The sequence below is a fragment of the Mesorhizobium sp. M4B.F.Ca.ET.143.01.1.1 genome, assembly GCF_004792275.1.
Lineage (GTDB): Bacteria > Pseudomonadota > Alphaproteobacteria > Rhizobiales > Rhizobiaceae > Mesorhizobium > Mesorhizobium abyssinicae.
Genome location: NZ_SRSR01000017.1, coordinates 55,833 through 112,505, shown reverse-complemented (window position 1 = coordinate 112,505; position 56,673 = coordinate 55,833). Strand labels below are relative to the sequence as shown.

At 65.1% G+C, this 56,673-nt stretch carries 52 protein-coding genes and 2 tRNA genes (2 of these 54 running past the window's edge); 23 read left to right on the top strand and 31 right to left on the bottom strand.

Annotated elements, in window-relative coordinates; all coding sequences use genetic code 11:
• Both EN786_RS29825 and EN786_RS29820 read left to right on the top strand, forming a co-directional pair.
• Positions 1–96, top strand: the end of a protein-coding gene (locus EN786_RS29825; protein ID WP_127310003.1) for an aspartate aminotransferase family protein. 1,284 nt of this gene lie to the left of the window's left edge; the window shows 96 of its 1,380 coding nt (coding positions 1,285–1,380); the start codon falls outside the window, past its left edge; it ends in the stop codon at positions 94–96.
• A gap of 190 nt (positions 97–286) precedes the next feature.
• On the top strand, positions 287–2,725 hold the full coding sequence (locus EN786_RS29820; protein ID WP_127310004.1) for an FAD-dependent oxidoreductase: 2,439 nt from the start codon (positions 287–289) through the stop codon (positions 2,723–2,725).
• Positions 2,726–3,053: 328 nt separating this feature from the next.
• Here the strand turns inward: EN786_RS29820 and mmsB are convergent, their stop codons facing one another.
• The 3 genes from mmsB to EN786_RS29805 are packed head-to-tail and all read right to left on the bottom strand — an operon-like array spanning position 3,054 to position 5,583.
• Positions 3,054–3,938, bottom strand: a complete 885-nt coding sequence (mmsB, locus tag EN786_RS29815; protein WP_127310005.1) for a 3-hydroxyisobutyrate dehydrogenase — start codon at positions 3,936–3,938, stop codon at positions 3,054–3,056.
• Between the two features lie 60 nt (positions 3,939–3,998).
• Positions 3,999–4,367: a four helix bundle protein gene (locus EN786_RS29810; protein ID WP_127310006.1), complete on the bottom strand. Its 369-nt coding sequence runs from the start codon at positions 4,365–4,367 to the stop codon at positions 3,999–4,001.
• 49 nt (positions 4,368–4,416) lie between these two features.
• On the bottom strand, positions 4,417–5,583 hold the full coding sequence (locus tag EN786_RS29805) for an isobutyryl-CoA dehydrogenase (RefSeq protein ID WP_127310007.1): 1,167 nt from the start codon (positions 5,581–5,583) through the stop codon (positions 4,417–4,419).
• Positions 5,584–5,721: 138 nt separating this feature from the next.
• Between EN786_RS29805 and EN786_RS29800 the strand changes: the two genes are divergently transcribed.
• Both EN786_RS29800 and EN786_RS29795 read left to right on the top strand, forming a co-directional pair.
• Positions 5,722–6,336 (top strand): dimethylsulfonioproprionate lyase family protein, encoded by a 615-nt coding sequence (locus tag EN786_RS29800; protein WP_127310015.1) that lies wholly within the window; start codon positions 5,722–5,724, stop codon positions 6,334–6,336.
• Positions 6,336–7,814, top strand: a complete 1,479-nt coding sequence (locus EN786_RS29795) for a cobyric acid synthase (RefSeq protein ID WP_127310008.1) — start codon at positions 6,336–6,338, stop codon at positions 7,812–7,814. The genes EN786_RS29800 and EN786_RS29795 overlap by 1 nt, the downstream gene beginning before the upstream one ends.
• Here the strand turns inward: EN786_RS29795 and EN786_RS29790 are convergent.
• The 4 genes from EN786_RS29790 to EN786_RS29775 all read right to left on the bottom strand — a co-directional run bounded on the left by EN786_RS29790 (position 7,811) and on the right by EN786_RS29775 (position 10,260).
• Entirely contained in the window at positions 7,811–8,233 is a 423-nt protein-coding gene (locus tag EN786_RS29790; protein WP_127310009.1) for a VOC family protein, read from the bottom strand. The two genes, EN786_RS29795 and EN786_RS29790, sit on opposite strands and share 4 nt — an antisense overlap.
• Before the next feature lie 91 nt (positions 8,234–8,324).
• On the bottom strand, positions 8,325–9,149 hold the full coding sequence (locus EN786_RS29785; RefSeq protein ID WP_127310010.1) for an AraC family transcriptional regulator: 825 nt from the start codon (positions 9,147–9,149) through the stop codon (positions 8,325–8,327).
• Between the two features lie 103 nt (positions 9,150–9,252).
• Positions 9,253–9,423, bottom strand: coding sequence for a hypothetical protein (locus EN786_RS29780; RefSeq protein ID WP_126054125.1), 171 nt, complete (start codon positions 9,421–9,423; stop codon positions 9,253–9,255).
• Positions 9,424–9,474: 51 nt separating this feature from the next.
• Positions 9,475–10,260 carry a TSUP family transporter gene (locus EN786_RS29775; RefSeq protein ID WP_127310011.1) on the bottom strand — a complete coding sequence of 262 codons (786 nt, stop codon included), beginning with the start codon at positions 10,258–10,260 and terminating at the stop codon, positions 9,475–9,477.
• Positions 10,261–10,374: 114 nt separating this feature from the next.
• Between EN786_RS29775 and EN786_RS29770 the strand changes: the two genes are divergently transcribed.
• Positions 10,375–10,806, top strand: coding sequence for a TerB family tellurite resistance protein (locus tag EN786_RS29770; RefSeq protein WP_127287368.1), 432 nt, complete (start codon positions 10,375–10,377; stop codon positions 10,804–10,806).
• A 32-nt stretch (positions 10,807–10,838) separates the two neighbouring features.
• On the opposite strand, the gene EN786_RS29765 is transcribed toward EN786_RS29770, so the two are convergent.
• The 5 genes from EN786_RS29765 to EN786_RS29745 form a co-directional block, all read right to left on the bottom strand.
• The gene (locus EN786_RS29765) at positions 10,839–12,461 is read right to left on the bottom strand and encodes a dipeptide ABC transporter ATP-binding protein (RefSeq protein ID WP_127310012.1); all 1,623 of its coding nucleotides are present in this window, start codon (positions 12,459–12,461) and stop codon (positions 10,839–10,841) included.
• On the bottom strand, positions 12,458–13,327 hold the full coding sequence (locus EN786_RS29760) for an ABC transporter permease (protein ID WP_127310013.1): 870 nt from the start codon (positions 13,325–13,327) through the stop codon (positions 12,458–12,460). Before EN786_RS29760 ends, EN786_RS29765 begins: the two co-directional genes overlap by 4 nt.
• Positions 13,324–14,271, bottom strand: coding sequence for an ABC transporter permease (locus EN786_RS29755; RefSeq protein ID WP_127310014.1), 948 nt, complete (start codon positions 14,269–14,271; stop codon positions 13,324–13,326). The genes EN786_RS29760 and EN786_RS29755 overlap by 4 nt, the downstream gene beginning before the upstream one ends.
• Positions 14,272–14,344: 73 nt before the next feature.
• Positions 14,345–15,823, bottom strand: coding sequence for an ABC transporter substrate-binding protein (locus tag EN786_RS29750; protein ID WP_135909185.1), 1,479 nt, complete (start codon positions 15,821–15,823; stop codon positions 14,345–14,347).
• 150 nt (positions 15,824–15,973) lie between these two features.
• Entirely contained in the window at positions 15,974–17,254 is a 1,281-nt protein-coding gene (locus tag EN786_RS29745) for an acetylornithine deacetylase/succinyl-diaminopimelate desuccinylase family protein (RefSeq protein WP_135909183.1), read from the bottom strand.
• A gap of 222 nt (positions 17,255–17,476) precedes the next feature.
• Here EN786_RS29745 and EN786_RS29740 point away from each other — a divergent pair, with 222 nt between their 5' ends.
• The 3 genes from EN786_RS29740 (at position 17,477) to EN786_RS29730 (ending at position 20,115) form a co-directional block, all read left to right on the top strand.
• Complete coding sequence (locus EN786_RS29740; RefSeq protein ID WP_127285696.1) at positions 17,477–17,908, top strand: L,D-transpeptidase; 432 nt, start codon at positions 17,477–17,479, stop codon at positions 17,906–17,908.
• A 173-nt stretch (positions 17,909–18,081) separates the two neighbouring features.
• A complete protein-coding gene (locus tag EN786_RS29735; protein ID WP_127311766.1) occupies positions 18,082–18,912 on the top strand; it encodes a hypothetical protein in 831 nt (276 codons plus the stop codon).
• 342 nt (positions 18,913–19,254) lie between these two features.
• Entirely contained in the window at positions 19,255–20,115 is an 861-nt protein-coding gene (locus EN786_RS29730) for a hypothetical protein (protein WP_127285698.1), read from the top strand.
• A 227-nt stretch (positions 20,116–20,342) separates the two neighbouring features.
• Here the strand turns inward: EN786_RS29730 and EN786_RS29725 are convergent, their stop codons facing one another.
• The 10 genes from EN786_RS29725 to EN786_RS29680 form a co-directional block, all read right to left on the bottom strand.
• Entirely contained in the window at positions 20,343–21,356 is a 1,014-nt protein-coding gene (locus EN786_RS29725; RefSeq protein WP_127311765.1) for a lipid A biosynthesis lauroyl acyltransferase, read from the bottom strand.
• A gap of 4 nt (positions 21,357–21,360) precedes the next feature.
• Positions 21,361–22,386 carry a zinc-binding dehydrogenase gene (locus EN786_RS29720; RefSeq protein WP_127285699.1) on the bottom strand — a complete coding sequence of 342 codons (1,026 nt, stop codon included), beginning with the start codon at positions 22,384–22,386 and terminating at the stop codon, positions 21,361–21,363.
• 38 nt (positions 22,387–22,424) lie between these two features.
• Positions 22,425–23,696 carry a beta-ketoacyl-ACP synthase gene (locus EN786_RS29715; RefSeq protein ID WP_127285700.1) on the bottom strand — a complete coding sequence of 424 codons (1,272 nt, stop codon included), beginning with the start codon at positions 23,694–23,696 and terminating at the stop codon, positions 22,425–22,427.
• 20 nt (positions 23,697–23,716) lie between these two features.
• The gene (locus EN786_RS29710; RefSeq protein ID WP_127311156.1) at positions 23,717–24,907 is read right to left on the bottom strand and encodes a beta-ketoacyl-ACP synthase; all 1,191 of its coding nucleotides are present in this window, start codon (positions 24,905–24,907) and stop codon (positions 23,717–23,719) included.
• Positions 24,908–24,961: 54 nt separating this feature from the next.
• A complete protein-coding gene (locus EN786_RS29705; RefSeq protein WP_126054139.1) occupies positions 24,962–25,243 on the bottom strand; it encodes an acyl carrier protein in 282 nt (93 codons plus the stop codon).
• 177 nt (positions 25,244–25,420) lie between these two features.
• Positions 25,421–26,563, bottom strand: coding sequence for a slipin family protein (locus EN786_RS29700; RefSeq protein WP_189340610.1), 1,143 nt, complete (start codon positions 26,561–26,563; stop codon positions 25,421–25,423).
• 353 nt (positions 26,564–26,916) lie between these two features.
• Positions 26,917–26,992, bottom strand: a tRNA-Arg gene (locus EN786_RS29695).
• Positions 26,993–26,994: 2 nt separating this feature from the next.
• Positions 26,995–27,068, bottom strand: a tRNA-OTHER gene (locus EN786_RS29690).
• A gap of 229 nt (positions 27,069–27,297) precedes the next feature.
• Positions 27,298–27,846 carry a histidine phosphatase family protein gene (locus EN786_RS29685; protein WP_127311155.1) on the bottom strand — a complete coding sequence of 183 codons (549 nt, stop codon included), beginning with the start codon at positions 27,844–27,846 and terminating at the stop codon, positions 27,298–27,300.
• Positions 27,847–27,930: 84 nt separating this feature from the next.
• On the bottom strand, positions 27,931–30,942 hold the full coding sequence (locus EN786_RS29680; protein WP_127287114.1) for a caspase family protein: 3,012 nt from the start codon (positions 30,940–30,942) through the stop codon (positions 27,931–27,933).
• Between the two features lie 144 nt (positions 30,943–31,086).
• Between EN786_RS29680 and EN786_RS29675 the strand changes: the two genes are divergently transcribed.
• From EN786_RS29675 to EN786_RS29665, 3 genes are all read left to right on the top strand, one after another.
• Positions 31,087–32,037: an AEC family transporter gene (locus EN786_RS29675; RefSeq protein ID WP_127309897.1), complete on the top strand. Its 951-nt coding sequence runs from the start codon at positions 31,087–31,089 to the stop codon at positions 32,035–32,037.
• A gap of 173 nt (positions 32,038–32,210) precedes the next feature.
• Positions 32,211–33,668: an NAD-dependent succinate-semialdehyde dehydrogenase gene (locus EN786_RS29670; protein WP_127287045.1), complete on the top strand. Its 1,458-nt coding sequence runs from the start codon at positions 32,211–32,213 to the stop codon at positions 33,666–33,668.
• A gap of 98 nt (positions 33,669–33,766) precedes the next feature.
• A complete protein-coding gene (locus EN786_RS29665) occupies positions 33,767–34,795 on the top strand; it encodes an aldose epimerase family protein (RefSeq protein ID WP_127287046.1) in 1,029 nt (342 codons plus the stop codon).
• Positions 34,796–34,963: 168 nt separating this feature from the next.
• Here EN786_RS29665 and EN786_RS29660 read toward each other — a convergent pair whose 3' ends face one another.
• A complete protein-coding gene (locus EN786_RS29660; protein ID WP_127309898.1) occupies positions 34,964–35,884 on the bottom strand; it encodes a sugar kinase in 921 nt (306 codons plus the stop codon).
• 208 nt (positions 35,885–36,092) lie between these two features.
• Here EN786_RS29660 and EN786_RS29655 point away from each other — a divergent pair, with 208 nt between their 5' ends.
• The gene (locus tag EN786_RS29655) at positions 36,093–36,536 is read left to right on the top strand and encodes a FixH family protein (RefSeq protein ID WP_127285677.1); all 444 of its coding nucleotides are present in this window, start codon (positions 36,093–36,095) and stop codon (positions 36,534–36,536) included.
• Positions 36,537–36,543: 7 nt separating this feature from the next.
• A complete protein-coding gene (locus EN786_RS29650; RefSeq protein ID WP_127285678.1) occupies positions 36,544–37,752 on the top strand; it encodes a cytochrome c peroxidase in 1,209 nt (402 codons plus the stop codon).
• A gap of 1 nt (position 37,753) precedes the next feature.
• On the opposite strand, the gene EN786_RS29645 is transcribed toward EN786_RS29650, so the two are convergent.
• Positions 37,754–38,206, bottom strand: a complete 453-nt coding sequence (locus tag EN786_RS29645; protein WP_127285682.1) for an Lrp/AsnC ligand binding domain-containing protein — start codon at positions 38,204–38,206, stop codon at positions 37,754–37,756.
• Between the two features lie 163 nt (positions 38,207–38,369).
• Between EN786_RS29645 and putA the strand changes: the two genes are divergently transcribed.
• On the top strand, positions 38,370–41,981 hold the full coding sequence (gene putA / locus EN786_RS29640) for a bifunctional proline dehydrogenase/L-glutamate gamma-semialdehyde dehydrogenase PutA (RefSeq protein ID WP_135909181.1): 3,612 nt from the start codon (positions 38,370–38,372) through the stop codon (positions 41,979–41,981).
• Between the two features lie 175 nt (positions 41,982–42,156).
• Here the strand turns inward: putA and EN786_RS29635 are convergent, their stop codons facing one another.
• The 4 genes from EN786_RS29635 to EN786_RS29620 all read right to left on the bottom strand — a co-directional run bounded on the left by EN786_RS29635 (position 42,157) and on the right by EN786_RS29620 (position 46,204).
• Entirely contained in the window at positions 42,157–42,471 is a 315-nt protein-coding gene (locus EN786_RS29635; protein ID WP_127285680.1) for an antibiotic biosynthesis monooxygenase, read from the bottom strand.
• A 44-nt stretch (positions 42,472–42,515) separates the two neighbouring features.
• Positions 42,516–43,517 (bottom strand): energy transducer TonB, encoded by a 1,002-nt coding sequence (locus tag EN786_RS29630; RefSeq protein WP_245478231.1) that lies wholly within the window; start codon positions 43,515–43,517, stop codon positions 42,516–42,518.
• Between the two features lie 102 nt (positions 43,518–43,619).
• Complete coding sequence (locus EN786_RS29625; RefSeq protein ID WP_127285681.1) at positions 43,620–44,060, bottom strand: hypothetical protein; 441 nt, start codon at positions 44,058–44,060, stop codon at positions 43,620–43,622.
• A 5-nt stretch (positions 44,061–44,065) separates the two neighbouring features.
• On the bottom strand, positions 44,066–46,204 hold the full coding sequence (locus EN786_RS29620) for a TonB-dependent hemoglobin/transferrin/lactoferrin family receptor (protein ID WP_245478232.1): 2,139 nt from the start codon (positions 46,202–46,204) through the stop codon (positions 44,066–44,068).
• Positions 46,205–46,484: 280 nt separating this feature from the next.
• Between EN786_RS29620 and hemP the strand changes: the two genes are divergently transcribed.
• Genes hemP through EN786_RS29595 form a run of 5 tightly spaced genes read left to right on the top strand, consistent with a single transcriptional unit; the run spans position 46,485 to position 50,597 of the window.
• Positions 46,485–46,691: a hemin uptake protein HemP gene (gene hemP / locus EN786_RS29615; RefSeq protein WP_127285965.1), complete on the top strand. Its 207-nt coding sequence runs from the start codon at positions 46,485–46,487 to the stop codon at positions 46,689–46,691.
• 36 nt (positions 46,692–46,727) lie between these two features.
• Positions 46,728–47,789, top strand: coding sequence for a hemin-degrading factor (locus tag EN786_RS29610; RefSeq protein WP_127285964.1), 1,062 nt, complete (start codon positions 46,728–46,730; stop codon positions 47,787–47,789).
• A 12-nt stretch (positions 47,790–47,801) separates the two neighbouring features.
• Positions 47,802–48,698, top strand: coding sequence for a hemin ABC transporter substrate-binding protein (locus tag EN786_RS29605; RefSeq protein WP_127285963.1), 897 nt, complete (start codon positions 47,802–47,804; stop codon positions 48,696–48,698).
• A 2-nt stretch (positions 48,699–48,700) separates the two neighbouring features.
• Complete coding sequence (locus EN786_RS29600; protein ID WP_127285962.1) at positions 48,701–49,801, top strand: iron ABC transporter permease; 1,101 nt, start codon at positions 48,701–48,703, stop codon at positions 49,799–49,801.
• A gap of 7 nt (positions 49,802–49,808) precedes the next feature.
• Entirely contained in the window at positions 49,809–50,597 is a 789-nt protein-coding gene (locus tag EN786_RS29595) for a heme ABC transporter ATP-binding protein (protein ID WP_127311405.1), read from the top strand.
• Positions 50,598–50,610: 13 nt separating this feature from the next.
• On the opposite strand, the gene rirA is transcribed toward EN786_RS29595, so the two are convergent.
• Positions 50,611–51,072, bottom strand: coding sequence for an iron-responsive transcriptional regulator RirA (rirA, locus tag EN786_RS29590; RefSeq protein ID WP_127285960.1), 462 nt, complete (start codon positions 51,070–51,072; stop codon positions 50,611–50,613).
• Between the two features lie 201 nt (positions 51,073–51,273).
• On the opposite strand from rirA, the gene EN786_RS29585 reads away from it, so the two are divergent.
• From EN786_RS29585 to EN786_RS29575, 3 genes are all read left to right on the top strand, one after another.
• A complete protein-coding gene (locus EN786_RS29585) occupies positions 51,274–52,569 on the top strand; it encodes a DUF445 domain-containing protein (RefSeq protein ID WP_127285959.1) in 1,296 nt (431 codons plus the stop codon).
• 55 nt (positions 52,570–52,624) lie between these two features.
• Positions 52,625–53,053, top strand: a complete 429-nt coding sequence (locus EN786_RS29580; protein WP_127311406.1) for a phasin family protein — start codon at positions 52,625–52,627, stop codon at positions 53,051–53,053.
• 227 nt (positions 53,054–53,280) lie between these two features.
• Complete coding sequence (locus tag EN786_RS29575; RefSeq protein ID WP_127285957.1) at positions 53,281–53,778, top strand: MaoC family dehydratase; 498 nt, start codon at positions 53,281–53,283, stop codon at positions 53,776–53,778.
• A gap of 138 nt (positions 53,779–53,916) precedes the next feature.
• Here EN786_RS29575 and EN786_RS29570 read toward each other — a convergent pair whose 3' ends face one another.
• The gene (locus EN786_RS29570; RefSeq protein WP_127311407.1) at positions 53,917–55,371 is read right to left on the bottom strand and encodes an MFS transporter; all 1,455 of its coding nucleotides are present in this window, start codon (positions 55,369–55,371) and stop codon (positions 53,917–53,919) included.
• Between the two features lie 114 nt (positions 55,372–55,485).
• Here EN786_RS29570 and EN786_RS29565 point away from each other — a divergent pair, with 114 nt between their 5' ends.
• Positions 55,486–56,379, top strand: coding sequence for a LysR family transcriptional regulator (locus EN786_RS29565; protein WP_127311989.1), 894 nt, complete (start codon positions 55,486–55,488; stop codon positions 56,377–56,379).
• Positions 56,380–56,385: 6 nt separating this feature from the next.
• On the opposite strand, the gene EN786_RS29560 is transcribed toward EN786_RS29565, so the two are convergent.
• Positions 56,386–56,673, bottom strand: the 3' portion of a protein-coding gene (locus tag EN786_RS29560; protein ID WP_127311990.1) for a PLP-dependent aminotransferase family protein. It continues 1,131 nt past the right edge of the window; only the last 288 of its 1,419 coding nucleotides appear in the window; its start codon lies beyond the right edge, outside the window; the stop codon is at positions 56,386–56,388.

Here is a 56,673-nt window from a genome sequence, read left to right as displayed (position 1 = left end):
CCGCCGCTGATCTGGACGCGCGAGACGGTCGACATGGCTTGCGATCGCATCGCCAGGGCGCTCGATCTCGCCCAAGAGGATTTGCGCAAGCGCTGAACGACGGCCGGGCGGCGTCCGCGACGGCGCCCGGCCGTTTCCATTGGCGTCAATCATGATCGTGGACCAACGGCCGGGCGGTTGCTGCCGTGTCCCAGACCAGGAAATGTGCTGAAAAGCCGGATGCCGTCTGACAGTATGCGCCAGCGGACTTGTGAACCAATGGCAATTCATACAAGGGCAGGCGCATATGGTGAGTTCCTTTCGTGCGGTCGTGGTCGGTGGCGGCTGCGTCGGTGCCGGCATTCTCTATGGCCTGGCAAAGCGCGGCTGGACCGATGTGGCATTGCTGGAGAGGACGCAGCTTACCGCCGGCTCGACATGGCATGCCGCAGGGCTCATTCCGTCCTATGCGCGCAGCCGCAACGTCGGCCGCATGATCGCCAGGTCGATTGAGATCTATGAGGGCCTGGAGGCCGAGACCGGCCAGAAGGTCGGCTGGCACAAATGCGGCCAACTGCGCATCGCCAACACGCGCGACCGGCTCGACGAGTACAAGAGCTATATGGATGTCGCGGAGGTCCAGGGCGTGCGGGCCCGGATCGTGTCGCCGGCGGAGGCGCGCGAGATCTGGCCGCTGCTCGACAACAAGGACATGCTGGGCGCCCTCTACCATCCCGACGATGGTCACATTGCCCCGGCGGACGTTACCCAGGCGATGGCCAAGGGCGCACGCGACCTCGGCGCGAAGGTCCATCTCGACACCGAAGTTGTCGGGTTCGAGCGGATGCCGGGCGGCGAGTGGAAAGTCAAGACCTCGCGCGGCGACATCCTGTGCGAGCATGTCATCCTCGCAACCGGCAACTATGCGCGCCAGACCGGCGCCATGCTGGGGCTGGACATTCCCGCGATCCCGATCGTGCATCAGTACTGGATCACCGAGGCGGTTCCGGAAGTTGTCGAACGCAAACGGCTGGGCCTGCCGGAGATGCCGATCCTCAGGGACGAGGGTTACGAGGGCTATCTGCGCGAAGAGGGGGACGGGCTGCTGTTCGGTCCCTATGAGCGGACCGAACAGCTCAAGCTGTTCGCCGAAAACGGCGTCCCGGGATGGTTCGGCGCCGATCTGCTCGACGAGGATTTCGATGCCGTCTCCTGGAATTGGGAGCGCGCGAGCGAACTGGTCCCGGCGCTCGGGCGCGCCGGCATAAAGCGCAATGTGCGCGGGCCTTTCCAGATGACCGCCGATGAACTGCCGCTGATGGGGCAGGCCTGGGGTCTTGAGAACGTCTGGCTCGCGGAGGGCGTGCCGGGCGGCATCCTTTGGGGCGGAGCGATCGGCTACTATCTTTCCGAGCGGATCGTGGAGGGCGGCAACAGCATCGACACGGCCGAACTCGATCCCCGCCGGTTCGGCGAGTATGCCAACAAGAACTGGACCCGGGAAAAAGTCAGGGAAGCCTGGGGCACCCACGCCGTGCAGCACTATCCAGGCCAGGACATGCCGGCGGCGCGACCGCAGAAAACGGCGCCGTCCTACGACCGCCTAAGCCAGCTCGGCGCGGTTTGGGACGTGCTGAACGGCTGGGAGATGCCGAGCTGGTTTGCGCCCGCGGGTGTCGAAGCGCGCAACATCTATAGCTGGCGCTGGACCTCCAAAGGCAACCACGTCGCCGAGGAGGTCCATGCCGTCCGCCAGGCCGTGGGGCTCATCGAGATGACGCCGATGACCAAGTTCGAGGTCAGCGGGCCGGGCGCCGAGGACTGGCTCGACGGAATCCTTGCCAACAAGCTGCCTCGTCCCGGTCGTGTCGCCCTTGCCCATCACCTGACGCCGGCCGGTGGCGTGCAGGCCGAGTATGTCGTGGCGCGGCTAAAGAACGATCTGTTCTATCTCATATCGACGCCGCGCGCCGAGCGCTGGAATTTTGACGACTTGAGTCGGCTGCTGCCAAAGGGCGGCAACGTGCAGCTTCGCAATGTCACCGATAATCGCGGCAGCTTCACAATCGTTGGACCGAAGGCGCGGGAGGTATTGCAGCCACTGACGGAAGTGGATCTCTCAAACGAGGCCTTCCCATGGTTCAGCGTGCGGTCCGGAACCGTCGGCCTGGCCAGCGATGTGCGTCTGCTGCGCGTCAACTACTCGGGCGAACTGGGATGGGAGCTCTATCATCCGCTCTGTTATCAGCGGCATTTGCTGGACGCGCTTTTGGCGTCGGGCGAGGCGCAGGGGATGAGATTGGTTGGACTTCAGGCACTGGAGTCCCTGCGTTTCGATAAGTCCTACCGGGCCATGTATCGCGACATGAATGTCGAATTGTCAGCCTGGGAAAGCGGCCTCGACCGCTTCGTCAGCCTCGACAAGGGCGACTTCGTCGGCCGGGCGGCACTGGTCGCTAAACAGGAGCAGGGGACGGCGCGCCGGATCGCAACGCTGTCGATCGATACGGACGGCGCGAGCGCGTTCGCCTTCGAGGGCGTTTACCGCGACGGTGAGCTTGTCGGCCACGTCACGTCGGCAGGCTACTCCTATACTTTTGGTCACGACATCGCACTCGCGCTGCTGCCCCTGGAACTGCTGTCGCCCGGTACCGAACTGGAAGTTTCAGTCCTCGGCGAGCGGCGTCGGGCAAAGGTGATCGCCGACTCGCCCTACGATCCGGAAGGCACGCGTGGGCGCATGTGAAACGCCCGGGCACAATTCTCGGAACAAGCAATGAAGACCGCACGCCAATCGCCGAATGCGGCAACGAAACGGCAAAACGCAAAAACCGCGTCCCGTCGGGAACGCGGCTTTGCCAGATACGCATGGCGTTTCGCTACAAGCGACTTGCGAAACTTACGGGCTCCGGTACGCGAGACCTGATCCGGAGCGCCGGGCGGATGCGATATGTCCGCCTCGCAGTCCGTTTTATAGGCACATCGTTACCGGCCGGTTATCGAGACCTTAAGCAAATCTAAATTTGCCGGTTTCCGGCCAAATAATCTTCTAATAAGCCTTTGAAAGCAGAGATTTACGCGAGTTGGCCGCGGAGGAAATTAATAATGCCGGAGAAATCGACCCCGGCATTGCCCTGTGCGTTGAACAGCGCGTAGAGCTGCGTCGCCTCGGCGCCGAGCGGCGTCACCGCGCCGGCACTTTGCGCCGCCTCCTGCGACAGCTTCAGGTCCTTCAGCATGAGGGCGGCGGCAAAGCCGGGCTTGTAGTCGCGGTTGGCCGGCGAGGCCGGCACCGGGCCGGGCACCGGACAGTAGGTGGTCAGCGACCAGCACTGGCCCGAGGAGGTCGAGGCGACGTCGAACAACGCCTGATGCGACAGGCCGAGCTTTTCCGCCAGCACGAAGGCTTCGGCGACGCCGATCATCGAGATGCCGAGAATCATGTTGTTGCATATCTTGGCCGCCTGTCCGGCGCCGTCGTCGCCGCAATGGACGATGCGGCCGGCCATCGGCTTTAGGATAGGCTCGGCCTTGGCGAAGGCGTCCTTCGAGCCGCCGGCCATGAAGGTCAGCGTGCCGGCGGTGGCGCCGCCAGTGCCGCCCGAGACCGGAGCGTCGATCGACAGCAGGCCGTTTTTGCTGGCGACGGCATGGGCCTTGCGGGCCGATTCGACGTCAATGGTCGAGGAATCGATGAACAGCGCGCCTTCCTTGGCCTTCGGCGCAATGTCCTCGTAGACCGACAGCACATGCTTGCCGGCCGGCAGCATGGTTATGACGACATCGGCGTCCTTCGCCGCCGCTACGGCGTTGGCCATGACGACCACGCCATGCTCCTTGGCGACTGTGAGGTTCTCCGGCACCAGGTCGAAGCCGTGCACAGAATGCCCGGCCTTGACCAGGTTGGCGGCCATGGGATTGCCCATATTGCCCAATCCGATGAAGGCGATGGTTTTCATAGCGGTGCTCCCAGGGTTAGGCAGTAGGCAGTAGGCAGTAGGCAGTAGGCAGTAGGGGATCTATTCAGGTGCCAGCTTGATAATAAGCTGGCGAAGCATCTTTCCGATGGCTTCTGTGGCTGAGAGCATATGACGAACCTCATTACGAGTGGCCAAGCCGATGCGTTCAGCGATCTGGAGGTGTGTCTCGAGCTCCTTTAGAGAGCCTTGGGCTATCCTGAGAAACTGCTGATAAGAGCCCGTGTTATCGCGGCCGTAACCTTCCGCGATGTTTGCAGGGATAGATGTGGCTGAGCGGCGGATTTGGCTGGTCAGCCCGTACAATTCCTCCTTTGGCCATGCCTTGGTCAAGGAGTAGGTAGCGACGGCCAGATCCATGGCCTGCTGCCACACGATAAGATCCTTGTACGAATTGATCTTGCCGGTCATCCTTCGCCTACTGCCTACTGCCTACTGCCTACTGCCTACTGCCTACTGCCTACCGGCCGATCAGCGCGCGTGCGATGATGACGCGCATGATCTCGTTGGTGCCTTCGAGGATCTGGTGGACGCGCAGGTCGCGCACCAGCTTCTCGACACCGTAATCGTGCAGATAGCCATAGCCGCCATGCAGCTGCAGCGCCTCGTTGGCGACATCGAAGCCGACGTCGGTGACGAAGCGCTTGGCCATCGCCGACCATTTGCCGGCGTCCGGCGCCTTGCGATCGAGCTTCGAAGCGGCGGCGTAGAGGAAGATGCGCGCCGCCTGCAGCTCGGTCTCCATGTCTGCCAGCCTGAACTGCAGCGCCTGGAACTGGTTGATCTTCGAGCCGAAGGCCTTGCGCTCGCCTGTATAGGACAAAGCCTTGTCGAGGGCCGATTGCGCGCCGCCGAGCGAGCAGGCGGCGATGTTCAGCCGGCCGCCGTCGAGGCCGGCCATGGCGATACCGAAGCCTGCGCCTTCCGTGGCCAGCAGGTTCTCGGCCGGCACCTTGCAATCCTCGAAGATGACCTGGCGGGTGGACTGCATGTGCCAGCCCATCTTGTGCTCGTTGGCGCCGAAGGAGAGGCCGGGCGCATCCCTGGGCACGACGAAGGTGGAGATGCCTTTCGGTCCGTCGGCGCCGGTACGCGCCATGACGACATAGAGGTCGCTGTCGCCAGCGCCGGAGATGAACTGCTTGGCGCCGTTCAACACATAGTCGCCGCCGTCTTTCACCGCGCGCGTCTTCAGCGCCGCGGCGTCAGAGCCGGACCCGGGCTCGGTCAGGCAGTAGCTCGCCAGCCATTCCATCGAGGTCAGCCTGGGCAGGAAGCGCTGGCGCTGCTCCTCGCTGCCGAAGCGGTCGATCATCGATGCCGCCATGTTGTGGATCGAGATAAAGGAGGAAAATGCCGGATCAGCGCGTGCGAGCGCCTCGAAGATCAGCACCGCATCCAGCCGGCCCAGCGCCGAGCCGCCGACGTCGTCGCGGACATAGATGCCGCCGAGGCCGAGCGGCCCGGTTTCGCGAATCACATCGGCCGGGAAATGTTTCGCACGGTCCCAGTCGAGCGCGTTCGGCGCGACGCGGTCGGCGGCGAAGGCCTCGGCCATCTCCTGGATGGCGCGCTGCTCCTCGGTGAGTTCGAATTGGCTGGTGCTCGCATCGACCGCGGCGTCCATGGCGTGCTCCCTGTCGTTTTAGGCCTTCTGGCCTGTCGTTTTTGGCTTTGCGCGCCATTCAATCTAGACCAATGATGCCGCCGCGCAACCCGCCCGGCCGCGGAGCGGCTGTGCATGGATCGACCAACGGAGCATGGTGTGACGACAGTCTTCGATGAACTGCTCGACCGTTTCCACGCCTATCTCAGGACCGTGGACAGCGCTCTGGTCAGCGACGCCGTCGCCCGCATCGATTGGGACATGCCGGTGCGTCCGCTTGAGCCGCATCCGCTCGCCTGCCTGCGCCATCTCGACCGCATCGCCGAACTTTCGCCATCGGACATCCGGCCCCTCACGCGATTCGTGGCGGAACATCGCGGCGATCTGCGCTGGGGCCAGACCTACAGCGTCTCGGATTTCGGCCAGGCGTTCCTGGACAATTACGGCTGGCTGGAGGTTTTCGGCACGCGCGGCCATTTCATCAATGACGAGGTCGCGGCCGGCCTGCTGATCCTCGGGCCCGGGATCGTCTATCCCGACCACCATCACATTGCCGAGGAGATCTACATTCCGCTGACCGGCGGTACGGAGTGGCACAAGGGCGAAAGTGGTTTCCATGTTCGCGAGGCGGGCGAGGTGATCCATCACCCTTCGAATGTCAGCCATGCCATGCACACGGGCAAGGAGCCGCTGCTGGCGCTCTACATCTGGCGTGGCGGGCCGCTGGCGCAGAAGTCGACAATCCCGGGCACCGTGGCGCAGGGCAGGGGTTGATGGCTGCAAAAGCGATCATGCTGCAAGGCACCGGCTCCGATGTCGGCAAGAGCGTGCTGGTGGCGGGGCTCTGCCGCGCGGCGAAGATGCGCGGGCTGAAGGTGCGGCCGTTCAAGCCGCAGAACATGTCGAACAATGCCGCCGTCGCCGACATTCCCGGCGACAACAAGGCCGGCGGCGGCGAGATCGGCCGCGCGCAATGGCTGCAGGCGATCGCCTGCGGCGTGGCGCCGACCGTTCACATGAACCCGGTGCTGCTCAAGCCGCAAAGCGATGTCGGCTCGCAGGTGGTGGTGCAGGGCAAGGTGTTCGGCGAGGCCAGGGCGCGCGACTACCAGGCGATGAAAGGCCGGCTCATGGATGCCGTGCTCTACTCCTGGGCGAAGGTCGGCGAGGGCGCCGATCTCGTCATCGTCGAAGGCGCCGGCTCGCCGGCCGAGATCAATCTCAGGAGCCGCGACATCGCCAATATGGGCTTTGCGACGCGGGCCAATGTGCCGGTGGTGCTGGTCGGCGACATCGATCGCGGCGGCGTCATCGCTTCCGTCGCCGGCACTCATCTCATCCTGCCGGAGGAGGACCGGCGCATGATCGTCGGCTACCTCATCAACAAGTTCCGCGGCGACGTCTCGCTGTTCGACGACGGCATCAGGGCGATCGGAAAGTTCACCGGCTGGCCTTGCTTCGGTGTGGTGCCGTGGCTGAAGGCGGCGGCGAGGCTGCCTTCCGAGGATTCGGTGGTGCTGGAACGGCTGGCATCCGGCGAGAAGCGGGCGCTGAAGGTCGCGGTGCCGATGCTTTCGCGCATCGCCAATTTCGACGATCTCGATCCATTGAAGGCCGAACCGCAGGTCGAGGTAGTGTTCGTGCCGCCCGGCAAGCCGCTGCCCGCGGATGCGGGATTGGTGGTCATTCCCGGCTCGAAGTCGACGATCGGCGATCTCTTGAAGTTCCGGGAGAATGGCTGGGACCGCGATCTCCTCGCCCATCGCAAGCGGGGCGGCCATGTCGTCGGCATCTGCGGCGGCTTCCAGATGCTCGGCCGCAAGGTCAGCGATCCCGCCGGCATCGAGGGCAGCGTGACCGAGGCGGAGGGGCTCGGCCTGCTCGACATCGAAACGGTCATGGAGCCGGAGAAGACGGTTCGCAATGTCAGCGCCCGCTCGGTCCAGTTCGATCTGCCGCTGGAAGGCTACGAGATCCATCTCGGCCGCACCATCGGTCCGGATTTGGCGCGGCCGTCCGCCATCATCAACGGCATCGATGACGGCGCGATCTCCGCCGACGGCAAGGTGGTCGGCACCTATCTGCACGGGCTGTTTTCCGCAGACGCCTTCCGGGCAAGGTTCCTGGAAAGCCTCGGCGTCAAAGGCGGCGGTATCGACTATCGCGCCGATGTCGAGCGGGCGCTGGACGAGGTCGCGGCCGAACTGGAAACCCATCTCGACTGCGACGCGATTTTTGGCCTGGCCCGTTAGCTGGCGGCTTCTCCTGCCTTCGGCCAATAGGTACCAAACGACCAGACATTGCCTTCCGGGTCGCGGCAGATGAACTCGCGGCTGCCATAGTCGCGGTCGGTCAGTTCCTGCAGGATCGTGGCGCCGGCCTTTTTTGCTTTGGCGTAGGCGGCATCGGCGTCTCCCACCGCGACATAGATCGACTTGCCGCCGCCGGCGCCCGGCTCGCCGACCATCTTGCCGTAGTCGTCGTCACGCGCGGTGCCAAGCATGATCATCGAGGCGCCGAAGACGAGCTCGGCATGATGCACGACGTCGCCCTCGCCATAGCGGGCGCGCACGGTGAAGCCGAAGGCGTCGCACAGCCAGTCGATCATTCCGGCGGCATTCCTGTAGCGCAGAGCGGGGTAGAGACGAGGTGCTTCGTTCGCGGTCGACATGGCAATCTCCCTGGTGTCGGTTGATGGTATCCAGTCTCGGCGAAGGCCGCCGCGGCGTCTTGAAGAAATGTTACCTCGGTGGAGAAAGAGACTATGCGAGCGCGGTTGGCGTCTCGCCGGCGAGATCGCGGAATTCGCGCACCAGATGCGCCTGGTCAGCATAGCCGCAATCGGCGGCGATCCCCGCCCAGTCGTCGAGCTGATGCTTGGACAGCGAGAGCGCCCGGTTGAAGCGCACGATGCGCGACAGCGTTTTCGGCCCGATGCCGATCGCGTCGGAAAATTTCGCCGCGAGATGCTTGCGGCTCCAGCCGAGCTCATCGGCAAGCAACGAGACCCGCGTGCGTCCGCCAGAGCCAATGACTTGCCGGTAGGCCCAGGCGATCTCGGCTGACATCCGCTTCGCCTCCGCCAGCCTTGCTGCGACGAAGCTCTCGGCAATCGCGAAACGCGTGTCCCAATCCCGCGCCTCGCCGAGCCTTTCGCGCAGCGCGATGCCTTCGAGGCCAAGCACGTCGTCGAGCCCGACCATGCGGTCGGTCAACTCGCTCATCGGCAGGCCGAAGAAGCGGCGGGCGCCGAGCGGGGTGAAGTTGATCTGGACGCAGCAGGCGCCGCCGAAGGATTGGATCACCACCGGCCCGGCAAAGAGGCCGGCGGCAAAGCTGGCGAAGCGATCGTTGTCGCCGGGATCGCGCCCAAGCCCGATGGCGAAGGGCTCGGCGAAGCTGATCACCAGCGGCACGGTCAGCGAAGCATATTCGACATTGCGGGAGCGGACGGGCAGCATCTCGCGATAGCCGCAAAGGTCGGTGACTGCGCCGGCAAGCGAAGCGTCAGCCGCTCGCCGCACCATCTCGAACCTCGCGGCTAAAGAATGGTCCTGTTCATGACGGCGCTCTGTCTCGATCGACATCGGCAATCCTCGCCCGCCAAATCTAGCAGACCACATTCCGAAATCAAAAGCGCCCGGCTTGTGGCCGGGCGCTTCGGTTACCTGAGATCTGAATGTGCCTGACTTAAGCGCCGCGCATCATGCAGCCGGCGGCAAGCACGATGTAGCCGATGAGAACAATCCACACTGCGGCAAGAGGAATGAACGCAAGAACGCCAAGAGCGGCGAGAACGCCGATGATGGCGATGACAAGGGAGATAATGAAAATAAGCTGAGTAGGCGCACTGAGATTCATGTGTGGCTCCTCCAACATGATTCGTACGCCGGCATTGTATCAGCCGGGCCGTCACACACCAATTAGCTGGCGCAGCGGGTTCGCCGGGTCGGCGAGAAGCTTCACCGCCAGCGCCACGCAGACGACAACCAGCAGCGGCTTGATCAGCCGGGCGCCGATGCGGATGGCGAGGCTGGCGCCGAGGCGGGCACCGAAGAACTGGGCGACGCCCATCATCAGGCCGATCTTCCAGTAAACGACGCCGACGGCGGCGAAGATGGCGAAACCGCCAATGTTGGAGGCGAAGTTGAGCAGCTTGGTGTGCGCCGTCGCCTTGAGTACGCCGTAGCCGGCAAGGCTGACGAAGGCCAACATGTAGAAAGAGCCTGCACCAGGTCCGAAAAGGCCGTCATAGAAGCCGACAAGAGGTGGAACGATCAGACCGAACAGGAAGGGCGACAGGCGCTCGGCGCGGTCTACATCGTTCATGTTGGGCTTGAGCGCGAAATAGAGCGCGATGGCGATCAAAAGCAGTGGCAGCAAGGCGCGCAGAAAATCACCGGGCACGATTGTAGCCAGCAAGGCGCCGACGGCGCTGCCGATTAGCGCCAGCAGGGCGGACGGCAACTGCCGGCGCAGCTCGACATGGCCGTTCGCCGCATAGTGGATGGTGGCCGACCCGGAGCCGAACATGCCTTGCAGCTTGTTGGTGCCGAGCGCGGCGGTCGGCGAGAAGCCCGCCAACAGCAGCGCCGGAATGGTGATCAGGCCGCCGCCGCCGGCGATGGAATCGACGAAGCCGGCGGCAAACGCGGCGAAGGCCAACACGGCAACAGTCTGTATGCTAAGATCGATCATCGGGGCTATGGGTCTTGCGGCGGGACGATATGCGCGCTTCGACCACGGCAACCCCGTTTGCGCAAGGCCGATTCCGCGCTAACTATCTGCGACGGAATCGCAAAGGGGAGGCCGATGGCGATGGCACTGCTCGATCAGATACGCTCGATCTTCGACGGCGATCCCGGCGTGCGCAAGGTCGCGGACGATCCGGTCCTGTCGGCGGAACTGTTGATGCTGTTCCGCATGATCCTGGCCGACGGGTCCGTCTCGGAGAGCGAGATGGTCGCCTTCCGGCGCATCTGCAAGGAGGCGTTCGGCATTCCCGAGACGAGCATCGACAGCGTCATCGAATATCTCAACGACTTCGGCTACGAGACCAACGGTTCGCAGGCCATTGCGCTGTTCCGCGACCTCGACGTCGAGCGGCGCAAGCTGCTCGCCCAGCACATGGCCGAGATCGCCAAGGCCGATTCGAAGCTGGCCGAAAACGAGGTCAGGCTGCTGCGCCGCACGCTCGACCTGCTCGACATCAGCCCGGTCGATGTTGTGAAGCCGCAGGAATAGCCGGTTTCGATAGCGGCCGGCAGGCTCGCTGCTTACCCTTGTTCCTGTAGTCTCCGTGCGATCGCCCGGTGCAGATCGGGCGCGGCTCTCACCAGCGCCCTGGCCGCCTCGGATTGCGGATGATCGAGCACCGCGCCGGTCTTGCCGCGCTCGACGATCCTGCCTTCATGCATGACCAGCACCTCGTCCGTGATGGCGCGGGCGACGGTCAGATCGTGGGTGATGAACAGATAGGCGATGCCGAGCTTCTGGTTGAGCTCGGCGAACAGGTCGAGGATCTGGGCCCGGATCGAGACGTCGAGCGCCGAGACCGGCTCGTCGGCGACGACCAGCTTGGGGCGGGTGATGATGGCGCGCGCGATCGACAGGCGCTGGCGCTGGCCGCCCGAGAATTCATGCGGATATTTGTCCATGTCGCGCGGCCCGAGGCCCACCTCGTGCAGCGCATGCGCCACCAGCTCGCGCCGCTCGGCATTGGCCGGTGTCTTGTCCAGCACGTGCAGCGGCTCGGCGACCAGCTTCTCGACCTTCTGGCGCGGATCGAAGGAGCCGTAGGGGTCCTGGAACACGACCTGCATGTCTCGCCGCGCCGGCTTCAGCTCCGCCTCGCTCCTGCCGGTGATGGTCTCTCCGCTGAAGCGGATCGTCCCCGAGGTCGATTTGTCCAGCGCCAGGATCATGCGGGCAAGCGTGGACTTGCCGCAGCCGGAGCGACCGACCAGCGCCACCGACTGGCCGGGCTCTATCGACAGCGAGACGTCGTCGACGGCGCGGATGGGAGCGGCACGCCGGAACAGCGAGCTGCGTCGTCCCGGATAGTCGCGCGTCACGCCATCGACCTGCAGCAAGGGCCTGGCCGAGCCGGCGGTGTGGGGGCGAGGGCGGGCCGGCACATGCATGGAGGCCTGCGCCAGCTGACGCGTATAGGGATGGAGTTGCGCAGACAGCGTGCGTGCGGTGTCGCCGGCTTCCATCACCTCGCCATGGCGCATGATGGTGATCTTGTCGGCCATCTCGGTCACCACCGCGAGGTCGTGCGAGATCAGAAGCAAACCCATGCGGTTTTCCGCCACGAGATCGCGCAGCAAATCGAGGATCTGCGCCTGCAGCACCACGTCGAGCGCCGTGGTCGGCTCGTCGGCGATCAGGAGCTTGGGTTTCAGCGCGCAGGCGATCGCAATGACGACGCGCTGGCGTTGGCCGCCCGACAGTTCGTGCGGATAGCGCGACAGCGGGAATTTCGCCGGGGGCAGGCCGACGCGGTCGAGTATTCTGCGCGCCCGCTCCTCGGCCTCGGCGCGGCTCGCCTTGGTGTGCCAGCGAATGCCCTCCGCCACCTGCTCGCCGATGGTCTTGACCGGGTTCAGCGCCGTCATCGGCTCCTGGAACACCATGCCGATGTCGTCGCCGCGCAACGCGCACATCTGGTCCTCGCTCGCCGCGAGGATATCGATGCCGTCGAAAGTGACGCGTCCGCTGGCACGTGCCGCGAAGGGCAGGAGCCGCATCACGGTGAGGGCCGTCATCGACTTGCCGGAGCCGGATTCGCCGACCAGCCCCATGACCTCGCCGGGCGCCACCGCAAGCTCGACGCCCTTCAGGATCGGCGTGTGGCCGATCGACAGCGACAGGTTCTCGATCTCGAGCAGGCTCATCGCTGCCGCCGCGATTTCGGGTCGAGGATGTCGGCGATGCCGTCGCCGAGCAGGTTGAGGCCGAGCACGGTGACGGCGATCGCCATGCCCGGGAAGATCGCCATCCACGGCGCAACCACCATGCGCGTCTGCGCGTCGAACAGCATGCGGCCCCAGCTCGGCATCGGCGGCTGCGCGCCGAGGCCGACATAGGAGAGGCCCGCTTCGGCAAGGATGCCCAGCGCGAACTGGATGGTGCCTTGCACCAGAAGCAGCGTCGCGATGTTGGGCAGGATGTGCTCGATGGTGATCAGCGTCGGGCCCTTGCCGGCGGCGCGGGCGGCGAGAATGAACTCGCGCGGCCAGATGGCCAGCGCGCCGGCGCGGGCGACGCGCGCGAACACCGGAATGTTGAAGATGCCGATGGCGATGATGGCGTTGATGGCGCCCGGCCCGAAGATGGCGGTGATCATGATCGCCGAAAGTAGGGCAGGGAAGGCGAAGACGAGGTCGTTCAGTCGCATCAGCGCTTCGTCGGCGAGGCCGCCGCGAGCCGCGGCAAAGGCGCCGAGCGGAACGCCGACGCCCATGCCGATGCCGACCGCGACCAGCGCCACGGCGATCGAGTTGCGGGCGCCGACCATGATCATCGACAGGATGTCGCGGCCGAAATGGTCGGTGCCGAACCAGTGCGCCCATGAGGGCGGCAGGGTCTTGTCCGAGATCACCAGCCGGGTGACGTCGTATGGTGTCCAGGCGTAGGAGAGGACCGCCACCGCCGCCACCAGCGCGGTGATGACGAAACCGAGAAGGAAGGATCGGTTGCGGAACGCCTTGGCCAGAATGCCGGCCAGGGTCTCCTCTGGGATGTCGACATGCAGTGTCATTGCCGGCTTCTCAGGCGCGGATCGACGACCGCGTAGGAGAGGTCGACGAGGAGGTTGACGGCGATGACGGCGGCGACCAGCAACATGACGACGCTTTCGACGACGATGAGGTCGCGTTGGGTGATCGCCTGGAATACCAGCCTTCCTAGGCCGGGCAGGTAGAAGACGTTCTCGATGATGATGGTGCCGGCGAGCAGGAAAGCGAACTGCAGCCCGAGGATGGTGAGCACCGGGATCATGGCGTTGCGCAGCGCGTGCCGCCAAAGCACGGCGCGGTAGGGCATGCCCTTGGCGCGGGCGGTGCGGATATAGTCCTCGTTCAGAACCTCGATCAGCGCCGAGCGGGCGACGCGTGCCAGGATCGCGGCTTGCGGCAAGGCAAGGGCGACCGCCGGCAAAAGCAGCGATTTCAGCGCCGGCCAGGCGCCGGCGCCCCAGCCGGGGAAGCCGCCGGCCGGTACCAGCCTGAGCCAGACGGCAAAAAGATAGATCAGCATCAGCGCGAACCAGAAGTTCGGCACGGCGACGCCGAACTGGGCGGCGCCCATGGCGATCGCGTCGCCAGCGCGACCGCGCCGGCTGGCGGAAAACAGGCCAACCGGAATGGCGATGGCCGTGGACAGCGCCAGCGCGATCAGCGCCAGCGGCAGCGAGACGACGACGCGTTCGCGCACGAGATCGATGACCGGCACCGAATAGGTGTAGGAGCGGCCGAAATCGAGGCTCAGCAGCCCGCCCGCCCAATGCAGGTAACGCAAGGCCAGCGGCGCGTTGAGCCCCATCTGGTTGCGCAGCACCTCGACCTGCTCGGCGCTCGCGTTCATGCCCAGCATCAGCCGCGCGGGGTCACCGGGGATGATCTCGAGCACCGCGAACACCACCATGGAGGCCAGCACAAGCGTGGCGGCGGCGATGATCAGACGCTTCAGGAGGTAGGCACTCATCGGCACAACCTGCCGGAAAAGCAAAGGCCCCGGAAGCGGCTTTCGCCACCGGGGCGTTGCATATCTCTCGAGGTCAATCCGACCACTTCACCTTGGTCAGATCATTGGCCTGAATCGGCGCGTTCTCCCACAGGCCTTGCAGCTTGGCGTCCCAAACGCCGACCTTCGGCAGTTCGTAGAGGAAGCCGACCACGGCGTCGTCGGCGAGGATCTTCTGCGCCTCACCGAGCAGTTCCTTGCGCTTGGCCTCGTCGGAGGTGAGGTTCAGATCGGCGATGACCTTGTCGAAAGCCGGGTTGTCGTAGTTGAAGTAATAGTCCTTGCGCGAATAGATATCGATGTCGTTGGGCTCGGTGTGGGAGACGATGGTGAGGTCGTAGTCCTTCTTGGTGAACACCTGGTCCAGCCACTGCGCCCATTCCACCGGCACGATCTCGAGATCGATGCCGACGTCGCGCAACTCCGAGGCGATGATCTCGCCGCCGAGCCGCGCATAGGAGGGCGGCGGCAGCTTCAGCGTCGCCTTTAAGCCGCTCTCGAGGCCGGCTTGCTTGAGCAGTTCCTTGGCCTTGGCGACATCATGCGGATAGCGGCCGGTGAGGTCGACATAGTCCTTGTTGGCCGGCGACATGTGCGAGCCGATCGGCTGGCCGAGCCCCGCCGAGGCGCCATCGATGATCGCCTTGCGGTCGAGCGCGTAGGAGATAGCCTGCCTAACCTCGAGCTTGTCGAAAGGCGGCTTCTTGTTGTTGATCGACAGGATGGTCTCGCCCTCGGTCGAACCGATCACGACATGGAAGCGCGGATCGTCCTTGACCTGGGCGACGCTGTCGGGGTCGAAGAAGGGAAAGGCCTGGATGTCGCCGGAAAGCAGAGCCGGAACGGCGGCGGCGGCATCGGGGACGATGCGGAACTCGGCCTTGTCGAGCGAGACCGGAGCGCCCCAGTATGCGTCCGATTTCACCAGCGTGATCGACGAGCCCTTGACCCAGTCCTGGAATTTGAACGGGCCGGTGCCGATCGGCTTCTCCTTGTTGGTGTCGGCCGATTTCGGCGACACGATCACCGCGTCGCCCCAGCCCATATTGTAGAGGAAGGAGCCCTGCGGGTTCTTCAGCGTCACCTTGACGGTGGCCGGATCGACGACATCGACCTTGTCGATCGCCGCGAACAGGCCCTTCTGCGCGTTGACCGAATTGTCGGCGCGGGCGCGGTCGAGCGAGAACTTGACGTCGTCGGCGCTGAAGTCGGCGCCGTCATGGAATTTGACGCCGGTATGCAGCTTGAACGTGTAGGTCTTGCCGTCGTCGGAAATGCTCCAGCTTTCGGCGAGATCGGGCAGCACCTCGCCGTTCGGGCCGATCCGGGTCAGGCCTTCGAACACGTTGGCGTAGAGCACTTCGTCGATCGCCGCGGCAGCACCCGCGGTCGGGTCGAGATGCGGGGGTTCGAGCGGAATGCCGATGACGAGATCGGTGCGCGCGGCAAAAGCCGAGGTCGCGGTGGCGAGCGCCAGAGCGGCGGCGGCGAGAACGGTCTTCCACAATTTCATCGGGCAACTCCCATCTGCTCAACCGGGTGGATAGAAGCGTGATTTCGAGGTCGAGTAAATTGCGTTTCGTGCTGTCGGACAGCGCCGGGCGGAATGTTTTTCCCGAAACAGGCGGACTGGCCGACCTTCACTTGCCTGTTTTCGTAGGGATCAGTCGGCGACGGTGCCCCGCAACAGCACGTTGAGGCCGATTGCCATCACCTTGGCCGATTCCACCATGTCGGCGATGCCGACCCATTCGTCGGGCCGGTGGGCGAGGTCGAGAATGCCCGGCCCATAGGCGATGCAGTCATAGATGTGGCCGATACGGGCGACGTGCTTCTGGTCGTAGGTACCGGGCGAAATCACATAGTCGGGCTCGCGGTCGAATATCGCCATGATGCCTTGCGCCACAGCTTTCACCACCGGAGCGTCGCGCTCGGTCATCAGCGGCAGCACTTCCATCAGATCGCGGATCTCGTAGTCGAACTTCTTCCGCTCGCGCTTCAACCGCTCCAGGATATCCGTCACCTCGCTCCTCACCGTGGCGAGGTCCTCCTCGAGCAGGAAGCGCCGGTCGATGGTCAGCCGGCAGGAATCGGGCACGTTGGGGGAGGGCAGGCCGGGACGAAAATCCTCGGTCTGGCCGCCATGGATGGAATTGATGTTCATGGTCGAGCGCTTGGCGCCTTCAGGCACCACCGGCATGCGCGTCACCTTGCGGTCAAGCGCCGGGAACAATTCATCCTCGAAGGCCTGCAGCACGGCGCCCATGTGGCGCACCGCATTGTCGCCGAGGAACGGCATCGAGCCATGCGCGATCTCGCCCTTGGTCTCGATCTCCGCCCACCAGACGCCGCGATGGCCAAGGCAGATGCGATCCTTGTTCAGCGGTTCCGGAATGATGACGTGGTCGACTTTCGGCTTCGAGAAATAGCCGAGCCTGGCAAGATGGGCGACCCCGCCGAAGCCGCCGGACTCCTCGTCGACCGTACCCGAGATCTCGATGGCGCCCGGGAAGTCCGGGAACACCTCCATGAATGCCTCGGCGGCGATGATCGAGGCCGCCAGCCCGCCCTTCATGTCGCAGGCGCCACGGCCGTAGACCCTGCCGTCCTTCACCAGCCCGGCGAACGGATCGACGGTCCAGCCTTCGCCGGCCTCGACGACGTCGATATGCGAGTTGAAATGCACGCAGGCGCCGGCCGATCTGCCGTCGAAGCGGGCAACGACGTTGACGCGCGGGTAGCGGTCGGTGTCGCCGGGGGTGCCTTCGGCGCGGATGAACTCGGTTTCGAAGCCGCGCTTCCTCAGGCGCTCGCCGACATATTCGGCGCAGGGGCGATAGGCCTCGCCTGGCGGATTGACGGTCGGGAAGCGGATCAGGTCCGCGGTCAGCGCAACGAGGTCGTCGATCCGCGCGTCGACGGCCTTAAGGAGTCGTTCGGTCATTCCTGAAGTTGAGCAGTGAAGCGGGCGACTGGCAAGCGCGACGGCGAAGTCTTTGAAACTACGTGTCGCGGCGGCAACTATGGCGGGAAAATCGTTCAAATTCGCTGCTTTGGATTGGCGAATTCATCAACGAGTGTGTGTTACTTCATTCACCTGCCGTTAAAATGCTGAAAAATCGCGTGATGGCAGGCATGCAAGGGGCAATCAAAGGGGTTTGATCGCATGAAAAAGACTGTTCTCATGGCAACGATACTGGCGACCGCGCTGTTCGGCACCTCGGTCGCAGGCAAGGCTGCCGCACTGGTGGCCAATATCGACGTATCCTCACAAACGATGACCGTCAGCAAATACGGCCAGGTGCTGTACCGCTGGAGCGTGTCCACCGCCCGCAAAGGTTACTTCACGCCGCGCGGCAGCTACCGCCCGCAGTGGACGGCCCGGATGTGGTATTCGCGCAAATACGAGATGTCGCCGATGCCATACTCAGTGTTCTTCCGTGGCGGCTACGCCATCCACGGCACCGGTGCGGTGAAATATCTCGGGCGTCCGGCCTCGCATGGCTGCGTGCGCCTGCACACCGCCAACGCCGCGACCTTCTATTCGATGGTGCGCGAAGCGGGCTACGGCAACACGCGCATCGTGGTCACCGACTGACCTCGCGCGATTGGCTTTCGGTGCCAAAAGCGTTGCAGCAATGCCGCACTGCAACCGGAACTCGCGTCGACGCATGGTTTCCGGTGCCGACGTCGATTGCGTGAATCTTCGGCGGTGGTAGGTATCGCGACGTTACTTTTTGATGCTTGGGGACTACAATGTATCGACTTGTTTTGAGCGCGGCGATTGCCGTAACCGCTACTTCCGCCTTCGCTGCCGACGCGCCCGTCGTCCTGGACCAGGAACTCGCCCAGCCGCATGTTTCAGGCTACGGCGAGGTATATCTCGGCGGTCTCTACTTCGCGACCCCCGGGGACGATGCAGACGGCACGACCGCCGGCGGCGCCGCCCGGGTCAATTTTCCGATCGACGCCCGTTGGAACATCCAGACCGACGCGGTGATCGATTCGCTGTGGGTCGAAGGTACGAACATCTACAGCTACGGCGGCGCCATCCATGGTTACTGGCGCGATCCGAGCTCGTATGCCCTGGGCGCCTTTGCCACGATCAACGGATATGGCGGCGACGAGGGCCTCGGTGACGCAGGCATCTACACTTTCACCGTCGGTCCCGAGGCACAGGCTTATTTCGGCAACGTGACGGTTTACGGGCAGGTCTACTACGGACAGCTGCGGGTCAGCGGCGAATCCGAACACCTCGACAATTGGGGCGGCCGCGGCGTCGTGCGGTATTTCGCGCAGGACGATCTGCGCTTCGACGGCGAACTCGGCTTCTCGCGGCTGTCCGGTTTTGGCGGGCATTTCGATACCGTCTCGGCGGCATTGCAGGCCAACTATCGGTTCTCGGGCACCCCTTGGTCAGTGTTTGGCCGCTATCAGCTGGATCACCTGAGCTTCTCGGAGGCTTCGGGCAGCGTGAACATCCACAAATATCTGATCGGCCTGCGGGCAAGCTTCGGTTCGGACACGTTGCTCTCCGAAGATCGCAACGGCGCCACCATGGATACATTCCGGCCGAACTTCACCATCCCTGCTCCGCTCTGAGGGAGCTTAATCCAGAGCCGCGAGGAGTACTCCTCGCGGCTTTTTTGTTGCGCATCGGAGCGGGGCAATCGGAGCCGCCGCTTGCGCCGACGGCCGCTCATCTGCCAACGCGCATCGCCGTCACGGATCAGATGGAGTGTTGGAGAAAAGACAATCCGGCTCCTGCCAGTGCTTATGAATACTGCAAGTGCTCATGAACGCTGCACAGTATTTGGGCAGATCAAGGCCAAAGCGTTGCAGTAATGTCGCAGGGCTTCAGAACCCGGCTTGTACGCCCGGGTTTGAGGCTGTTCACGCTTGCGTGAACGGGCAGCGATGGTAAATGCCGGATAAGTCAGACATTTGAGGGACTTCACGATGTATCGACTTCTCCTTGGTGCGGCACTTGCCGCAACGGCCACGTCGGCTTTTGCCGCCGATGCCGTCGCTCCGATCGTTATGGATCAGGAACTCGCCCAGCCGCATGTTTCGGGCTACGTCGAGGCCTATCTCGGCGGGCTGTATGTGACGGCCGCTGGCGAGCACGCGGATGGCACGACCGCAGGCGGCACGGGCCGGGTCAATTTCCCGATCGATTCCCGCTGGAACGTCCAGACAGACGCGTTCGTCGATTCGCTGTGGGCCGAGGGCACCAACATTTACGGCTATGGCGGCGCGGTTCACGGCTACTGGCGCGATCCCAGCGCCTTTGCGCTTGGCGCGTTCGCCTCCGTCACCGGCTATGGCGGCGACGGGTTCGACGACGATCTCTACAGTTTCTCGGTTGGACCGGAAGGCCAAGTCTACATGGGTAATGTGACCGTGTACGGCCAGGTTTACTATGGCCAGTTGCGGGCCAGCGGCTCGTCCGAGCATATCGACACCTGGGGCGGTCGCGGGGTGGTGCGCTATTTCGCCCAGGACAATCTCCGCTTCGATGGTGAACTGGGCTATTCGACGACATCTGTGGGCCCCTTCGACACCAACACCTTCACCGGGGCGCTGCAGGCTGCGTACCGGTTTTCCGGAACGGCGTTTTCGGTGTTCGGCCGCTATCAGTTCGAACGCGCGTCCATATCTGCGTTCGACGTAACCGAGAACATCCACAAATATGTGATTGGCGTGCGGGCGAGCTTCGGTTCGGACACATTGCTTGATGAGGATCGCAACGGCGCCACGATGGATACCGGCCGGCCGAACCTCATCCTGCCTTCGTTACTGTAGTATCGGCGGGAAACAAGAGATTTATGGCGAAGACCGCGAAGAGCAATCTTCGCGGTTTTTCTTTGCCGCGTCCAATCTGCGCACGCGATGGCAGATGCACCGAGCGGAATGGAAAAGGCTTCGGCGCCCGGTCCTTCAGTCAGAATTTCCCCCAAGCGCAACCGATGAACAAACAACGAAGCCGCGAAGGGTCTCTTCGCGACTTTCGCTTGGTGCGGCGTCAATGGTCAATTCGGGCCGGGCACCGGGTCAGCCGGCCGCTCCTCGGCCTGCCCACGCCGCTTGCGCCGGCGGCCGCTCATCTCCCAACGCTTGTGGAACCACATCCACTGGCCGGGATCCTCGCGCACCCAGCGCTCGACGACGTCGGCAAGAAGCTGGGTGGTGGCGTGGACGTCGACGCTACCGCTTTCGGTGCGCGGCAAGGTCAGCTTGTCCTCGATGTCCAGGCGGAACCGGTTGCCCGGCAGCCGGACGCAGCGGGCGGGATAGACGTCGCAGTCGTAGTGGCGGGCGAGCATGCCAAGCACCGGATTGCTCTGGCACGGACGGCCGAAAAAGGTCGTCTCCAGTCCGCTGGAGAATTTCTGGTCGACAAGCACGCCGATATTGCCGCCGTTCTCCAGGATGGCGGCAAGCGCGAAGGACGCGCCGGTCGAGGAGGGCAGCAAGCCCCCCATGGTCGAGCGGCGCGTCGAGTGGATGTAGTCGGCGAGATAGGGATTGTTGGGCGGGCGAAACAGCGCGGTGATGTTCATGCCGAAGGTGGCGGCGGCCACCGGCAGCAATTCGAAATTGCCGAGATGGCCGGTGAACAGGATATGCGGCTTCTTCTCGCCGGCGATCTCGACGAAATGCTCGACGCCACGGACGTCGACGCGGCCGGGCTTTGTCGCTTTCGGATCATAATCGAAGAGGGCGTCGAGGAAGATGTACTCGGCCGCCAGCCGGGCCATGTTGCCCCACATGTCGAGCGCGATGGCCTCGATCTCGGCGTCGCTCTTTTCGGGATAGGCAAGGCGCAGATTGTTGACCGCAACGCGGTGACGTCCGACCAGCGGGCCAATGCGGCGGGCGACGCGGTCGGCGAAGTTGAGCGCCTTGTCCGGCGGCAGGAGCCGCAGCAGCGAGATCATCGCCATGGCCAGGCGCGCCACCAGCCAGTGCTCCATCTGGCGCAGCCGCCGGCCGTAGCGGAACATGAAGTCCCGGCGGGCTTTCTTGAGCACCTTGCCGACCATTGCCCTAGACGCGCAGGATGATCTTGCCGAACACGTCGCGGCCTTCCATGCGCTTCAGCGCCGCGTCGATGTCGTCGAAGCCGACTTCGGTGTCGATGACGGGAGCGACGAGGCCGGCCGCCATCTTCTGCATGGCATCGGCCATGTTCTCCATGCGGCAGCCGAAGGAGCCGAGCAGCTTCAGCTGCTGCTGGAAGAGCTGCATAAGATTGACCTGCGTCGACACGCCGGAGGTCGAGCCGCAAGTGACAAGGCGGCCGCCGCGCTTGAGGCACAGCATCGAGCCGGCGAAGGTGTCGGCGCCGACATGCTCGAACACGACGTCGACGCCCTTCTTCTTGGTCAGCTTGCGCACGACGCCTTCGAAACGGTCCTCGCGGTAGTTGATGACATGGTCGGCGCCGAGCGCCTTGGCCTTGTCGATCTTGTCGTTGGAGCCGACGGTGGTGATGACGGTGCAGCCCATCTTCTTCGCCAGCTGGATCGCGGCGGTGCCGATGCCGGAACCGCCGGCATGGACGAGAATGGTCTCGCCGGGTTCGAGCTTTGCGTTGTCGAACAGCATGTGCTCGACCGTGCCGAAGGTAACGGGCGCGACCGCCGCGCCGATCTCGCTGACGCCGGGCGGGGCGGGGACCAGCAGGCGGGCCGGCAGGTTGATCTTCTCTTGCGCGAAGCCGTCGAGGTGGAAGCCATGAACGCCGGAGACGTGCTCGCAGAGATTGTCGCGGCCTTCGCGGCAGGCCCGGCAAAGGCCACAGGTGCGCGCGCCATAGATCGACACCAGCTGTCCCGGCAGAAGGCTGGAGACGCCGGGGCCGACGGCGTCGACCTCGCCCGACGCCTCGGCGCCGACGACAAGCGGCAGCTTGCGCTTGGCGAAGGCCATGCCGCGCCAGCCCCAGACGTCGATATGGTTCAACGCCACCGCCTTGATGCGAAGCGTCACTTCGCCGAGCGAAGGCGGCGGGGGAGGCGGCAGGTCCACCGTTTCAAGACGGCGGTCCTCGATAAGTTGCAATGCGCGCATTGGGCCTGTCAGTTCGTCAAAAGCGGGAAAACGTCCGCTTAGACCGGTTCCCTCGCCATGACAAGGCAGGTGTTCTGGCCGCCGAAGCCGAAGGAGTTCGACAAAACGGTGCCGACCTCGGCGTTGCGCTTCTTGTTGGGCACCACGTCGAGCACGATCGCCGGGTCGGGATTGTCGTAGTTGATGGTCGGCGGAATGACGCTTTCGCGCATGGTCATCAGCGAGAAAGCGGCCTCGACCGCGCCGGCTGCCGACAGCGTGTGGCCGATCATCGACTTGTTGGACGAGATCGGCATCGAGCCGATCCGCTCGCCGAACACGGTCGACAGCGACAGATGCTCCATCTTGTCGTTTTCCGGCGTCGAGGTGCCATGCGCGTTGACGTAGTCGATCTCGTCCTCGCTCAGGCCGGCATCGGCAAGGGCGGCACGCACCGCAGCGATCGCCGGCGAACCATCGGGCTTGGAGCGGGTGCGGTGGAAATCGTCGGCCTTTTCGCCGCAGCCGCGCATGATGCCGAGGATAGGGGCGCCACGGGCAAGGGCCGCCTCCAGCGATTCCAGCACCAGCGCGCCGGATCCCTCGGCCAGCACAAAGCCGTCGCGATCCTTGGAAAAAGGCTTCGACGCCTTTTCCGGGATGTCGTTGTGAGTGGAGAGCGCCGAAAGCAGCGAGAAGCGGATCAGCGCCTCGGCGGTCGCCGAGCCGTCGGCGCCGATCGACAGCGCCTTGTCGCATTCGCCGCGGCGGATCGCCTCGACGCCGAGCTGGATGGCGGTGGCGCCGGAAGCGCAGGCAGTCGACAGCGTGATCGGCAGGCCGCGCGTGCCGAAACGGTCGGCCAGCCGGTCGGCGATCGAACCGAACTGGGTGGTCTCGAAGATGTCGAGTTCCTTCAACGCGCGCGCCACGCGCAGCAGCCTCTCGGCGCCGGCATCCTGCTTGTCCGAATTGTAGAGCGAAAAACGGTCGGCCCAGTCGAGCTCGACCGGTGGCGAGGCAAGGAAGAGCGGTCCGCTGAAATCGCCGCTGTCGAGGCCGGCTTCCGCCACCGCCTCCCGCGCGGCGGTCTCGGCCAGCTCGTAGGTGAGGGGGCTGGCGCCCTTGGAGCTTGACGGCAGGAAGTCGACCATGCCGGAGATGCGGGTGTTCAGATGATCGACCGGAAAGCGGGTGATCGGGTGGATGCCGGACTTGCCGGAGGTGAGCGCCGCCCAATTGTCGGCCTTGCCGACGCCCAGCGACGTCACCACGCCGATGCCGGTGACGGCGACGATCGGCCTGCCCATGTGGTCGTTCAGATTGGCCATGTTTTGTCCCTGGTGGTCACTCAGGCCGCCTTGATCAGCCCCATGCCCTCGAATTGGTGATAGCCGATCGCCGTTGCAAGCACGGTCGTGGGAATGCCGGCGAACGGCTTCTCGGTCGCGGCATCGAAAGCGGGATAGGCGGCCTTGCGCTCGACGGCGAGTGCCGCGAGCGCCACGGCGAAGGGGAACTGCGCCTCCTTCATATGGCCGGTCAGCGTCGAAAAGGCACGCGCCGCGATCGCCGGGTGGGCGGCGAACGCGGCTCTTTCGGCCGCTGTGGCGGTGTGGGCGCCGGAGGCGCCGGAGATCGCCAGCAATTCGCCATTCGGCAGCGCCGTCTGATCGAGCAAGGTCGCGATCTCGGCATCGAGCCCGCCGTTCCGCCGCTTGGCGCGGCCGGACACGATAGGGCCGAGCTCGGCGTAGATCTTGCGCCGGCGGCTCGTCGCGTGCTCGCGCTGCTCCAGCACCAGGAAAGCGCCGCCAGATCCGGTCACCACGCCGCCGCCTTCGCCGCCCTGCCTTTGCCAGACAGGCTTCCAGGCGCCACGATGCAGGTAGCCGGCCAACTCGTAGCCGAGCAGCATGTCGGAATGTTCGGTCTGGAAGGCGCCGCCGACCAGCACATGCGTCGACTGTCCCGAGCGGATGCGCGCGGCCGCCGTCTCGACGGCGGCGACGCCAGCGCCTTCCTCGCCCATGAAGGTGCGGGACGACCCGGTGACCTTGTGGACGATCGAGATGTTGCCAGCGAGCAGATTGGAGAGCTGGGCGAGGAACAGCGTCGGGCGCAGTTCAGTGGTCAGCTTCTCGTTGAGCAGCACGTCGCGGTCGTTGCGGCTTTCGGATGCGGCGAGGATGGCGGCATCGACCGCCTCGTCGCGCTCGCCTCCGCCGGCTGCCACCACCATGTCCATGGTCGCGCAGAGCTCGTCATTGCCCTTGATGCCGGCATCGTCCAGCGCCAGACCCGCGGCATAGGTACCGAGCCGCTGCCAGGTCTCCATCTGCCGCTGGTCGCCGCGCTTGGCGATCTGCAGGTTCCAGTCGATCTCCGGCAGCGGGTGGATGGTATAGGGCGCAAAGCGCGCGGCATCGAGCACCGGCTCAAGGCCGGGCTGGGCGAGCTTCTGCCAGTGAGCATCCGGACCCTCTCCCAGCGAGGAGACAAGGCCGATACCGGTGATGACGACGTCGTGGGGGCTGCTCATGGGCGGCTTTGTGGGTCACGTGGCCGGGCGCGTCAAGTTCGCGCCCGAACCGCCTCAGGCGTTCTTGGCCGCGACCAGCGCGTCGATCTTGGCGCACAGGTTCTTCATGACGAAATAGTCGTCGGTCGAGGCCTTGCCGTCGTTGACCTCCTGCGTCCACTTCTCCAGCGGCACCTTGATGCCGAATTCCTTGTCGATGGCAAAGACGATGTCGAGGAAATCGAGGCTGTCGATGCCGAGATCGTCGATGGTGTGGCTTTCGGGCGTGATCGTCTCGATATCGATCTCGCTGGTGTCGGCAATGATCTTGGCGACTTTGTCGAACGTGGTGGACAAGGGCTCTTCCTTCGGTTGCGGGCGGAATCTGTCCGCATCTTGTTTGGGCGCTGTCTAATCGGTTTTTCCGGGCAGGAAAAGGGCTGATAAGCCCGGTGCAGATGGGATGCTGGCTTTCGAAACGCAAGAAGGGCCGCCGGATTGCCGGCAGCCCTTCCCATTTGACGTGACGTCAGCTCAGTTTTCACGGAGCTTAACCAGGTCGTTCAGCAGTCCGCCCGTCCCGTTATGGACGGTCAGCCGCTCGACCTTGCCGGCGATGGCTTCCAGAGCCTCGAGCTCCTTCAGCCGCAGCATCACCGGGTTCTCGGCCATCACCTTGGCCGTGTTGAGGAGCGAACGCGTCGCGTTCGTCTCCTCGCGCCGGCGGATGACGTTGGCCTCGGCCTGCTTCTCGGCCGAAACCACCTGGTTGAGGATCTCGCGCATCTCGCCCGGCAGGATCACATCCTTGAGCGCGATGTCGCTGACCTCGACCCCGATCTCGGCCATGTCGGCGCGGACCTTGGCCGCCGCCTCCTCGTCGACCGTCACCTTCTTTTCAAGGATCTGGTCGAGCGTGAGCGCGCCAAGCGTCTTGCGGAAGGCGTACTGCAGGGCGCGGTAGAGGGCTTCAGAGAAGTCCTTCACCGCGCTCACCGCCTTGACCGGATCGAGGACCCGGTATTCGGCGGCGATGTTGACGCGGATCGTCACGCGATCCTTGGTCAGCACTTCCTGCCCGGCGACGTCGAGCGACTGGCGCTTGAGGTCGACGACCTTGATCTGCACCATGCGCCCGACGTTCCAGAAGGCGTGCACGCCCGCGGCAAGCGTCCGCGCCAGCGCCCCGTCGACGAACAGCAGTCCGGCCTGACCGTCGACCACCGGGTGAACGGACATCAGTTCCGTCTTGCGGGCCTGGCCGAGCCGGCGCATGAGAGCCGGATCGATCGCAAGATCGGCCGAGGTGTCGACCAGCGTCACCTTCCACGGGCCGGCATCGGTCCACAGCACGAGCTTGCGATCCGGCGCCAGGACGGCATGGAGGTTGCCGTCACGCTCGATGACGGCGACATCCGTACGCCCGGTGCGAACGACGGTGAAATGACGCGCCGCCACCTCCGGCAGCTTGTCGAACAACGCCTTCTCGTAGGCCGAAACGAATTCCGGGTTCTTCAGGTCGTGCCGGGACACTTCAAGGCGTCCGCGCCGGTTGGCAAGCCAATGCTCGCCCGGCATCAGGACAGCCTTGATCTCCCCCTTGTAGAGGGTGACGGCCCGTTCGTTTTCCTTAACAAGGACGCGCTCGCGCCCCAGAACCTTATCGAGAATGGTCATTGTCTTCACTCCTGTCGGGCATGGCCCCATGCGAGGCGTCAACTCATGCGTCGATCATCCTTTTCGTTTCTCGTTTCCCTTTTCCCGGCACGAATGATCCGGAGACCGGTGGCATCGCCAAGCAGCGGGCTTTCGGGAGCGGATCGCGAGGCAGCGAAGCGGGCGCCGGAGGCCTTGGCCTCCCTAGCCGGCGACACTGCGCCTTGATCGTCACCGCGGGCCTGGCCGCGAGCCGATGGCGTTGGATCTGCCGGTACGGCCTTGGCCCGAAGGCTTCGGCCGTCCGTCAGCTCTTTCGCATTCCGGTCCCCGGACCGATTTTCCGAATAACACCGTGACAGGGTGGCTTGGCTTGGAAGGCCAATGGAGAAGGATTCGAACCTTCGACCGTCAGATTCGTGATCTGATGCTCTACCCAACTGAGCTATCCGTGGTGCAGACAGCAGGATTCGAACCTGCGACCTCCGGATCCAAATCCGGCGCTCTCCCCCTGAGCTACATCCGCGATCCCAACCTCCGAAACGGCGCCGTACACAGGGCGGCAGTGCCGCCTGCGCGGGCGGAGACGAAAGCTCCAACCGCTGTGCTCGCTTCGGTTTTCGTGACCGGGAGCGCGCCTATAGACCCTGCGACGGGTTGTCGCAAGCGGCATTGTCGCGGCGGCTTTGCGGCTTCTTTCGGCAGTGGCATTTCGGCAACAGTTGCAACCATCGCCTGTATCAGGCTCGCGCCCGTCAGAAAGTGACGCGGCCAAGCACCCTTAGGCCGTCGCCCTGTGGCTCGACCACCACCGCTTCGCCTTCGCGCGGCGCGACGCCGGTCAGCGCCATGATGTTCTCCAGATGGGTGACCAGCACCAGATTGTCGGAACCGGAATAGCCGCGAATCTCCTTGAGCGTCGCCTCAAGCTGTGCGGCCTTCTCGGCGGGATCGGTCTTCAGGAGGTCGAGCGGCGCGAAAGGCTCGGGCTCGGCCTCGAAGGCGATGCGGGCGGTGTCGAGGCAGCGGCAGTAGCGGCTGGAGAGCACGCGCTCGATGGGTGCTGCGCGGGCGGCGAACAGGGCGCCGATCCGGCTCGCCTGCTGCTGGCCGCGCGCCGACAAATTGAGCTGGGTCGGGCATTTGGCGATGTCGAAATTGGCCGGATCGGCAGCGCCGGTGACCATGGCATGGCGCAAAAGCACGATATGGCCGCCGTCGCGCAGCAGCGCCCAGCCGGCATCCGTCGCATGCGCCGTGGCAGAAGCGAGGAGCAGCATCAGCGCCAGGAGAAATCGAACCATCAGCCATCCTTCTTGCATCCACCGGCAGCGACGGCGGTGAGCGCCATATAGGGACCGCAAAGCCGGCTGAAAGACAAGCTCGGGCTATTTCTTCGCCAGTTGCTGCTTCACCAGCTCGATCTTCTTGTCGGTGAGCGGGATCGGGATGGTGTAGCCGGCTTCGACAAAACCCTCCTTGGCATTTTCGAAGAACTCGATCGCTTTCAAATAATCGGCGTCGCCTCCGCCCTGGCTGGCGCGGTTCCAATAGACATCGCCGAGGTTGTTCTGCGCGAAGGCCCACTGCAGCGGCTGGCTGTCGCGGGTGAACACTTTGAGCGTCGCCTGGAAGGCCGCTTCGGCCTCGTCCAGATATTTGCCGCTGCGTTCGAGCGTGCCGAGATTAAGCAGGCTCATGCCGATGCCGTTCTGGGCGTTCGCCCAATCGACGGGTGCCGCTTCCAAGGTCAGCACCTCGAGCGCGGCCCGGCGCGCGGCGACCGACTCGGCCAGGGACGTGGTATCGCCTTCGGCCATGCTCAGCCAATGCAGCGCCGAGCCGAGGCCGGCCTGGGCCAGCGCCCATTGCCGCGGCGTCGTCTCGCGCTTGTATTCTCGCAACGCGTCCCGATAGGCCGTCACCGCATCCTTGTAGTGTTCCGGCTTGTCGGACAGGCCGCCGAGCAATTGCAGCGTGTTGCCGAGATTGTAGGCGGTCATCGCCCAGTCGAGCGGAAAGGCGCGCCTGGTGTAGATGCGCCGCGCCGCCCGGAAGGCGGCAACCGACTGCTCCAGTCTCGCCGGATCGCGGGCGCGCTGGCCGAGCGTCTGGTAGACCGAGCCGAGATTGTTCTGGGTGGAAGCCCAGTCCATCGGGAAACGCTTGCGGGTGAAGACAGTCAGCGCATCGCCATAGGCCGTCGCCGCTTCTTCGAGCTCGCCGGTGCCGAGATCGAAGCGGGCGGCGCTGCTCAGCGCGTTGCCGAGATTGAGCCGGCTGGTCGCCCAGGAAACCGGGAAGGTCTCGCGCGTGCGGATCTCGAGCGCGGCGCGGAAGGCCGCGGCCGCCTCGGTGATCTTCGCCTGATCGTTGAGCTGCGTGCCCAGCGACACCAGCGTGTTGCCGAGATTGTTCTCAACCATTGCCCACTGCACCGGCGCCTTCTCGCGCGTGTACTCCTGCAGCGCCAGCCGATAGGCGGCCTCGGCGTCAACAAGGCGCTCGCCGCCGGGCTCGCGTTCCGAGAGCGCGTAAAGCGCCAGGCCGAGATTGTTCTGCGAGGCGGCCCAGTCGAGCGGAACCTTGTCGCGCGGCCGCTTTTCCAGCGTCGCGCGCATGGCGGCAACCGCCTCGTTCACGCGCTTGGGGTCGCTCTCCCGTTCGCCGATCTTCAACAGGACATTGGCGAGATTGTTCTGGGCTGCGGCCCAGTTGAGGTCGTCCTTCTCGCGCTCGAAGACGACCAGCGAGTCCCGGAAGATCCGTGCCGCTTCATCGAGCCTGGCCGTGTCGGTTTCGCGCTCGCCAATGGTCTGCAGCACCACCGCCATGTTGTTGCGGGTGATCGCCCAGTCGCGGTTCTGTTGGCCATTGGGAATAAAGCCGAGGATGACCTGATAGGCATCGATCGCCTGCTCGAGCGCCTTCCTGTCGCCGGTGGCATCGCCATGCGCGTTCAGCGCCTCGGCCTCCTGGTTCTTGTAATTCCAGCGCAGCTTGTCGTCCCACTTCTCGACCAGCGAGAACGCCTTGCCGTAGTCACTGGCGGCGGCGCTGTAGTCGAAGACCAGCGCCGAGGCATCGGCTCGCCTGGCATAGATGGCGGCATCGGCAAGGCGCTTCTGCCGGACCAGTTCCTCCGCCTGGTCGACGGCGCCGCGGGTCTGCTCGACCCGGCTCACCGCTTCGTCGAGGAACTTGTGCGCGGTGACTATCGCGCCCTGGCCGATCGCCTTGTCGGCCGAGGCTACGAGGCGCTTGATCTCGGGGTCGTCGGTGCTGAGCGCGTCGCGCTCTGACAGCATCTTCTTCAGCCGCTCGGCCTGGGCATCGAGGAGCTTTTCCAGGTCCGTTGGGTCCTCGGGTATCTTCTCCGTGCCCAGTGCCCTGAGCACGCCATAGAGCGCGTCGAGCGGCACGCCGTCCTGCTGCGAAGCCAGTTCCACTTGCGAGCGCTTCGGATCGGGCAGGTCGGCGATGGTCAAAAGCAGCTGCCGCCGCTCGCCGGTGATCAGCCCGTCATCGCCGGCCGGCTCCGGCGGCGCGACGCCGAAATAGAGCAGCCGGCGCAGGCTTTCGTTGACCCATGGCCGTTGCCTGGCCTTGGTGTCGAGATAGACCTCCTCGGTCACCATGCGCATGACCGAGCCGAATTCGGTGCCCTTCATCGCGGCGAGGTGGCGCAGAAGCGCCGCCGCATAGGGACTGTTCTCGCCGGCGGCGCCATCGAGCGCCGGGCGTCCGGGCTCGGCGGCGAAGCCGACCACGGTTCCGAGGTTTTCCGTCGCCGGCGCGCTGCCGAGCGCCTTGGCGCCGCGCACCGGTTCCAGTCCGCCGGCGCCGATCGGCGAGGCCGAGGCGGTCGGCGCGCGGCGCAACTCCGCGTCAGGCGGAAACGGATTGGTGCGGCAGGCATCGAGCAGCATGATCGTCACCGGCACCGTCTTCTTCAGCTCCTCCATGACGGCGGAGATCGGCACCAGGGCGTTGTCGGCATCCTTCAGCGAGGACATATCGGCATCGACCGGGACCAGGTAGTTCTCGCCGCCGGCCTCGATGCCGTGGCCGGAATAATAGATGAAGGCGACATCGGCGCCCTCGGCGTCCTCGACGAAGCGCTCGAGGTCGCGCTTCAGTTTCGCGGCATCGCGATCGGTGGCGCTGCGGGCATCGAAGCCGAGATCGGTCAGCATCTTGGCCATGTCGCGGGCGTCGTTGGCCGGGTTTGGCAGGGTGGCGATGTGCTCGTAGGCCGATTGGCCGACGATGAGAGCGACGCCCTTGAGGTTCTCCGCGCCGTTGGCCAGCGTCGCGACGAGACAGAGCAAGCCGGTGACGAAAACCGTCAGCCACGCCCTTGCCGAAAGGTGATGGTTCGGGGTTTTGAGCAAACCCATTCGCCGCGTATCCCCCTGACGATCCCAAGCCTCTATAACGCTGCCAGCCGACCTTGATCAATTCGGGCGGGGGCAGGAAGCGGGGTGGGCCTTCCTCGGCCGGCGCGATTGCGTTGCAAACGGGGCTCGCCTATCACGGGAAAAATGTCTCCGCTCACCGAAACCGTCCTCTTCGTCTTCAGCCTCGTCGCGCTCGGCTACCTTGCCGGCTTCACCGGCTATCTGAAGCCGGCGAGCGGCGAGGGCATCTCCGAATTCGCCATCAACGTGGCGATGCCGCTGCTTCTGTTCCAAACGATGGTGAAGTCCGACTTCCACGGCGTGGCGCCGTGGTCGCTGTGGGGCGCCTATTTTACGGCAGTGGCCATCACCTGGGCGGTGGGGCATCTCGTCACCACGCGGGTCTTCGGCAGGGATTCGCGCACGGGCATCGTCGGCGGCGTGTCGTCTGGCTATTCCAACATCGTCCTGCTCGGCGCGCCCTTCATCCTCGGCATATTCGGACCGAGCGGCTTCGAGGTCCTGTCGCTGCTGGTCTCCGTCCACCTGCCGGTCACGATGATGGCCTCGATCGTCCTGTTCGAGATGTTCGGCCGCGGCGCCGGCGAGCCCGCGCATCCGCTGCGCGTCGTCACCAGCTTCCTCAGGCGGCTGTTCCTCAATCCGCTGATCATCGGCATACTCGCCGGACTTGCCTTCCGCCTGAGCGGCGCGCCGCTGCCGGAGCTCGTCTCGCGTGTGGTCGATGCTCTGGCGAATACCGCCGGGCCGGTGGCGCTGTTCGCCATGGGGCTCAGCCTGCGCCGCTTCGGCATCTCCGGCAACATCCGGCCGGCGCTGGCGCTGTCGGCGCTGAAACTGTTCCTGATGCCGGGGCTGGTGCTTGGCCTGGTCTGGCTGCTTGGCCTGCCGCCGCTGACGGCCAAGGTAGCGGTGGTGGCGGCGGCGCTACCCTCGGGCATCAATTCCTACCTGATCGCCGTCCAGTTCAACACCGGCCAGGCGCTGGCGTCGAACCAGATAACCATCGCGACGGCGAGCGCGGTGGTGACCACGTCCTTCTGGCTGACGGTGGTTCTCCACGTCTTCGGATAGGGGAGCGGCCGCGCGGCCAACTCTCGCCTTTGCTGGTCCAACCCCTATATGCCATCTTGCGATTGCTTGCCGGCCTTTCCCTAGGTAAGAGCAATGCGCCAGCGTGCGGCCACAGCACGCCCAACGAATATCCAGAAAAACGGCCGATCAGCGCGCCGAACGGAGGCCAGACCATGCTTCAGAAAACCAGCCATTTCATGCGCCAGGCCAATCTCATCAATGGCGAATGGGTGCAGGCCGACAGCGGCCAGACGGTCGACGTCAACAACCCCGCCACGGGCTTGAAGATCGGCACCGTGCCGAAGGCCGGCAAGGCCGAGACGCGCCGCGCCATCGAGGCCGCCGAGGAAGCCTTCAAGTCCTGGCGCAAGACCACCGCGCTCGAGCGCTCGAAGCTCTTGCGCAAGCTGCACGACGCCATGATGGACAATCAGGACGTGCTCGCCGAGCTGTTGACCATCGAGCAGGGCAAGTCGCTGTTTGAATCGAAGGGCGAGATCGGCTCGGCCGCCGCCTACATCCTTTGGTTCGCCGAGGAGGGCCGCCGCACGTATGGCGACATCGTGCCGTCGCCCTGGGGCGACCGCCGCATCCTGGTGACCAAGGAGGCCGTCGGCGTCATCGCCGCCATCACGCCCTGGAATTTCCCGTCCTCGATGCTCGCCCGCAAGCTCGGGCCGGCGCTGGCCGCCGGCTGCACCGCCGTGGTCAAGCCAGCCTCGCAGACGCCGTATTCCGGCCTCGCCTGGGGCGCGCTCGCCGAGGAAGTCGGCTTCCCCAAGGGCGTCATCAACATCCTGACCGGTTCGGCGGCCGAGATCGGCGACGAGATCTGCGCCAATCCGCTGGTCAAGAAGATCACCTTCACCGGCTCGACCGAGATCGGTAAACTTCTCATCCAGAAGTCGTCGGTGACGGTCAAGAAAGTGTCGATGGAGCTCGGCGGCAATGCGCCGTTCATCGTCTTCGACGACGCCGACATCGACCGCGCCGTGGCCGGCGCCATCACCGCCAAATATCGCAATTCCGGCCAGACCTGCGTCTGCACCAACCGCTTCCTGGTGCAGGCCGGCGTCTACGACAAGTTCGTCGAGAAGCTGGTCGTCGCCAGCAACAATCTGAAGGTCGGGTCCGGCCTCGAAGAGGGCGTGCAGCAGGGACCGCTGATCGACGACAAGGCGGTCGAGAAGGTCGAGGAGCTGATCGCCGACGCGACGTCGAAGGGCGGCAAGGTTGTGGCCGGCGGCAAGCGGCACGCGCTTGGCGGCTCGTTCTTCCAGCCGACGGTGATCGCCGATGCGACGCCGAAGATGCGCTTCATGAAGGAGGAGATCTTCGGCCCGGTCGCTCCGGTGTTCAAGTTCGACACCGAGGAAGAGGCGATCGCGCTCGCCAACGACACCGAATTCGGCCTCGCCTGCTATTTCTACACCGGCGATCTCGGCCGCGCCTTCCGGGTCATGGAAGGGCTGAAATACGGCATGGTCGGCGTCAATGAGGGCCTGATCACCACGCCGGAAGCGCCCTTCGGCGGCGTCAAGGAATCCGGCCTCGGCAAGGAAGGCGGACATCAGGGCATCGAGGACTATCTCGACACCAAATATGTCTGCATCGGCGGCCTCGGCCTCTGACAACCAAGCGGAAGGGCAGGCGCAAAGCCTGCCTTTCTTGTATTGCAAACCCGGCCGGGACCGGCCGGGTCTATAGATCAACGAACTGACTTTCGGGCATGACGATGAAGGACGGCGAGGTCTTCGGCACGACACAGGCGGGCGAACCCGTGCGCCGTTTCACCATTCGTGGCGGCGGCCTCTCCGCCAACATCATCGGGCTTGGCGCGATCATCCAGGACCTGCGGCTCGCCGGCCACGACGCGCCGCTGGTGCTGGGCTACGACCGTTTTGAGCCGTATGAGACGGACCGCGCCTTCTTCGGCGCCGTCGTCGGCCGCTTTGCCAACCGCATTGGCGACGGCCGTTTCACCATCGCGGGCAAGCGCTATCAGACGGAACGAAACTTCCTCGACAAGCACACTCTGCATGGCGGCTCGGAAGGCTATTTCCACCGGCCGTGGACGGTCTCGCTGCATGGCCGGGATTTCGTCACGCTGACCTTGCATGACCCGGACGGCACGATGGGCTTTCCCGGCGCGCTCGACGTGACCTGCACCTACCGGCTCAAGATCCCCGGCACGCTCAGCGTCGAACTGACCGCCACGACCTCCGAGGAGCCGACGCTGTGCAATCTCGCGCAGCACTCCTATTTCAACCTCGACGACGGCGGCGCCGGCGATATCCTCGACCATCGGCTGATGCTGAACGCCGGCGCCTACACGCCGGTCGACGGCGAGATGATCCCGACAGGCGTGGTCAAGCCGGTCGACGGCACACCTTTCGACTTCCGCCAGGCGCGTCCGTTGCGCATGGAGAGCGAGGGCGAGCAGCTTCCCTACGATCTCAATTTCTGCCTGGCCTCGGCTCGCGGGCCGTTGCGGCAGGCTGCCTGGGCGCAAGGCGCTTCATCGGGCGTCGAAATGGAGGTCTGGACCACCGAGCCCGGCCTGCAGCTCTATACCGGCCAGTACCTGCAGCCGTCATCGGCAGGCTTGGACGGGCGCCAGTACAAGGCCTTTTCGGGTCTCTGCCTGGAGGCGCAGGTCTGGCCGGACGCGCCGAACCGGCCCTATTTCCCGCAGGCCACGTTGTGGCCGGGGCAGATCTATCATCAGGCCACCGAGTACCGGTTCCGACTGCCTTGAAGGTGCATTGATATTCAGGTGAAGCCGGCCTTGCGAACGCTGGTTTCTGCGCTTCCGGTGCTCACGTACTGAAGTACGCTCCGCTCCGGTTCTCGAAAACCACCGTTTTGGTCGCTTCGCGCAGTCTTCGACTCCGACTCGGCCTACCTGAATCTCAATACACCTTAGCTAGTTGCCGAACGCCGCTCTCAGCGTTTCAAATGGCGCCAGCGCGCCGCGCACCTGCACGACCGCGGCGGCGACGCGGTGCGCACGCTCGGCTGCCTCAGCCGGGCCATGGCCGGCCAGCCGAGCTGCGAGATAGCCGCCGTTGAAGGAATCGCCGGCGCCGGTGGTATCGACCGGGGTGGCGACATGCACGGCCGGTATCGGCTTGCGGGCGCCGTCGACGGCGATCAGCGCCGCGTCCTCGCCATTCTTGACGACGATTTCGCCGACCAATCGGCCAAGCCGGTCGGCAGTCGCCTGCGGCGTCGCGTCGCCAAACAGCATCTGCTCGTCGGGAAAGGTTGGCAGCGCGATATCGGTTACAGCCAACGCTTCGGTGGTTGCCGCCTGCGCCTCCTCGCGGCTGCGCCACAGCCGCGGCCGGTAGTTGGGATCGAAGGCGACGCGCGAACCAGCCGCGCGCGCCTTGGCCACCGCCTTCAGCAACGTCTGGCGTCCGGCGTCCTCCAGGATTCCCAAAGTGATTCCGGAAAAATAGACAAGCGCCTGGTTTTCAAGGTTTTTGGCCAATGCGTCCGGATCCGAAGCCAGTTGCCTGGCGGCGGCGTCGGCGCGCCAGTAGGTGAAGGCGCGTTCGGCGCCGGTCAGCGTGATGGCGTAAAGGCCTGGCCGGGCGCCTGGAATGACAGGGCTTTGGCCAATGCCGATGCCGTTTTCGGCGAAGAAGGCGATCTGCCCTTGCGAGAACGGGTCGTCGCCGAAGGCCGAGACATAAGTCGCCGGCCGCTCGCCGCTCAGCGCATGCAGCGCCCACAGCATGTTGAACGTGTCGCCGGCAAAGCCCATGCGCCAGTTCGGTCCCGCCTGGCCCGACAGTTCGAGCATGCACTCGCCGATCGAGGCGACGCCATTTGCAGCCATCTACCTGTCTCCCGGTGCATGTCGCGCAAAAGTGTCTAGCGTTTTGGGGATGACGACATGCACAAACCAACGAGGTGCTGCTGTAGCTTTTTGCGATGGGCAACGCCATGCTTGGCGGCTGCGGTTTTTTGCGTCAGAAGCGGTTTCCCACAGTCGCGGCGGGATGCGATGCGCCCGCTGGAACGTTGTCTTTGGAGAAGGAACCGGTTTGGCATCCCTATGGCGCTATCTTCTCGCGGGTCTTGGTCTGGCCGCCTTGCTGGCTGGCGTTCTTGCGATCGTGTACCTGACCGCTCCGCAAACGACGCCGGGCCCCGACACGTCGCGCTCGAAGACGACGGCAAACGGGCTGTTCGTCGCCAGTTTCCAGCCGGAGCGGGGCGGGGTCCGGCAAGGCGAATTGCAGTCCTGGCTGCTGACGCTGAAGACAGTCAAGGGCGATCCGGTGGAGGGAGCGGCGATTGCCGTTTCCGGCGGCATGCCGCAGCACAATCACGGCCTGCCGACCAGCCCGCAGGCGACCGACTATCTGGGCGAAGGGCGCTATCGCATCGATGGGCTGAAATTCACGATGAGCGGCTGGTGGCAGCTGCGCTTTGCCATTTCCGCGGCGGCCGGGTCCGATACGGTCGTCTTCAACATCGTGCTGTGAGCGGTCGATGAGGCGCCTCCTGCTGGTCCTGCCTCTCGTCGCACTGGTCGCCATGGCGTTGCTTGCCGGCTGCGGCAAGCCGCAGTTTTCCGATGCCGAGAAGAAAGTCATCGCATCGCTGGCGCTGAACACGCTGCCGCCGCTGAAGCCCGACACCACCAATCGCTTCGCCGAGGTGCCAGCGGCCGCGGCCCTGGGCTCGACGCTGTTCTTCGACCAGGGCATGAGCCGCGACGGCAACGTGTCCTGTTCGACCTGCCACAAGATCGACCGCCAGTTCCAGGACGACCTGCCGCAAGCGGTCGGCATCGGCCGCACCAACCGGCGCACAATGCCGCTGGCCGGCGTGGCGCGCGATCCCTGGTTCTTCTGGGACGGGCGGCGCGACAGCCTGTGGGCGCAGGCGTTGACGCCGCTCGAAAACCCGCTCGAGCATGGCGGAAACCGCGCCGCCTTCGCGCATTACATCAAGAAACGCTTCGGCGAGCGCTACGAGCGCATCTTCGGGCCGCTGCCCGATCTCTCCACCGTGCCCGCCAATGCCAGCCCGCTCGGCACAGATGCCGAGAAGGCGGCCTGGGCCGCCATGCCCGTCAGCCAGGCCGAGGACGTCAACCGCGTCTTTGCCAATATCGGCAAGGCGATCGGCGCTTTCGAGCGGTCGATCGAGCCGCCGCAGACGCGCTTCGACCGTTTCGCCATCGATCTGGCATCGGGCGCCGAGCCACAGGGGGACGACGCCTTGTCGCCCGAGGAGATGCTTGGGCTGAAACTGTTCATCGGCAAGGCCAATTGCGTGACCTGCCACAATGGCCCGCGTTTCACCGACAACTCTTTCCACAACACCGGCGTGCCGCCGGTCAAGGACCTGCCGCCGGATCGCGGCCGCATCGATGCCGTAGTGCAGGTCGAGGCCGACCCGTTCAACTGCTTAGGCAAGTTCCGCGACGGCGACGACAACGCGTGCCGTGAGCTGCGCTTCATGGTGAAGGGCGGGCCGGACCTGGTGCGCGCCTACAAGACGCCGTCGCTCCGAGGTGCGGCTGCCCGCGCGCCCTACATGCATGCCGGGCAGTTTTCGTCGCTCGAAGAGGTGGTCGAGCACTATTCGAAGGCGCCGGCGAGCGTCGAAGGTGTTTCTGAGGTCCACCCGGTCGAGCTTTCAGACCGCGAGCGCGCGGCGCTGGTGGCGTTCCTGAAGACGCTGTCGGAATGAGCTAGCGGTCCTTGACCGTCTCCATCGCCACGAAGGTGGAAGTCTGGGCAACATGGGGGAGAGCCGAAATGCGCTCGCCCAGCACCCGGCGATAGGCGGCGATGTCGGTGGTGCGGACCTTCAACAGATAGTCGAAGCTCGACGCCATCATATGGCATTGCTCGATCTCGGGGACTGCCTGCACGGATCGATTGAAGGCGTCGAGCGCGGCCGAGCGGGTGTCCGACAATTTCACCTGGACGAACGCGACGTGGCCTTCTCCCATGCGCTCGCGATCGATGATCGCCTGGTAACCCCTGATGTAACCATCCTTCTCCAGGCGCTTGACGCGCGCCTGCACCGGCGTCTTCGACAGGCCGACCTTGCCGGCCAGCTCAGACATGGAAAGCCGCCCGTCGCGCGCCAGCGCCGACAGGATGTTGCGGTCGATGCGGTCCAATTGGTCTTCTGTCATCAAATTGGCAGTCGAGTTGGCGAGAATATTGCGCAAATCATAGTCCAATCGAAACGGCATGTCGATTTCTTTGGACCGACTGAAAACGGCAATTGTGCTAGCTTGCGCCATTCGGTCCGGTGACCGCCGGCCCGCTCCCTCAAGCTCGCTCGATAGGACAGCCATGCCCGCGCTCGATGCCATCCGCCAGCAGATCCGCGCCAACTATTTGCCCGACGAAGACGCCGCGGTGAAGCGGCTCGCCGATGGAGCGGGGCTTTCGGCGGATGACCGCAAGGCGATCTCGGCCCGCGCGGCCGATCTGGTGCGCGCGGTGCGCGGCTCGACCGATCCGAGGCTGATGGAGGTTTTCCTCTCCGCCTACGGCCTGTCGACCAAGGAAGGTGTCGCGCTGATGTGCCTTGCCGAGGCGCTGCTGCGCGTGCCCGACACCGAGACGATGGACGATCTCATCGCCGACAAGATCGCGCCGCACGACTGGTCCGCGCATTCGGGCGGCTCGAGCTCGATCTTCGTCAATGCCTCGACCTGGGCGCTGATGCTGACCGGGCGCGTGCTGGACGAGGGCGAGGGCGGCATCGAGGGCACGCTGCGGGCCATGGTGCGCCGGCTGGGCGAACCCGTGATCCGCAAGGCGGTGGCAGCCGCCATGCGCGAAATGGGCGAGCAGTTCGTGCTCGGCCGCACCATCGCCGAGGCCGTCGAGCGCGGCCGGCCGATGACGCAAAAGGGCTATCTCTATTCCTTCGACATGCTGGGCGAGGCGGCCCGCACCGAGGCCGACGCGCTGCGCTACCACAAGGCCTATGCCGACGCGATCTCCTCACTCGATTCCGGTTCCAACGGGCCGGACATCCGCAACAACCACGGCATTTCGGTCAAGCTTTCGGCGCTGCATCCGCGCTACGAAGTGGCGCAGAAGGAGACGATGCTGCCGGTGATGGCCGAGCGCCTGCTGTCGCTGGCGCTGGCGGCGCGGCATTCGCGCATGGGGCTCAACATCGACGCCGAGGAGGCGGATCGCCTCGATCTGTCGCTCGACGTCATCGAGCGCGTGCTGGCCGAGCCGGAGCTTGCCGGCTGGAACGGTTTCGGCGTGGTGGTGCAAGCGTATGGGCCACGCGCGGCCTTCGTCATCGACTGGCTCTACCATCTGGCCAAAAAGTACGACCGCACCATCATGGTGCGGCTGGTCAAGGGCGCCTATTGGGACACCGAGATCAAGCGGGCGCAGACGCTGGGGCTCGCCGGCTATCCGGTCTTCACCCGCAAGGTCAACACTGACGTCTCCTACATGGCCTGCGCGAAGAAGCTGCTGTCGATGACCGACCGCATCTATCCGCAGTTCGCCACCCACAACGCCCATACGGTTGCCGCCATCCTGTCGATGGCCAAGGATCGCGATTCCTTCGAGTTCCAGCGCCTGCACGGCATGGGCGAGGCGCTGCACGAGACGGTGCGCCAGGCCGAAGGCGCGCGCTGCCGCATCTATGCGCCGGTCGGCGCCCATTCCGACCTGCTCGCCTATCTGGTGCGCCGTCTGCTGGAAAACGGCGCCAACTCGTCCTTCGTGCACCAGCTCACCGACGAGGAGGTCGAGCCGGAAGACATCGCCCGCGACCCGCTGGAAACGGTCGAGACGCAGGGGCCCGCCGCCAATCCGGCGATCGCCCGTCCCGCCGGGATCTTCGGCGCCGGCCGCCGCAATTCCAGGGGCGTCGACATCACAGATCCGGTGACGCTGGCGGCGATCGACAAGGCCAAGGCCGAGTTCGCCGGATCGAACCGCTGGCACGCCAAGCCGATCACGCGCGCCGCCGGCTACGGCAAGGAACGCCCGGTGGTCAATCCGGCGAAGCCCGACGAGGTTGTCGGCACCATCCACGAGGCGGCCGCCAAGCAGGTCGCCACTGCCGTGCGCATCGCCGTCGAAGCGCAGCCGGCCTGGGCCAAACGCCCGGTCGCCGAGCGCGCGGCGATCCTGAACCGCGCCGCCGACCTCTATGAGGCCAACGCGGCCGAGTTCTTTGCGCTCGCCACCCGCGAGGCCGGCAAGTCGCTGGCCGACGGCGTCGCCGAGGTGCGCGAGGCGGTCGATTTCCTGCGCTACTACGCCGCCGAGGCCGCCAATGCGGAAACGGGCACCGAGGCGCGCGGCGCGATCGTCTGCATCTCGCCGTGGAATTTCCCCCTCGCCATCTTCACCGGCCAGATCGCGGCAGCCCTCGTCACCGGCAATTCGGTCATAGCCAAGCCGGCAGAACAGACGCCGCTGATCGCCTTCCGCGCCGTCGAGATGCTGCGCGAGGCGGGCGTGCCGGAAGACATTATCCAGCTTCTGCCCGGCGACGGTCCCTCGGTCGGGGCGCCGCTGACGGCCGACCCGCGCATTGCCGGTGTCTGCTTCACCGGCTCGACCGAGGTCGCCAAGCTGATCGAGAAGCAACTGGCCGAGACCGCCGCACCCGACGCCATGCTGATCGCCGAGACCGGCGGGCTCAACGCCATGATCGTCGATTCCACCGCGCTGCCCGAGCAGGCGGTGCGCGACATCCTCGCCTCCGCCTTCCAGAGCGCCGGCCAGCGCTGCTCGGCGCTGCGCGTGCTCTACGTGCAGAAGGACGTCGAGAAGAAGATGCTGGAGATGCTGAAGGGCGCGATGGAGGCGCTCCACCTCGGCGATCCCTGGCTGATCTCGACCGATGTCGGCCCGGTCATCGATGACGAGGCGCAAGCGTCGATCCGCGACTATTGCACCAAGATGGGCCTGCAGGGCCGGCTGATTGCCAAGCTCGAGGCGCCGAAGAGCGGCCGCTTCGTCGCGCCGCATGTCTTCCGCGTCAAGGGCATCGAGGAGATGGAGCGCGAGGTGTTCGGCCCGGTGCTGCATGTCGCCAGCTTCGACGCCGACGAGATCGACACCGTCATCGCCGCCATCAACCGCAAGGGCTATGGCCTGACCTTCGGCCTGCACACGCGCATCGAAGGCCGCGTCCAGCATTTCGTCGACGGCATCCATGCCGGCAACATCTATGTCAACCGCAACCAGATCGGTGCCGTGGTCGGGTCGCAGCCGTTCGGCGGCGAGGGGCTTTCGGGCACGGGACCGAAGGCCGGCGGGCCGCATTACCTGCGGCGCTTCCGTAAGGGGCCGGAGGCGGGCACGCATGTCGCCGAGGGCCACAAGGTGACGGCAACCGAACTTGCCGACAATCTGCCCGATCCGACGCTCGGCGGCTGGTCGACGCGGCCCGACCGCGTGGCAATCCTGCGGAAGCATCTGCGCGGCAAGGGCGCGGCGGCCATCGGCGCGGCGGCAAGTATCGATTTTGGTCAGGTCGATCTGCCAGGCCCGACGGGGGAGGCCAACACGCTGTCGTTGGCGCCGCGCGGTCGCGTGCTTTGCCTTGGACCGGATACCGACACGCTGCTGGCGCAGGCGATCCAGGCGCTCGCCGCCGGCAACGCCGTGCTCGCGGTGGCGCCGGGCGCGCCGGCGGCGCTGTCGGCGCTGACCGGCAAGGGCCTGCCGATCGCGGCCATAGACGGAAGGCCCGACCCGGTCGAGGCGCGCGCGCTGCGGGTCGACGTCGTCGCCTTCTCCGGCACGCCGGAGGCGGCACGCGTCGTGCGCAAGGTCATCGCCGAGCGCGCCGGCCCGATCGTGCCGTTGGTCAGCGAGGTGCTCAACCCGGCGGCCTACGCGCATGAGCGCGCCGTCTGCGTCGACACCACGGCGGCGGGCGGAAACGCCAGCCTGCTGGCTGCTGCCTAGGGTGTGTTGATATTCAGGTGAGGCCGGCCTGCAAATGGCGGCTTCCTGCGCCTCCGGTGCTCACGTGCTTCAAGTACGCTCCGCTCCGGTTGTCGGAAGCCACCATTTTCAACTCGGCCTGACCTGAATCTCGACACACCCTTACCGTCAACCGAGATTGACCGCGCGCCAGCGGCTACGCCCCCTCGACAACCGAGAACCCTTCGAACTGGGGATGACCGAGATAGTGAACCTTCGAGGTGCCGGCGTTGCGATGGGCGGCGCGGAAGTTTTCCGACTTCGTCCAGGCGACGAAATCCTCGTGGCTGGCCCAAACCGTGTGCGAGGCGAACAGCGTGTAGCCCTCGTTCTCGTTGACCGGACCGCGCAGCAGGTGGAATTCCCTGAAGCCTTTCATGTCGGAGAGGCTGGAATCGCGGTTCTTCCAGACATCCTCGAAGGCGTCTTCCGAGCCGTTCTGGACCTTGAAGCGGTTCATGGCGATGTACATTGGCTATTCCTTTGGCGATGTATGGTGGGTGGTTTCGAAGCCGATCAGTACGGACCGATTGGGGCTCTGAACCGCCAGCTCGAAATTCCGATCTCCGGCGGAATGGGAGGGAAGGGTGACTGCTGGCGCACCAGGTTCAACGCGAACTGATCGAGTTCGCGTGAACCTGAACTTTTGGCGAGCTCAAGGTCCGTGACGCGGCCATTCGCCAACACCACAAAGCTCACCGTGGCATTGTTGAGAGCCTTGGCCTGCGCCGACTTTGAAACAAGACGATTGGCTTTCGCCAGCTTGCTGGCGATCTCGCCACTGTAGCGCGATCTCGCCGCTTCGCCGTTCGCTGCCTTGGCCTTGCCCTTGCTGGCGATCGACGCCTTGATCTCTTGCCCGTCCGCCGTGCCGCGCGCGTCGGCCATCTTGCTTACAGCGCCCGAACCGTCGGCAGGGCTCGGCCTCGGGGTCGGGACGGGCGGCTGCCCGGAAAAAGCCGGTTCAGGCTCGGAGCTTTCGTCCTGGATCGCGGAAGTCACCGGCTGCTCATCCGCCTGCGCCGGGCTGTGAAGGTTGTCTCGCGGCGTTCCGGCGATCAAAATGTCAGGTGCCGGGTCTGGCTTTTCGACGGTTTCCTTCGCAGGTGCTGGCGCTGCCGACTCTCGTTGTGCCTGGGGAGCCGGAGTTGGCGCCGGCTTCACTGCCGGCGTCGTCGGTGGTTTCGGGGTTGGCACCAGCGCGACGTTGACCGCGCCCGGCATTTGTCCATCCGAGGCGCTGCCGACGACGTTGGCGCCTGATTGATCGGCGCCCTCCGCCTGCATGGCGTCCTGAAAACTAAGGGTTGTCGCCGGCGCAATCATCAAGGCCGCCGCCAGCGCCGCATGAAGGGTGCCGGACGCGCCGATCGTCGCGATCCAATTGAGGTTCCTTTCCGGCGGCCGCGCGCCCGCAAGCGGCTCGCCTGGTGTTGCCGTCAACTCGCTGCTGAGGTCGGAAATTTCACTGATGTCCTGCATGGCGCGGTACGGAAGCTGCCGCGACCAGTCCGGCATTGTCAAATCAAGATCGCTTGCCGCGAGCGGCGCGAAGCCGATGCCGGCCGAGGCCAGGCAAGGGCGTCTCGCGCGAGTGACGGCTCTATTCCCACCGTTGCATCAGACTCCGAAAGCGATGCCGGTCTTGGTCGAGGTCTTCAGGCCGCGCATGCAGCCGGCCGGCTTGACGCCAGCGCCGGCGCATTCGGCCGCGCTGTTGATCAGCACGCGGCTGACCTTGGCGCAGTCGGTGCCGGCAAGATCGAAGCGCGTCACCTTGGTCTTGCCCGCTGGCAGGTCCTTGAAGTCAAGCACGGTCAAGCGGTCGACGACGCCGGCCTCGTTGAACAGAGCGATCTCGAAGGCGGCCTTCGACAGGTCGGCGCCGAGCGCGTTGTTGACCACGAAAGTCAGCCGGCAGCCCTTATCGGAGGGCTGCGCGGCATTAAGCTCGAGGCTGAGTTGAGGGGCCGGTGCGGACTGGGCCCACGCCGGCGCCGCCGCAAGCGACATCGCCAGCGTCGAGGCCAGCAGACGAAGCGATGCCGTCAAGCTTGTCATGGTCGTCAGCCCCCAAAGCGCATGGTCGCCCCCAGCTTCAGCGTGATGCCGGGTTCGTAGAGGACAGCCGTCGTGCCGCCGTTCAGCGGGTTGGTGTATTTGACGTCGAACAGGTTGTCGGCGCGGAAGTCGACCTTGAGATTGTCGGTCGCCTGGTAGCTGGCGAAGGCGTTGACCAGCGTATAGTCCTTGGCCACGGAGTTGCCCTTGGGCTTGCCGTTGTACTGCACCTCGCCGCCGACGGTCAGCTTGTCTTCGAGGAAGCGAAGGCCGAGCTGCGCGGTGACCTGGGAGGAGGGGATGGTGGCAAGGTCGGCACGCACGCCCTTGTAGGAAATCGTGTGGCCGTCGATGACAGAGGCCGAGAGCCCGGCATAACCCCAACCGGCGTCGTAGACGCTTTCCAGCTCGAAGCCGTTGATTTTGGCCTTGGCGAAGTTCTGGTACTGGAAGCAGATCGGGATGCCCGGGCCGAACGGGCAGCCGCTGGTCGGGTCGAATGCCGACAGCACGACGCCGTCAATGTAGTCGTCGACATTGTTGTTGAAATAGGCGGCCTTGAGCCGCAGCGCGTCGCCGGCTTCGAAGATGTCGTTCTGCTTGAAGTTGACGCCGAATTCGACCGTCTTGCCGGTTTCGGGCCGCAGGTTGGGGTTGGGCAGGAACGGGAAGCTGACGCCGGCCGGATGGTTGCCGCTGATCAGCGTCTCCGTCAGCGAGGGCGAGCGGTAGCCTTCGGCGTAGGTGCCATAGAACTGCAGGCCAGACAGGCTGGCGCTTTCGAAGGGCGAGACGCCGACGGTGATGCGCGGCGACAGCCTGTCGCCGGATGTCTCGTTATCCGAATCCTTCAGCCTGTAGCTGTCGTAACGCAGGCCGGTGATCACCTCGAGCCACTCCCAGGTCAGTTTGTCCTGGATGTAGGCGCCGGAGACGTTGCGCTTGCCGGACGGCGTGTAGAAGCTGTCGCCGCCGGCGGTACCGCCCGTCTCGACATTGTCGCCGACCCAGTCGCCGCCATAGGTCAGCTCGTGCGCGACGCCGGCGGTCTCGAAGCGCGACGTGTTCCAGATATCGATGCCGGTTGTGCCGACATCGAAGGTCGAGGTCGACCCCGCAGGCAACACGACGGGAAGACCGGTTTCCGGATCGAACCGGTTTTGCGCGACAAGGCTGGTCAGATCGAGGTTGGTCTTGTTGTAGGAGGCGTTGATGTGGAGATCGAGCCAGCTCCTGGAGTCGTCGGTGATGTTGTAGCGGGCTGTAAAAGTGTTCGACTTCAGGTCGACATCGTTGGCCGGCACGCCGCTGCTGGTCTCCGTCCAGCCGTCGCTGGAGCCGACCCAGCCGAGTTTCAACTCGCTGTTCTCGGTCGGGCGGATCGTGGTCTTGAGCAGGCCGCTCAGCACGTCGAAGCCGGTGCCGCCGACAGTGTCGCCGCCGCCATTCTTGTAGTCGTCATAGTCGCGGTAGACGATGTTGCCGAGCACATCCCAGTTCTCGCTGAAGCGGTAGGCGCCGGTGGCGCTGGTGGTCCAGCCCTTGCCGTTGCTTTCATAACGGCCGGTGAGCGCGCTAGCCCAGCTTTCCTCCGGCTTGAGGAAATCCTCGGCATCCTTGGTGTCGAAGAAGACGACGCCGCCGATGGCGCCGGAGCCATAGGTGTTGGCGACCGGACCGCGGATCACGTCGACGGATTTGATGAGTTCAGGGTCGACGTAGAAGGTCGACTGCGTGCCATGATCGGAGCGCTGGAAATCCTGCCTGGCGCCGTCGATGATGACCGCGACGCGGCCGAAATCCTGCAGGCCGCGGATGTTGATGCTGGAGCTGACGCGGCGCGCGTCGGCCTGCACGGTCACCCCCGGCACGCCGAGCAGCATCTCGTTCGGCGTCGTCGCCATGCGGCGGTCGAGCTGCTCGCGGTCGACATGGCTGGCCGAGGCGAGCGACTGGATCGCCGTCTCGCCGGTGCGGCTGAGCACCAGGATCTTGTCGAGCAGCGTCGCCTCGGCCGGCTTCGTCTCTTCCGTCTTCTTTGCAGGATCGGCCTGCTGGTCGCTTGCAGCCTGGGCTGTCTGCTGCGCGCTTGCCGGCGGAGTCAGGATCGCGATCGCCGCCGCGCCGGCCAGAAGCGCGGCCATTCCCCTTGCCATAGACCGTTGCGCCGAGCCCGCGTTCTCATCCGCCAGACCCAGCCTTTGCCAATTCGCCAACCCCATGCCCCAACTCCAGATTACAGGTTCGCTGCTGGCTGGCCCGAGGGCTCGCTGGCATTTTTCATCACATCCGGCGCGTTAAATGTTGACTCATTTACTCCGGTATTGCACTGGTATAAAACATGATTATTCGAGTCAAGAAATGAATCGGCATTTTATGCAGACGTCCGGCCAGGTGGCCGGCACAGGGAAAGGACCGACCCAGATGAACACGCACAACGCAAACGATTTCCGCTATCGCGTCCGTCGTTCCGAAGACGTTGCCACCCGTTTCGACAGCGTTCCGCTGGCGGTGAGGACGCTCTCCAGCAACACGCTTTTCCAAGGCGAGCACGAGATCGGCATCGAGCACCATGGCGCGCTCTATCGGTTGAAGATCACCCGCCAGGGCAAGCTGATCCTCAACAAGTGAGCAGCAACCGACGACAGGCTGAAGGCAGGGGCAGACATGGACCAGCGCGTGAAACCCACACCGCATGAAATCCGGCGGGCGCGGGAAGACAATCCGAAAGCGCGCGAGCGCGACCTTGCCGCCGAGCTCGGCATCTCGGAAGCTGAGCTCGTCGCGGCCCATAGCGGGCAGGGCGTCGTGCGGGTCGAGCCGCGCGTCAACGATTTGCTGACCGGCCTCGAAGCTGTCGGCGAGGTGATGGCGCTGACCCGCAACGAGAGCGCCGTTCACGAGAAGATCGGCGTCTACGACAAGGTCGTCACCGGCAATCACAACGCCATGGTGCTCGGCGAGAACATCGACCTGCGCATCTTCCCGAAAGTCTGGGCGCATGGCTTTGCCGTCGAGAAGCGCGACGGCGGCGACATCCGCCGCAGCCTGCAGTTCTTCGATGCTTCGGGCGAGGCGGTGCACAAGGTGCATCTGAGGCCCGCCTCGAACCTCTACGCCTACCAGAAGCTGGTGGCGGAACTGGAATCGTCGAACCAGGAGCCGATCGTTTCCGTGTCGGCAAGCGCGAGCGAGGAGGAGCCGGAAGTCGAGGGGCAGGCGGCCAGCATCGACGACCTGCGCGACCGGTGGAGCAGGCTCACCGACGTGCATCAGTTCTTCGGCATGCTGAAGACGCTGAAGCTCAGCCGCCGCCAGGCGGTGCGCATGGTCGGCCAGGATTATGCCTGGCTGCTCGACAAGGATGCCGTAGCCGCCATGTTCCATCACGCCGCCGAAGGCGCGATGCCGATCATGTGCTTCGTCGGAAACCGCGGCTGCATCCAGATCCATTCCGGTCCGATCAAGGCGGTCAAGCCGATGGGGCCGTGGATCAACGTGCTGGACGAGACGTTCCACCTGCACTTCAGGAACGACCACATCCATGAGGTCTGGGCCGTGCGCAAGCCGACCAAGGACGGCCATGTCACCTCGCTCGAAGCCTATGGCGCCGACGGCAAGATGATCATCCAGTTCTTCGGCAAGCGCCACGAAGGCGAGGGCGAGCGCGACGACTGGCGGTTCCTCGCCGAGAACCTGCCGCGCATCCCAAGCCCGACCGCTGCCTGAGGAGGATGAACCATGGTTTCCTTCCCCAGTCTGTCGCGACCGAACCTTGCTCCGGCAATCGGACTTTCGCTTCTTCTTGCCGTCCTGCCGGTTCGAGCCGAGGAAGCCGCGACCGTCTTCGCCGACACGTCGAAGATCGTCGCCATCGGCGGCTCGATCACCGAGATCGTCTACGCGCTCGGCGAAGAGGACCACCTCGTCGCGCGCGACTCGACCAGCCGCTATCCGGAAGCCGCACTCAAGCTGCCGGACGTCGGCTATATGCGCCAGCTGTCGCCGGAAGGCGTGCTGTCGGTCAATCCGTCGGGGATATTGGCCCTGCACGGCAGCGGCCCGAAGGAAGCGGTCGACGTTCTGAGGAAGTCGAGCGTTCCCTTCATCGAGCTGCCCGAGCACTACACCCATGACGGAATCCTCGAAAAAATCCGCCTCGTCGGCAAGGCGCTCGGCGTCGATGCCAAGGCGGACAGGCTGGCGGCCAAGGTCGACGCCGGACTGAAGGCCGCCGAGAAGCAGACGGCCTCGATCAAGGAGCGCAAACGCATCCTGTTCGTGCTGTCGACACAGGGCGGCAAGATCCTTGCCGCCGGCAGCGACACCGCCGCCGACGGCATCGTCAGGCTGGCCGGCGGCGTCAACGCGGTCGAGCGCTTCTCCGGCTACAAACAGCTGTCGGACGAGGCGATCGTCACCGCCAAGCCGGACGTCATCCTGATGATGGACAATGCCGGACCGGCGGTGTCCGACGACGAGCTGTTCTCGAATCCGTCGATTGCCTCGACGCCGGCCGGCCTCGCCCGCAAGGTCATCCGCATGGATGGCGGCTATCTGCTCGGCTTCGGACCGCGCACGGCAGAAGCCATCCACGACCTTGCCGTTTCGCTCTATGGCGGCCAGGTCACGGACTGATCATGGCGGGTCAATCGATCGCCGGCGCGGCGGGCAGGATGACGGTGGCCGAGGGCGACCGTTCGGCGCGCGCTCGTCTCGTCATACTCTCTCTGTGCCTGGCGCTTGCCGTCTCGGTGCTGCTGTCGCTGACATCGGGCGCCTCCGACGCCTCGGCCGTCGGCGTCGTTCGTGACTGGCTCACCGGTGCGGTGCCCGGCGACGCGGTATTGAGCGCCCGCGACCGGCTGATCGTCTACGACATCCGCTTGCCGCGCGCCCTGCTCGGCGTGCTGATCGGCGCCGCACTCGCCGTGTCGGGGGCGGTGATGCAGGGATTGTTCCGCAATCCGCTCGCCGACCCCGGCCTGATCGGCGTCTCGGCCGGTTCCAGCCTTGGCGCCGTCGCCGTCATCGTGCTTGGCTCGACGTGGCTGGCGCCGCTCACCTCGGCCCTCGGCACGCTGGCGCTGCCGCTGGCGGCCTTCACTGGCGGGCTGGCGGTGACGCTGCTGCTCTATCGCGTTGCGACCAGGCATGGCCGCACCTCGGTCGCCACCATGCTGCTCGCCGGCCTTGCGCTCGCTGCGCTTGCCATGGCGCTGACCGGGATCCTGATCTTCATGGCCGACGATCGGCAGTTGCGCGACCTGACCTTCTGGCAGCTCGGCTCGCTCGCCGGCGCGACCTGGCAGAAGATCGGCTCCGTCGGGCCGGTCATCGTTCTGGCCCTCTCGGCGATGCCGTTCCTGGCGCGCGGCCTCAACGCGCTGGCGCTGGGCGAAGCGACGGCGGGCCATTTGGGCATTCCGGTGCAGCGGCTGAAATACACGGCGATCGTCGGTGTCTCGGCGGCGGTTGGTGCCTCCGTCGCCGTCAGCGGCGGCATCGGCTTCGTCGGCATCGTCGTACCGCATCTGCTGCGCCTGCTGATCGGCCCGGACAACCGCTATCTGCTGCCGGCGTCGGCCTTGCTCGGCGGCTCGCTCTTGCTGCTGGCCGATGCGGTCGCCCGCACCATCGTCGCGCCCGCCGAACTGCCGATCGGCATCGTTACGGCGGTCGCCGGCGCGCCGTTCTTCCTGTGGATCCTGCTGCGCAAGCGCGGCGTGATCGACCTGTGAGGCTGGCATGATCGAAGCGCGCGATGTTTCGGTGGCGATCTGCGGCAAGCGCATCGTCACCCACGTCGATTTCGCCGCGCGGCCGGGCGAGATCGCGGCCATTGTCGGACCCAACGGTTCGGGCAAGACGACATTCCTCAAGGCGCTGTCGGGCGAGCTTGCCTATACGGGCGGCATTGCGCTGAACGGCTGCGACCTCAAGGCGATGAAGCCGGTTGAGGCGGCGACCTATCGCGCCGTGCTGCCGCAAGCGACGACATTGTCCTTTCCGTTCACGGTGCGCGAGATCGTCAGGCTCGGCCTTGTCGGCGGACGCTCCGGCGTGCTGCCCGGCGAGAACGCGCGGCTGCCTGAGCGGGCGCTGGCGCGCGTCGATCTCGACGGCTTTGCCGGACGATTCTACCAGGAGCTTTCAGGCGGCGAGCAGCAGCGCGTGCAGCTTGCCCGCGTGCTCTGCCAGGTCTGGGCGCCGGTGCTCGACGGCAAGCCACGCTACCTGTTCCTCGACGAGCCGGTGTCCAGCCTCGACGTCAAGCACCAACTGATCATCATGGACATTGCCCGCGACTTCGCCAGGCGCGGCGGCGGCGTCGTCGCCATCCTGCACGATCTCAACCTGACCGCCATGTATGCCGACCGCATCCACGTCATGCATCGCGGCCGGCTCGCCGCCGCGGGCGCGCCGCAGCACGTGCTGACCGACGAACTGATCGAGAAGGTGTTCGATTGCCGGTTGAAAGTTGGCGTGCTGCCGGCAGCCAATATGCCGTTCGTTTTGCCGCAATCGGCGGCCTAGCCGCCGGCTGCAATCAGGCGGCCGGGGCCCGCTGCTCCAGCATGTCGATGCCGAGCAGATGGCGCACATTCGGGCGCGCCGCAACAAGGTCGGCGATCGTGTAGCGCGACAGCACGGCAAAGAAGGCGTTGAGCGCCTCGCGCAGCGCTGAGTTCAGCGCGCAGCTGTCAACCAGCGGGCATTCGACCGCGTCGTTCTCGAAGCATTCGGCCATGGCGAAGCTCTCTTCGGTCACCCGCACGACGTCGAACAGGCTGATCTGTTCGGCCGGACGGCCGAGCCTGACGCCGCCATTCCTGCCACGCACCGTCTCGACCAGGCCGTTCTCCACCAGCGGCTGCAGGATTTTGAACAGGAACAGCTCCGACACCGAATAGGCGGCGGCGATCTCGGGGATGCGACTCAGCCGTTCGGTATTGGCGGCGCAATACATCAGGATGCGCATGGCATAGTTGGTCTGGCGCGTCAGCCGCATTTCGTCCTCTTGAACCAGTAGCTTGGGCTCAATATGGCCTATACCTTGGAACAATTCCAGACTGGCAGCGCACGATAGATGAATAAACGCGTCAACTTTATGTGCATGGTGGCGCAAATCGTGAGCGTGGGTAGCGTGCCGCGGGCATTTGGCCTTCAGCGTCCCTAGATAAGTCGCAACATCGATCAGGAGCGGCTCACAATGTCACAAGCGGCCCCGGCCATGAACCATGTCCGATTCGACACCGACGCCGCTGCCAAGCTTGCGGCGCTGAGGCGAACCAAGTTCGTGGCGACCGCGGCGCTGGCGCTCTGCGTTCTGGTCTTTGCGCTCGCCAAGTCGTTCGAGGGCACCTATCCGTGGCTCGGCTTCGTCGCCGCCTTCGCCGAGGCGGCGACCATCGGCGGGCTGGCCGACTGGTATGCGGTGGTGGCGCTGTTCAGGCGCCCGCTCGGCCTGCCGATCCCGCACACGGCCATCATCCCGGAAAACCAGAACCGCATCGCCGACAATCTCGGCCGCTTTATCGAGGTCAATTTCCTGGCGCCGGAGCCGGTGCGCGAAAAGCTGGCCGAGGTCGATTTCTCCGCCTTGGTCGCCGACTGGCTGGCCGATGCGGAGCGCGCCGCCGGCCTGTCGCGCTTTGTCGCCCGCCTGGTGCCGCAGACGCTTGCCGCCGTCGAACAATCCGGCCTGCGCGGCTTCGTCACCAGCCGCATGATGGATGAGGTCGAGAAGGTGCCGCTGGCGCCGCTTGCCGCCGAGCTCCTGTCGGCGCTCACCGACGACCGCCGCCACCAGAAACTGTTCGACGAGTTCACCAGGGTGATCGGCCGGTTCCTCAACGACGAGGAGGCGCTCTCCGCCATGCGCGAGAAGATCCGCGAGGAATTGCCGTCGCTGTTCAACCTGTTTCGCGCCGACGCCTATCTCCTGAAGAAGATCGTGGCCTCGGCAGGCACGCTGCTCGAGGAGGTGCGGGCCGATCCCGACCACCCGATGCGGGCAGAGTTCGACCGTTTCGCGAGGACTTTCATCGAACGGCTCAGGACGTCGAAGCAATATGCCAGGCGGGCCGAGCAGTTGAAGCGCGATTTCCTGGAGCAGCCGGAGATGAAGGCGCTGGCCGGCGGCATGTGGGAAAGCCTGCGGCAGTTCATCGAGCAGGACGCTCAGGCGGAGAACTCCCTGATCCGCGCCCACTTGGCCAACATGTTCGTCGAGGTCGGCCGCCATCTGGCCAGCGACGCGCGGATCAGGGCCGACATGAACCAGGGGTTCGTGGTGGCGCTGTCGTCCTTCGTCGAAAGCCAGAAGAGCGGCGTGTCGAAATTCATCGCCGACCAGGTCAAGCGCTGGGATCTCGGCCAGCTCACCCGGCTGATCGAGATGAACATCGGCAGGGACCTGCAATATATCCGCTTCAACGGCATGGTCATCGGCGGCCTTGCCGGCATCGTGCTCTACACGGCCGAGCGGTTGTTCCTCGTCAATTGACGCAAGCGTAGCGTGCTCTATTCTTCCTGGCGGGAGTAGATTGGGGAGCAGAGATATGGCGAAGCAACCGGAATCCGACTCGTTCCTGGACATGTTCAGCAGATTCGGCCGCGACCTGAAGGTGCCGAATGTCGATGTCGAGGCGATAATCAGCCACCACCGCAAGAATCTGGAAGCACTCGAAAAATCGGCCAGGGCCGGCGCGGCCGGCGCGTCCTCGTTGCTCAGCCGGCAACGCGAGATGATGCAGGACGCGCTGCGCGAGATCACCGATCTGGCGCAGAATTATCGGGCGCCCGGCAATCCGCAGGAGTTGATGGCGAGGCAAGCGGAGTTCGCGCGCAAATCCTTCGAGACGGCGCTGAAGAATGCCGGCGAGGTGGCTGAAATGGCCAGGAAATCCGGCACCGAATCCATCGAGATCCTGCGCGAGCGGATCAAGGACGCGATGGCGGAGATCCGCGCCGGCTACGACAAGAAGTGACGCTTCCCACCGGCGTCGCTGGTGCTGCCTGCCAGGTACCCTCGCGCTTCCGGGAGCGGCTAGGTCGCGGGCGTTGAGGGGCAATGCTGCCTTCCGGCGGCATTGTGGACGAACTGCCACCCATGGCAGCAAAACGCTGCCTGTCGGAACCGAATTGCCAGGCGGCGAATTGACAGTGGGCTCCGCTTCGTGATCGGGAGACAGGCAAAGCGATCGGGAAAGCAGGAATGACGGAAACACGGCCGAGGACGCCGCCGACCTTCGAGCAGTTGAGGACGATGGCCGGGCAGGAAGTCGGCGTGTCGGAGTGGACGACGGTCGACCAGCATCGCATCGACCAGTTCGCCGAATGCACTGGCGACCATCAATGGATCCATGTCGACCCTGAAAGGGCAAAACGGCAGAGTCCGTTCCGCACCACGATCGCGCATGGCTATCTGACGCTGTCGATCATCGGCGCGTTGGCGCTCGACATGGGCATCGTGCCCGAAAACACCCAGGCCGCCTTCAATTACGGCTTCGACAAGGTGCGTTTCCTGGCGCCGGTCCGGGTCGGCTCGCGCATCAGGTTGCGCACGACGCTGCTGTCCATGGAGGACAGGGGCCCCGGCCAGTATCTGATGAAGGCCGCCAATACGGTCGAAATCGAAGGCGAGCAGAAGCCGGCCTTGACCGCCGAGACACTGGTTATGCTGTACGAGCGCCGCAAGCGGGCAGGGGCCTAGAGCTGTTTGGAATTCTACTCTGGCGGCCATCTGATGGCGTTTTGTGCGCTTCCGGTGGTCACAGACCCAAACGTCCGTTGCGCTCCGGTTCTCGAAGCCACCACCATATGGTTCGCCAGAGCGAAGTTCGAAACAGCTCTAGGCCTCGGCCCGCTCCTTGCTTCTCGCAGCCGCCCGCCGGCAGAACACGGCAAGGCCGAGCGCAAACAGCGCAAGCGCCATCGCGACCCGGAACGTGACCTGCATTCCGAGCAGGGTTGCCGATGGTGTCGCTGAATCTGCTCCAGCAGATGCCGCGGCGAATATGGCGCCCATCAGCGATGCGCCGGTGATCAGGCCGAGATTGCGCGACAGGTTGACGAGGCCGGAGACGACACCGCGCTGGTCGGCGATCGCGGCCCCCATCACCGCGGCGTTATTCGCGGTCTGGAACAGGGCGTAGCCGCCGCTCAGCGCCAGGACCGGGACGACGTAGCCGGGAATGCCGAACGCGATCCGGATCGACGAGAGGGCAAACGTGCCGAGAACGAGCGAGGCCAGGCCGGCTATCATCGTCGGCTGGGCACCGAAGCGGTCGACCAGCCGCCCCGCCGGCACCGCAGCCAGCGTCGCGACCAACGGTGCCGTGGACATTACCAGCCCGACGGTGGCGGGGTCGAGGCCCAGCGCTCTGGAGAGGTAGAACGGCGCGACCACCAACTGGCCCATCACCACGGTCGAGACGACGACGCTCATGGCGAGGCTTGCGGTCAGCATGCGGTCGCCGAATGCAGCCAGGCGGACGAGCGGCGTTTCGACCTTCAATTCCGTCACGATGAACAAGGCGATGCCAAGGGCGGCAACGACAAGCAGGGCGAGATTGAGCAGACCAACGCTGCCCTTGCCCAGTGTCATGGCCAGCGCGTAGGCGGCCAGCGTCAGGCCGAGCAGAACCGTCCCGAGCGTATCGAAAGCGCTTCGTCCCGGCCCGGACCTGCCGTCCTTGGGCAGCGCGCGCCAGACAAGCGCGAAAGCCAGCAAGCCGAGCGGCACATTGACCAGAAACATCGCCCGCCAGCCGGCGCCGGCGATCAGCAGTCCGCCCAGCGAGGGGCCAAGCATGGTGCCGATCGACGACATGGCGCCGAGCAGGCCCATGGCACTGCCGGTCCTGGCCTTAGGGACGGTGCCGGCGACGAAGGCCAGCGTCAGCGCCATCATCACGGCCGCGCCAAGGCCTTGCGCGGCCCGCGCTGCGATCAACAGCCCAAGCGTCGGCGCCAGCGCGCAGAGCGCCGAGGCGATCGTGAACAGGGCGATGCCGGCGAGCAGCAGCGGGCGGCGGCCGACAATGTCGGCCAGCCGCCCGGCGCTGACGATCATAGTGGTGATGGCAAGCAGATAGGCCAGCACCACCCATTGCACGGACTGGAACGAGGCGCCGAACGCCTGCATCAGCGATGGCAGGCCGACGCCGGCGATGCTGGCGCCGAGAGAGGACAACAGCGTGGCAAGCGACAGGCTGGCCAGCGCCCAGCGAACGGACCGCGTGGGCGTCGCAGCGCCGTCAATCCAATTGCTTTCGGTTCCAACTTTTTCCGCGACGTTCGCCATGGCTTGCTCCTTTGCTTCGGCCTGGTCATACGCCCCTCGCTGACATGGCGGAAGACGCAGCATTTGCATCTTATTCATGCATTCGACGCCATATATCCGTGCTATGATCCGGCGATGCCGTCACCCGATCTCAACCTGCTGGCCGCCCTGGATGTCCTGCTCAACGAAGGCAGCGTGGCGCGCGCCGCGCAAAGGCTGGGCCTCAGCCCGTCGGCGATGAGCCGCACGCTGGCGCGCCTGCGCGAGGCGACGGGCGATCCGCTGCTGGTCCGCGCCGGCCGGGGCCTTGTGCCGACGCCGCGCGCGCAGGAATTGCGGCTGCAGGTGGGCCGCGTGGTCGAAGACGGGGAAGCGCTGCTGCGCCCGGCCAGGCTCCTCGACCTGCAAGGCCTCGACCGGACGTTTACGCTGCGCACCAACGAAAGCTTCGTCGAGGAGTTCGGGCCGCGGCTTGTCGCCCGCGCCGGAGCGGAGGCTGCCAATGTGCGGCTGCGCTTCGCGCCGAAGTCCGACAAGGACGTAGCGTCGCTGCGCGACGCGACCATCGATCTGGAGATCGGCGTAGCCGGCGAGACCGGACCCGAGGTCCGCATTCAGACGCTCTTTCGCGACCGCTTCGTCGGTGCGGCGCGGTCCGGCCATCCGCTAAGCCAGGGGCCTGTCACGCCGGCGCGCTTCGCGGCCGGGCGCCACATCAGCGTTTCCCGGCGCGGCCGCGAGAGAGGGCCGATCGACGAGGCCCTGGAACAGCTTGGACTGCGCCGGACTGTGGTGTGCATGGTGTCCAGCTTCTCGGCGACACTCGCCATGGCCCGCGCGTCCGACCTGATCGCCAGCGTGCCCGAGCGGCATACGGAAGGCGCGCGCGCCGGCATGTTCAGCTTTCCCTTGCCGGTCGCGACAGCGGAGGTGACGATCTCCATGCTCTGGCATCCGCGCCTCGACGCCGATCCGGCGCAACGCTGGCTGCGCGATTGCGTGCGCGCGGTCTGCGCCGCTTCCGGCTGAGCGGAATTACGCTGACATCGCCGCTTCGAGCGCCTTGAAGATGCGTTCGTCAGCCGACTGGGCGACATTGAAGCGCAGGAAGCGGCTGGCTGTTCCGGACAGGCTGAACGCATTGCCGGGTGCCAGCACTACACTGTCGGCCAGTGCGCGGCGAGCGACCTCCGCCGCATCCAGGCCCTCCGGCAGGCTGCACCACAGGAACAGGCCGGCCGGCTGCTCGATCCACGGCGTGATGCCGATCGGCTTCAGGCGGGCACTCGTTTCGGCCATGGCGCGCGCAAGCCGGATGCGCAA

Coding starts and splice junctions, on each gene's coding strand:
- EN786_RS29645 (WP_127285682.1), bottom strand. CDS start 38,206: ATGACAGAAGACCAATTGGACCGCATCGACCGCAACATCCTGTCGGCG.
- EN786_RS29610 (WP_127285964.1), top strand. CDS start 46,728: ATGGACCAGCGCGTGAAACCCACACCGCATGAAATCCGGCGGGCGCGG.
- hemP (WP_127285965.1), top strand. CDS start 46,485: ATGAACACGCACAACGCAAACGATTTCCGCTATCGCGTCCGTCGTTCC.
- EN786_RS29700 (WP_189340610.1), bottom strand. CDS start 26,563: ATGACCATTCTCGATAAGGTTCTGGGGCGCGAGCGCGTCCTTGTTAAG.
- EN786_RS29665 (WP_127287046.1), top strand. CDS start 33,767: ATGACGATGAAGGACGGCGAGGTCTTCGGCACGACACAGGCGGGCGAA.
- EN786_RS29765 (WP_127310012.1), bottom strand. CDS start 12,461: ATGAGCCTGCTCGAGATCGAGAACCTGTCGCTGTCGATCGGCCACACG.
- EN786_RS29570 (WP_127311407.1), bottom strand. CDS start 55,371: ATGGCGAACGTCGCGGAAAAAGTTGGAACCGAAAGCAATTGGATTGAC.
- EN786_RS29680 (WP_127287114.1), bottom strand. CDS start 30,942: ATGGGTTTGCTCAAAACCCCGAACCATCACCTTTCGGCAAGGGCGTGG.
- EN786_RS29805 (WP_127310007.1), bottom strand. CDS start 5,583: ATGGACGCCGCGGTCGATGCGAGCACCAGCCAATTCGAACTCACCGAG.
- EN786_RS29785 (WP_127310010.1), bottom strand. CDS start 9,149: ATGTCGATCGAGACAGAGCGCCGTCATGAACAGGACCATTCTTTAGCC.
- EN786_RS29600 (WP_127285962.1), top strand. CDS start 48,701: ATGGCGGGTCAATCGATCGCCGGCGCGGCGGGCAGGATGACGGTGGCC.
- EN786_RS29760 (WP_127310013.1), bottom strand. CDS start 13,327: ATGACACTGCATGTCGACATCCCAGAGGAGACCCTGGCCGGCATTCTG.
- EN786_RS29605 (WP_127285963.1), top strand. CDS start 47,802: ATGGTTTCCTTCCCCAGTCTGTCGCGACCGAACCTTGCTCCGGCAATC.
- EN786_RS29620 (WP_245478232.1), bottom strand. CDS start 46,204: ATGGCCGCGCTTCTGGCCGGCGCGGCGGCGATCGCGATCCTGACTCCG.
- putA (WP_135909181.1), top strand. CDS start 38,370: ATGCCCGCGCTCGATGCCATCCGCCAGCAGATCCGCGCCAACTATTTG.
- EN786_RS29750 (WP_135909185.1), bottom strand. CDS start 15,823: ATGAAATTGTGGAAGACCGTTCTCGCCGCCGCCGCTCTGGCGCTCGCC.
- EN786_RS29710 (WP_127311156.1), bottom strand. CDS start 24,907: ATGAGCAGCCCCCACGACGTCGTCATCACCGGTATCGGCCTTGTCTCC.
- EN786_RS29810 (WP_127310006.1), bottom strand. CDS start 4,367: ATGACCGGCAAGATCAATTCGTACAAGGATCTTATCGTGTGGCAGCAG.
- EN786_RS29715 (WP_127285700.1), bottom strand. CDS start 23,696: ATGGCCAATCTGAACGACCACATGGGCAGGCCGATCGTCGCCGTCACC.
- EN786_RS29630 (WP_245478231.1), bottom strand. CDS start 43,517: ATGCCGGACTGGTCGCGGCAGCTTCCGTACCGCGCCATGCAGGACATC.
- EN786_RS29565 (WP_127311989.1), top strand. CDS start 55,486: ATGCCGTCACCCGATCTCAACCTGCTGGCCGCCCTGGATGTCCTGCTC.
- mmsB (WP_127310005.1), bottom strand. CDS start 3,938: ATGAAAACCATCGCCTTCATCGGATTGGGCAATATGGGCAATCCCATG.
- EN786_RS29725 (WP_127311765.1), bottom strand. CDS start 21,356: ATGGTCGGCAAGGTGCTCAAGAAAGCCCGCCGGGACTTCATGTTCCGC.
- EN786_RS29685 (WP_127311155.1), bottom strand. CDS start 27,846: ATGGTTCGATTTCTCCTGGCGCTGATGCTGCTCCTCGCTTCTGCCACG.
- EN786_RS29670 (WP_127287045.1), top strand. CDS start 32,211: ATGCTTCAGAAAACCAGCCATTTCATGCGCCAGGCCAATCTCATCAAT.
- EN786_RS29575 (WP_127285957.1), top strand. CDS start 53,281: ATGACGGAAACACGGCCGAGGACGCCGCCGACCTTCGAGCAGTTGAGG.
- EN786_RS29820 (WP_127310004.1), top strand. CDS start 287: ATGGTGAGTTCCTTTCGTGCGGTCGTGGTCGGTGGCGGCTGCGTCGGT.
- EN786_RS29745 (WP_135909183.1), bottom strand. CDS start 17,254: ATGACCGAACGACTCCTTAAGGCCGTCGACGCGCGGATCGACGACCTC.
- EN786_RS29585 (WP_127285959.1), top strand. CDS start 51,274: ATGTCACAAGCGGCCCCGGCCATGAACCATGTCCGATTCGACACCGAC.
- EN786_RS29635 (WP_127285680.1), bottom strand. CDS start 42,471: ATGTACATCGCCATGAACCGCTTCAAGGTCCAGAACGGCTCGGAAGAC.
- rirA (WP_127285960.1), bottom strand. CDS start 51,072: ATGCGGCTGACGCGCCAGACCAACTATGCCATGCGCATCCTGATGTAT.
- EN786_RS29660 (WP_127309898.1), bottom strand. CDS start 35,884: ATGGCTGCAAATGGCGTCGCCTCGATCGGCGAGTGCATGCTCGAACTG.
- EN786_RS29580 (WP_127311406.1), top strand. CDS start 52,625: ATGGCGAAGCAACCGGAATCCGACTCGTTCCTGGACATGTTCAGCAGA.
- EN786_RS29770 (WP_127287368.1), top strand. CDS start 10,375: ATGGCGATGGCACTGCTCGATCAGATACGCTCGATCTTCGACGGCGAT.
- EN786_RS29595 (WP_127311405.1), top strand. CDS start 49,809: ATGATCGAAGCGCGCGATGTTTCGGTGGCGATCTGCGGCAAGCGCATC.
- EN786_RS29780 (WP_126054125.1), bottom strand. CDS start 9,423: ATGAATCTCAGTGCGCCTACTCAGCTTATTTTCATTATCTCCCTTGTC.
- EN786_RS29650 (WP_127285678.1), top strand. CDS start 36,544: ATGAGGCGCCTCCTGCTGGTCCTGCCTCTCGTCGCACTGGTCGCCATG.
- EN786_RS29755 (WP_127310014.1), bottom strand. CDS start 14,271: ATGAGTGCCTACCTCCTGAAGCGTCTGATCATCGCCGCCGCCACGCTT.
- EN786_RS29795 (WP_127310008.1), top strand. CDS start 6,336: ATGGCTGCAAAAGCGATCATGCTGCAAGGCACCGGCTCCGATGTCGGC.
- EN786_RS29625 (WP_127285681.1), bottom strand. CDS start 44,060: ATGACAAGCTTGACGGCATCGCTTCGTCTGCTGGCCTCGACGCTGGCG.
- EN786_RS29740 (WP_127285696.1), top strand. CDS start 17,477: ATGAAAAAGACTGTTCTCATGGCAACGATACTGGCGACCGCGCTGTTC.
- EN786_RS29675 (WP_127309897.1), top strand. CDS start 31,087: ATGTCTCCGCTCACCGAAACCGTCCTCTTCGTCTTCAGCCTCGTCGCG.
- EN786_RS29775 (WP_127310011.1), bottom strand. CDS start 10,260: ATGATCGATCTTAGCATACAGACTGTTGCCGTGTTGGCCTTCGCCGCG.
- EN786_RS29790 (WP_127310009.1), bottom strand. CDS start 8,233: ATGTCGACCGCGAACGAAGCACCTCGTCTCTACCCCGCTCTGCGCTAC.
- EN786_RS29720 (WP_127285699.1), bottom strand. CDS start 22,386: ATGCGCGCATTGCAACTTATCGAGGACCGCCGTCTTGAAACGGTGGAC.